Origin of the sequence: Shewanella sp. DNRA4 (genome assembly GCF_012843185.1) — a bacterium.
GTDB classification, from domain to species: domain Bacteria; phylum Pseudomonadota; class Gammaproteobacteria; order Enterobacterales; family Shewanellaceae; genus Shewanella; species Shewanella xiamenensis.
Window position 1 is genome coordinate 115343 of sequence record NZ_JABAIP010000008.1, and the last position, 57671, is coordinate 173013.

At 44.3% G+C, this 57671-nt stretch carries 47 protein-coding genes and 1 tRNA gene (2 of these 48 running past the window's edge); 23 read left to right on the forward strand and 25 right to left on the reverse strand.

Annotation, left to right across the window (positions count from 1 at the left end; genetic code table 11):
* From flgF to HG547_RS10445, 7 genes are all read right to left on the reverse strand, one after another.
* Positions 1-721, reverse strand: partial view of a flagellar basal-body rod protein FlgF gene (gene flgF, locus HG547_RS10415; RefSeq protein WP_011716399.1) — the 5' portion only. Its footprint begins 23 nt before the window's first position; 721 of the gene's 744 nt are visible here — the first part of the coding sequence; its start codon is at positions 719-721; its stop codon lies beyond the left edge, outside the window.
* A gap of 171 nt (positions 722-892) precedes the next feature.
* A complete protein-coding gene (gene flgE / locus HG547_RS10420; protein ID WP_047539503.1) occupies positions 893-2254 on the reverse strand; it encodes a flagellar hook protein FlgE in 1362 nt (453 codons plus the stop codon).
* Positions 2255-2323: 69 nt separating this feature from the next.
* Complete coding sequence (flgD, locus tag HG547_RS10425) at positions 2324-3103, reverse strand: flagellar hook assembly protein FlgD (RefSeq protein WP_037420602.1); 780 nt, start codon at positions 3101-3103, stop codon at positions 2324-2326.
* A gap of 24 nt (positions 3104-3127) precedes the next feature.
* Complete coding sequence (flgC, locus tag HG547_RS10430; protein ID WP_011716396.1) at positions 3128-3544, reverse strand: flagellar basal body rod protein FlgC; 417 nt, start codon at positions 3542-3544, stop codon at positions 3128-3130.
* A gap of 2 nt (positions 3545-3546) precedes the next feature.
* Positions 3547-3951, reverse strand: coding sequence for a flagellar basal body rod protein FlgB (gene flgB / locus HG547_RS10435; protein WP_037424822.1), 405 nt, complete (start codon positions 3949-3951; stop codon positions 3547-3549).
* Between the two features lie 143 nt (positions 3952-4094).
* Positions 4095-4934, reverse strand: coding sequence for a protein-glutamate O-methyltransferase CheR (locus tag HG547_RS10440; protein ID WP_037420607.1), 840 nt, complete (start codon positions 4932-4934; stop codon positions 4095-4097).
* Positions 4935-5036: 102 nt separating this feature from the next.
* A complete protein-coding gene (locus HG547_RS10445) occupies positions 5037-5957 on the reverse strand; it encodes a chemotaxis protein CheV (protein WP_037420608.1) in 921 nt (306 codons plus the stop codon).
* A gap of 205 nt (positions 5958-6162) precedes the next feature.
* Here HG547_RS10445 and flgA point away from each other — a divergent pair, with 205 nt between their 5' ends.
* The 3 genes from flgA (at position 6163) to HG547_RS10460 (ending at position 7699) form a co-directional block, all read left to right on the forward strand.
* Complete coding sequence (gene flgA / locus HG547_RS10450; protein ID WP_169547803.1) at positions 6163-6870, forward strand: flagellar basal body P-ring formation chaperone FlgA; 708 nt, start codon at positions 6163-6165, stop codon at positions 6868-6870.
* A 74-nt stretch (positions 6871-6944) separates the two neighbouring features.
* Positions 6945-7271, forward strand: a complete 327-nt coding sequence (flgM, locus tag HG547_RS10455) for a flagellar biosynthesis anti-sigma factor FlgM (protein ID WP_037420613.1) — start codon at positions 6945-6947, stop codon at positions 7269-7271.
* Positions 7272-7273: 2 nt separating this feature from the next.
* A complete protein-coding gene (locus tag HG547_RS10460; RefSeq protein WP_037420616.1) occupies positions 7274-7699 on the forward strand; it encodes a flagellar protein FlgN in 426 nt (141 codons plus the stop codon).
* Positions 7700-7821: 122 nt separating this feature from the next.
* On the opposite strand, the gene HG547_RS10465 is transcribed toward HG547_RS10460, so the two are convergent.
* Both HG547_RS10465 and HG547_RS10470 read right to left on the reverse strand, forming a co-directional pair.
* Entirely contained in the window at positions 7822-8271 is a 450-nt protein-coding gene (locus HG547_RS10465) for an LPP20 family lipoprotein (RefSeq protein ID WP_037420620.1), read from the reverse strand.
* Complete coding sequence (locus HG547_RS10470) at positions 8268-8900, reverse strand: FlgO family outer membrane protein (RefSeq protein ID WP_037420623.1); 633 nt, start codon at positions 8898-8900, stop codon at positions 8268-8270. The genes HG547_RS10465 and HG547_RS10470 overlap by 4 nt, the downstream gene beginning before the upstream one ends.
* Positions 8901-9178: 278 nt before the next feature.
* Between HG547_RS10470 and HG547_RS10475 the strand changes: the two genes are divergently transcribed.
* From HG547_RS10475 to HG547_RS10525, 11 genes are all read left to right on the forward strand, one after another.
* The gene (locus HG547_RS10475) at positions 9179-10354 is read left to right on the forward strand and encodes a flagellar assembly protein FlgT (RefSeq protein ID WP_169547804.1); all 1176 of its coding nucleotides are present in this window, start codon (positions 9179-9181) and stop codon (positions 10352-10354) included.
* A gap of 55 nt (positions 10355-10409) precedes the next feature.
* Positions 10410-10485 (forward strand) — tRNA-Arg (locus HG547_RS10480).
* A gap of 47 nt (positions 10486-10532) precedes the next feature.
* Positions 10533-11858, forward strand: coding sequence for a 6-hydroxymethylpterin diphosphokinase MptE-like protein (locus HG547_RS10485; protein ID WP_169547805.1), 1326 nt, complete (start codon positions 10533-10535; stop codon positions 11856-11858).
* Positions 11858-12139: a hypothetical protein gene (locus HG547_RS10490; protein WP_169547806.1), complete on the forward strand. Its 282-nt coding sequence runs from the start codon at positions 11858-11860 to the stop codon at positions 12137-12139. The genes HG547_RS10485 and HG547_RS10490 overlap by 1 nt, the downstream gene beginning before the upstream one ends.
* Before the next feature lie 67 nt (positions 12140-12206).
* Positions 12207-13079 (forward strand): N-acetylneuraminate synthase family protein, encoded by an 873-nt coding sequence (locus HG547_RS10495; protein WP_169547807.1) that lies wholly within the window; start codon positions 12207-12209, stop codon positions 13077-13079.
* Entirely contained in the window at positions 13079-14824 is a 1746-nt protein-coding gene (locus HG547_RS10500; protein ID WP_169547808.1) for a thiamine pyrophosphate-binding protein, read from the forward strand. The genes HG547_RS10495 and HG547_RS10500 overlap by 1 nt, the downstream gene beginning before the upstream one ends.
* Positions 14817-15551, forward strand: a complete 735-nt coding sequence (locus HG547_RS10505) for an SDR family oxidoreductase (protein WP_169547809.1) — start codon at positions 14817-14819, stop codon at positions 15549-15551. Before HG547_RS10500 ends, HG547_RS10505 begins: the two co-directional genes overlap by 8 nt.
* A complete protein-coding gene (locus HG547_RS10510) occupies positions 15523-16749 on the forward strand; it encodes a class I SAM-dependent methyltransferase (protein WP_248278736.1) in 1227 nt (408 codons plus the stop codon). The genes HG547_RS10505 and HG547_RS10510 overlap by 29 nt, the downstream gene beginning before the upstream one ends.
* A complete protein-coding gene (locus tag HG547_RS10515) occupies positions 16749-17978 on the forward strand; it encodes an ATP-grasp domain-containing protein (protein WP_169547810.1) in 1230 nt (409 codons plus the stop codon). Before HG547_RS10510 ends, HG547_RS10515 begins: the two co-directional genes overlap by 1 nt.
* Positions 17975-19879 carry a glycoside hydrolase gene (locus tag HG547_RS10520; RefSeq protein ID WP_169547811.1) on the forward strand — a complete coding sequence of 635 codons (1905 nt, stop codon included), beginning with the start codon at positions 17975-17977 and terminating at the stop codon, positions 19877-19879. The genes HG547_RS10515 and HG547_RS10520 overlap by 4 nt, the downstream gene beginning before the upstream one ends.
* Positions 19876-21609 carry a glycosyltransferase family protein gene (locus HG547_RS10525; protein ID WP_169547812.1) on the forward strand — a complete coding sequence of 578 codons (1734 nt, stop codon included), beginning with the start codon at positions 19876-19878 and terminating at the stop codon, positions 21607-21609. The genes HG547_RS10520 and HG547_RS10525 overlap by 4 nt, the downstream gene beginning before the upstream one ends.
* 6 nt (positions 21610-21615) lie before the next feature.
* Here the strand turns inward: HG547_RS10525 and pseC are convergent, their stop codons facing one another.
* Together pseC and pseB are read right to left on the reverse strand one after the other, a co-directional pair.
* Positions 21616-22761, reverse strand: coding sequence for a UDP-4-amino-4,6-dideoxy-N-acetyl-beta-L-altrosamine transaminase (pseC, locus tag HG547_RS10530; RefSeq protein WP_169547813.1), 1146 nt, complete (start codon positions 22759-22761; stop codon positions 21616-21618).
* On the reverse strand, positions 22758-23753 hold the full coding sequence (gene pseB, locus HG547_RS10535) for a UDP-N-acetylglucosamine 4,6-dehydratase (inverting) (RefSeq protein ID WP_047534019.1): 996 nt from the start codon (positions 23751-23753) through the stop codon (positions 22758-22760). Before pseB ends, pseC begins: the two co-directional genes overlap by 4 nt.
* 379 nt (positions 23754-24132) lie before the next feature.
* Between pseB and HG547_RS10540 the strand changes: the two genes are divergently transcribed.
* The 3 genes from HG547_RS10540 (at position 24133) to HG547_RS10550 (ending at position 27990) form a co-directional block, all read left to right on the forward strand.
* Positions 24133-26601 carry a 6-hydroxymethylpterin diphosphokinase MptE-like protein gene (locus HG547_RS10540; RefSeq protein ID WP_169547814.1) on the forward strand — a complete coding sequence of 823 codons (2469 nt, stop codon included), beginning with the start codon at positions 24133-24135 and terminating at the stop codon, positions 26599-26601.
* Positions 26602-26705: 104 nt separating this feature from the next.
* A complete protein-coding gene (locus HG547_RS10545; protein WP_169547815.1) occupies positions 26706-27185 on the forward strand; it encodes a DUF2947 domain-containing protein in 480 nt (159 codons plus the stop codon).
* Between the two features lie 244 nt (positions 27186-27429).
* Positions 27430-27990 carry a chalcone isomerase family protein gene (locus tag HG547_RS10550; RefSeq protein ID WP_169547816.1) on the forward strand — a complete coding sequence of 187 codons (561 nt, stop codon included), beginning with the start codon at positions 27430-27432 and terminating at the stop codon, positions 27988-27990.
* Here HG547_RS10550 and HG547_RS10555 read toward each other — a convergent pair whose 3' ends face one another.
* Positions 27991-28866 (reverse strand): DUF6268 family outer membrane beta-barrel protein, encoded by an 876-nt coding sequence (locus HG547_RS10555; RefSeq protein ID WP_211164621.1) that lies wholly within the window; start codon positions 28864-28866, stop codon positions 27991-27993. It abuts the gene before it with no gap.
* Between the two features lie 176 nt (positions 28867-29042).
* Entirely contained in the window at positions 29043-29663 is a 621-nt protein-coding gene (locus HG547_RS10560; RefSeq protein ID WP_037424895.1) for a TetR/AcrR family transcriptional regulator, read from the reverse strand.
* A gap of 137 nt (positions 29664-29800) precedes the next feature.
* Here HG547_RS10560 and HG547_RS10565 point away from each other — a divergent pair, with 137 nt between their 5' ends.
* Together HG547_RS10565 and HG547_RS10570 are read left to right on the forward strand one after the other, a co-directional pair.
* Positions 29801-30916 (forward strand): efflux RND transporter periplasmic adaptor subunit, encoded by a 1116-nt coding sequence (locus tag HG547_RS10565; protein ID WP_169547818.1) that lies wholly within the window; start codon positions 29801-29803, stop codon positions 30914-30916.
* 2 nt (positions 30917-30918) lie between these two features.
* The gene (locus tag HG547_RS10570; protein ID WP_169547819.1) at positions 30919-33999 is read left to right on the forward strand and encodes an efflux RND transporter permease subunit; all 3081 of its coding nucleotides are present in this window, start codon (positions 30919-30921) and stop codon (positions 33997-33999) included.
* Here HG547_RS10570 and HG547_RS10575 read toward each other — a convergent pair.
* Positions 33984-34229 (reverse strand): DUF465 domain-containing protein, encoded by a 246-nt coding sequence (locus HG547_RS10575; protein ID WP_047534029.1) that lies wholly within the window; start codon positions 34227-34229, stop codon positions 33984-33986. The genes HG547_RS10570 and HG547_RS10575 overlap by 16 nt on opposite strands.
* Before the next feature lie 270 nt (positions 34230-34499).
* On the opposite strand from HG547_RS10575, the gene HG547_RS10580 reads away from it, so the two are divergent.
* Positions 34500-36503, forward strand: coding sequence for a Cache 3/Cache 2 fusion domain-containing protein (locus HG547_RS10580; protein WP_169547820.1), 2004 nt, complete (start codon positions 34500-34502; stop codon positions 36501-36503).
* A 546-nt stretch (positions 36504-37049) separates the two neighbouring features.
* Here HG547_RS10580 and cydX read toward each other — a convergent pair.
* From cydX to purL, 4 genes are all read right to left on the reverse strand, one after another.
* The gene (gene cydX / locus HG547_RS10585) at positions 37050-37166 is read right to left on the reverse strand and encodes a cytochrome bd-I oxidase subunit CydX (RefSeq protein ID WP_011622029.1); all 117 of its coding nucleotides are present in this window, start codon (positions 37164-37166) and stop codon (positions 37050-37052) included.
* A gap of 18 nt (positions 37167-37184) precedes the next feature.
* Positions 37185-38324 carry a cytochrome d ubiquinol oxidase subunit II gene (gene cydB, locus HG547_RS10590; protein ID WP_037420654.1) on the reverse strand — a complete coding sequence of 380 codons (1140 nt, stop codon included), beginning with the start codon at positions 38322-38324 and terminating at the stop codon, positions 37185-37187.
* Positions 38325-38339: 15 nt separating this feature from the next.
* Complete coding sequence (locus tag HG547_RS10595) at positions 38340-39896, reverse strand: cytochrome ubiquinol oxidase subunit I (protein WP_037420657.1); 1557 nt, start codon at positions 39894-39896, stop codon at positions 38340-38342.
* A gap of 1238 nt (positions 39897-41134) precedes the next feature.
* Positions 41135-45016 carry a phosphoribosylformylglycinamidine synthase gene (gene purL / locus HG547_RS10600; protein WP_169547851.1) on the reverse strand — a complete coding sequence of 1294 codons (3882 nt, stop codon included), beginning with the start codon at positions 45014-45016 and terminating at the stop codon, positions 41135-41137.
* A 278-nt stretch (positions 45017-45294) separates the two neighbouring features.
* Between purL and mltF the strand changes: the two genes are divergently transcribed.
* On the forward strand, positions 45295-46731 hold the full coding sequence (gene mltF, locus HG547_RS10605) for a membrane-bound lytic murein transglycosylase MltF (protein WP_169547821.1): 1437 nt from the start codon (positions 45295-45297) through the stop codon (positions 46729-46731).
* Positions 46732-47184: 453 nt separating this feature from the next.
* On the opposite strand, the gene tadA is transcribed toward mltF, so the two are convergent.
* The gene (gene tadA / locus HG547_RS10610) at positions 47185-47697 is read right to left on the reverse strand and encodes a tRNA adenosine(34) deaminase TadA (protein WP_169547822.1); all 513 of its coding nucleotides are present in this window, start codon (positions 47695-47697) and stop codon (positions 47185-47187) included.
* A 377-nt stretch (positions 47698-48074) separates the two neighbouring features.
* On the opposite strand from tadA, the gene HG547_RS10615 reads away from it, so the two are divergent.
* Positions 48075-48713, forward strand: coding sequence for a GGDEF domain-containing protein (locus HG547_RS10615; protein WP_169547823.1), 639 nt, complete (start codon positions 48075-48077; stop codon positions 48711-48713).
* 56 nt (positions 48714-48769) lie between these two features.
* Here the strand turns inward: HG547_RS10615 and guaA are convergent, their stop codons facing one another.
* Positions 48770-50347, reverse strand: coding sequence for a glutamine-hydrolyzing GMP synthase (gene guaA, locus HG547_RS10620; protein ID WP_169547824.1), 1578 nt, complete (start codon positions 50345-50347; stop codon positions 48770-48772).
* 116 nt (positions 50348-50463) lie between these two features.
* Positions 50464-51930, reverse strand: coding sequence for an IMP dehydrogenase (gene guaB / locus HG547_RS10625; protein ID WP_140907529.1), 1467 nt, complete (start codon positions 51928-51930; stop codon positions 50464-50466).
* Between the two features lie 122 nt (positions 51931-52052).
* Between guaB and xseA the strand changes: the two genes are divergently transcribed.
* Entirely contained in the window at positions 52053-53390 is a 1338-nt protein-coding gene (xseA, locus tag HG547_RS10630) for an exodeoxyribonuclease VII large subunit (RefSeq protein WP_169547825.1), read from the forward strand.
* A gap of 153 nt (positions 53391-53543) precedes the next feature.
* Here the strand turns inward: xseA and HG547_RS10635 are convergent, their stop codons facing one another.
* The 4 genes from HG547_RS10635 to HG547_RS10650 form a co-directional block, all read right to left on the reverse strand.
* Positions 53544-54401 carry a LysR family transcriptional regulator gene (locus HG547_RS10635; protein WP_055647179.1) on the reverse strand — a complete coding sequence of 286 codons (858 nt, stop codon included), beginning with the start codon at positions 54399-54401 and terminating at the stop codon, positions 53544-53546.
* Positions 54402-54523: 122 nt separating this feature from the next.
* On the reverse strand, positions 54524-55648 hold the full coding sequence (locus tag HG547_RS10640; RefSeq protein ID WP_169547826.1) for a hypothetical protein: 1125 nt from the start codon (positions 55646-55648) through the stop codon (positions 54524-54526).
* Between the two features lie 138 nt (positions 55649-55786).
* Positions 55787-57436: an aromatic amino acid ammonia-lyase gene (locus HG547_RS10645; protein WP_169547827.1), complete on the reverse strand. Its 1650-nt coding sequence runs from the start codon at positions 57434-57436 to the stop codon at positions 55787-55789.
* Positions 57437-57532: 96 nt separating this feature from the next.
* Positions 57533-57671, reverse strand: partial view of a cytochrome c3 family protein gene (locus tag HG547_RS10650; RefSeq protein ID WP_052183958.1) — the 3' end only. It continues 236 nt past the right edge of the window; the window shows 139 of its 375 coding nt (coding positions 237-375); its start codon lies off the right edge, out of view; it ends in the stop codon at positions 57533-57535.

Consider the following 57671-nt stretch of genomic DNA (forward strand, 5'->3'; position numbering starts at 1 on the left):
ATGAAGCGCGGTCATTTTCTTCCGCGGTTTTCATCATCTTCACTTGCAATTCAAATTGTCGCTGTAGGTCGATTAAGGACACCATCTCATCCACGGGGTTGACGTTACTGCCTTCTACAGCACCACTTTCCACAAATACACTGGGATCGGCAGGCGCCGGATCACCGGATACCAAACGGAACAACCCATCCTCGCCGCGCATCATTTGTGCATTGCCAGGGTTTACTAACTTTAATCTTCCTACCTCTTCGACGACTTCTGTCGTCGCACCTTGAGGGCGAACAGAGATAATCCCATCCTGTGAAATAGTGACCTTTTCAATTGGCAGCGGTAACACAATCGGCCCGGCATCACCCATCACGGGATTACCACGGTCGTTATGCAATAAACCTGTTGAGTCAAAACTGAGACTGCCAGAACGGGTATAAGCTTCACTACCATCCTGTGCTTGCACGGCAAACCAACCGTCACCTTTAATGGCAACGTCAAGATCGCGTCCAGTAGATTTAATCGGGCCCGAACGAAAATTGGCGGAGGGGGTTTCAACCATGGCAAAGACCCTTGTCGGCAATCCTTCACCAAAGGCTTGCATCGATCTGGCTTGCGCCATATCCGACTTAAATCCATCGGTATTTGCGTTGGCTAAGTTGTTGGCACGCAACGCCAACTCATTCATATTTTGCTTAGCGCCGCTCATGGAGATATAAAGGAATTTGTCCACAGACTGCTCCGTCAAAGTTTCAACCTGACAATAGCAAAGCAAGCATCATGCCAATAAAATAAGCAGCTAGTTAACTGATAAATTAGGAGATTTTAATAAACGAATGAATGCACAACAGAAAGAGGCTAAGTGTTGCCGCAAGCGGCAACACTTAGCAGAGGCAAGATTAACTTAACGAATTTGCAGAACAGTTTGTTGCAGAGTGTTATTCACTTCCAGCGTACGTGAGTTGGCTTGGAAGTTACGTTGTGCCGAAATCAAATCCACCAGCTCAGTCGTCAAGTCAATGTTAGATTGCTCTAACGCTGAAGAACTGAGACTACCAAACGTACCACTGTTAGGCTCACCAGCCAACGCAGGACCTGACGATAAACTGGCTTTCCACGAGGTATTACCCACTTGTGTCAACCCTTGTTCGTTTGCAAAGCGAACTAAAGCAACGCGGGCTAATGGCACTGTTGAACCATTGGAGTAACTGGCAGTGATCAAACCATCTTCACCAATTTCGACATTGGTTAAACGTCCTACTGTGGTACCGTCCTGTGACAATTCAGTGGCGGCAAAGGGAGCTGAATATTGGGTTGGTGCATTAAATTTAATCGTCACGGCTTGAGTGCCATCAGCACCAGGGCCTAACACACCAGCGCCGCCAACCCCTAGCGCTTCGGTGGCGACGACTGCCGGATCACTCCCAGTATACACACCGACGGAATTAAACTTCAGAACCGATCCCTTCCAGCCGCCAGCCGTTTGAGCTGTACCAGAGGCATCGGGAGTGCCATCACCATTGGTGTCAGTCTGATATGTACCAGCAGGGCCAGAAATATCAACTTGTTTACCATCAATGGCATAGTATGCAACCCAGTTGTTTTCACCATTATATGAGCCATTATTTGGCTTGACGAAATAGGTCGTCATGATATGTGGCTCACCCAGAGAGTCATAAATCGTCATGGATGTCACACTGTTATAGGTTTTGGAGTCTAACGGATCAAAAGCAGCAGGGTCGAGTGAACCTTCTTTTGCATTTAAATTCATCTGCAAAGTCACGTTTTCAGTTTGAACAGGGCTACCCGCAGTATCAGGAATTTGTACTGGCTTAGCTGTCGTTAAACTGACAGAGGTAGAGTTACCATCTTTGTCTACTGGAAAGGTCTGCAAAAAATTCCCAGCAGAGTCAACCATATAATTATTTTTGTCGACTTTGAAAGCACCTGCCCGAGTAAACTGATGATCCAAGGTACCTATCTCGGACGCAGTTACAAAAAAGCCACCGCCTTTAATCGCTAAATCTAACGAGTTATTCGTCAGTTGCAAACTACCTTGGTGGAATTGCTGCGCCACTTGGCTCGTAGCCACACCGCCACCCACAGCGGTTTTTGAGTTTGAGAAAATTGAATTAGCGTAAACATCCGCAAATTCAGCACGCGACTCTTTAAAGCCAATGGTGTTAGCATTCGCGATATTGTTCGCAGTAGTGTTCAAATCTTTCTGCGCAGCAGAAATGCCACTCAATGCAATGTTAAACGACATAATTCACCTCTACATTTGCTCAATTCAATGATGGACAAGTGTGATGTCCATTTACAATCTTGATAACGATTAAACTTCACTAATCGCAAGTACATCCGACAGTTTAAAGGCCATTCCACCCTTGAGATTCAAAATGGCGCCAGTCGCTGCTGTACCTAAAGAAACACTGGTCACATGCGCATAGGTCGATACAGCTAACGCTTGTGATTTATCATTCACCAAACCCGATGCTTTAATCGAGTAATTACCTGCAGCAACGGGTTCTCCTTTATCATTCAAACCATCCCACTTGACATCAGTGTTACCACCCTTACTACCATCAACAGTAAATGTTCTAACGACCTGCCCTTTATCATCTTCGATTCGAACATTAATGACGGGAATTTTCTCTGAAGTACTGATCACACCATTTAAGCCTGGGCTTTCTGCAGAGATATAACCCGTATCAGTCGGTAACAGCACTTTTCGCCCAACTAATCCCGATGCTTGCAAAGCTTGGCTTGATGTCATCACACTGTTTAAATTAACAATTTGATCATTTAACTTAGAAATGCCATCGACAGTAGAAAAAGATGCCATCTGTGCAATCATCTGGTCGTTATCAACGGGCTTGAAGGGATCCTGCATCGATAACTGCTGGCTGAGTAATGAGAAAAAATCCTCTTGAGTGAGCTGCTGACTCTTAGCCTCTGGAACAGCAGAACTATTCGGCAAACGTAATCCATCCAAAAATGGGTTACCTGTCGAGCTAGTCGAGGTTTTCGTGGTATTGGTTGATACCGTATTCGATTGAGTGTTTGTTTGAGTCAGCTGCGATGAGGTTTGACTCAGTTGGTTAATGAGGCTCACAACGTACCTCCTAAATAACGCATATTATTTACCCATCCCAAGTGTTTGTTGCAGCATAGATTTTGCCGCCTCAGCCACTTGAACATTCATCTGATATGAGCGAGAAGCTGAAATCATGTCAGCCATTTCTTCCATGACATTCACATTTGGTTTGTAAATAAAGCCATCAGCATCCGCCATCGGATGATCCGGCGAATACTCTTTTAATAGGGGCTTATCACTCTCGACGATGCCTTTCACCGTGACACCTTGAGAAGCTTGTTGCTGACTTTGCGCCTTGGCCATTTCGGCTTCGAAAATAGGATGACGAGAACGGTAAGTTTTATCTACACTGCTGGAGACTGAATCTGCGTTAGCAATGTTACTCGCGGTAGTATTTAGCCGCAGAGATTGGGCTGACATGCCAGACCCCGCAACATCGAAGATATTAAATAAACTCATGATTAATCCCCTCTCAGCGCTTTTTTCATACCGCTAAATTTACTGTCTAAAAAACCCAGAGACATTTGATATTCGAGAGCATTTTGCATAAATGCTGATTGCTCTTGTTGAACGTCGACAGTATTGCCATCCCCAGTATCGGGTTGATTCGGCACTCGAAATTTAACGTACTGCCCGGTTAGCTGCGCTAGCCCAAAATGCTGCTCATCAGCGGTCATCTCTAAGCTATTACGCTGTTGTTGCTGGGTTTTAGCAACATTTAAGGCGGCAGAAAAATCGACGTCACGGGCTTTATAATGTGGCGTATCAGCATTTGCGATATTGCTTGAAATCACTTCAGCCCGCTCAGCACGGATCCCCAACGTGAATTGGTGAACACCCAGTGCCTTATCAAAATTAATCGCCATAAAATTGCCTCCATCGTGTCACTCACGGGAACAAAGCAATTCATGTGCCAATACTTTTATGGGAGGTAATAAAGTTTGTGAGGGATGCAGCAGATAAAAAAATTACCGAACTATGCCGGTAATTATCAATTAAAATCAAATCCTTAAGTTTTCTTTTGGTAATAAATGCCAGGGTTACAACGAACCATATCAAATTCATCAGTAAGGCCAGCAATGGATTCGGATGCGCCTAAAAAGAGGATACCTTTGGGATTTAACGCGGCAGCAAATTGCCGCAAAATTTTTGCTTTTGCCTCAGGGGCAAAATAGATCAACACATTTCGGCAAAAAATAATGTCAAACTTACCCAACAAAGTGTAACTCTCGAGCAAGTTATGAGCTCGGAAATTGACGAGACGTTTAACGTTATCCTTTATGCGCATGTTGCCAGAAGGCAAAGCATCAAAAAACTGCCGCTTACGTTCTTCAGACAATCCACGTGCTAACGCTAAACTATCATACTCAGCATTTTTACAACGCTCCAACATAGAAGGCGAAAGATCCGTTGCTTGAATCGAGGCACCACCAGGCAGCGCCCCAGGTTTTTTTTGCTGGTACTCTAATATGGTCATAGCTAAAGAATATGGCTCTTGACCCGACGAGCAAGCTGCAGACCATATCTTTAAAGGTCTACCTAACTTACTGTATTCTGGTAATAGCACATTATTAAGCAATTCAAATGGATAACGATCACGAAACCATAAGGTTTCATTAGTGGTCATGGCATCAATAACTTCAGCTCGTAAAGCTCGTTCCGTTGGTTTCATCGAATGCTTTACCACATCGGATAACGAAGGAAGGTTATATTTGCCCATCAATGGCGCGAGACGACTACGTACGAGGTATTGTTTATTTTCACCTAGCACGATGCCGCTATGTTGTTCTAAGAACAACCTAAATTGATTATATTCTGCTTCAGCGAGTGATTTATCAGGCACATTCACGTCCTAGATCCTATAGCAAGCACCAAAATAAGTGCACAACAATCATGTAATAAGGGCTAGATTATAGCGTAAAGCTCAACTAGGCACTAACCCACACTCTCACTACAAACTTAAATGCTTGTTCACTGCCGCAGCTAATTCGTCAGGGTTAAATTTTGCGATAAAGTCATTGGCACCAACCTTTTGTACCATGGCTTGGTTAAAGACACCGCTTAATGAGGTGTGCAGTACCACCTTGATATTTTTAAGCTTAGGATCATCACGGATCTCAGCCGTTAAGGTATAACCATCCATTTCGGGCATCTCAATATCGGAGATAATGAGTGGAATTTCATCAGCAACGTTATTCATTTCACTTGCAATGGCCTTGAGCTTATCAAGTGCCTCACGACCATCCTTTGCCGTGTCAATTTGTAAATTTAACGACTCTAACGACCGAATAATTTGCTTGCGTGCCACCGCCGAATCATCAATCACCATAATATGGTAATGCTGACTTCTATCGAGAGTAAGTTGCTCATTAACCTCTTCACTAATGGCCGTTTTGACAGGTGAGATTTCATCTAAAATCTTTTCAACATCCAAGATTTCAACCAACTCACCTTCAATCTCGGTAACCGCGGTTAAATAGGAATAACGCCCAGCACCTTGCGGTGGCGGCATAATAGCTTCCCAGTTCATGTTGATAATACGTTCAACAGAACTAACCAAGAACCCCTGCACACTTCGGTTATATTCCGAAATGATGATAAAGCAATTTTCAGTGCTCGCTAACGGACGCCCTCCCGTTGCCGCACTCAGATCGATAACAGAAATAGTTGTGCCGCGAATATGGGCAACTCCTTTGACGTAAGGATTGAGTTTAGGCAATGTCGTTAATGGCGGGCATTGCAGAACCTCTTTCACTTTAAATACGTTTATCCCAAACCGTTGACGACCATTTAACTTAAATAGCAATAGTTCTAGCCGGTTTTGACCTACGAGTTGGGTTCGTTTGTTGACTGAATCAAGAATACTCGACATAACTCTGCCTTGTTGTTCTGTTTATGTACGGCCCTAAAACTCGTTTGAGTATAGGCATATTAATTGCTTACGTCTTGTTATCGATAAACATAGTTGAAACTAAGTCAAACTTCTGACACCAAAAATCTAAGAAAGAAGCATTGAACAGTTTCACGCTTGATAAAAGTATAGGTGTATTCTGGCGTTACAAGCTAGTCTCTTCATTATGAAAGTAAATTTAGTCTATTTTTTGAGTATTTTCGCATTTTTTCTATCCACGGCAGCTAAGGCTGAACCCGTGATACCTAGCGTATCGGCGATATCCGAATTAGCTAAAGCCCTTATTAATGAAAAGATTGCTGTACCTGCAAATGCGAAAGTCGACATTAATCCACAAACGGTCGATAACCGAATGCTGCCAGCACAGTGTACATCACCAATAAGGGTCGAATTAGCTTCAGAACGCGAAATTAGCCGTAATAACACCATAAAAGTCAGTTGTGATACCCCCGATCTCGCCTACCCTTGGCAGATTTTTATGTCTGTTCGAGTAGACATTCTTTTTCCTGTTGTAGTCGCAACCGAAACCTTAGCGCCAGGTGAATTAATCAGTCCTTCACAGGTCGAGATCCGCTATGTTGACCAAAATAGTTTGCGTGGTATGCAATTTAGCGATACTAATCAGCTTACAGGCGTTAGAGTTAAACGCCGAGTCGCGAAAAATTATCCTATTTTTGCGAACAACCTTTGCTTTGTCTGTAAAAATGACACAGTGTCGATTTATGTGCGTTCAAATAACTTCGTACTAAAAACTGTGGGAGAGGCGCTGCAAGATGGTAATATCGGCGACCAAATTCGAATCAAAAATAGCAGTTCTAACAAAGAGCTAGATGCCATAATTACGGCGATTGGCGAAGTAGAAGTTAGAATGTAAAATAAGCTAAAGCTTTTCGATAAGCTGCCGATACCCCAGTTAAGAAATCCGTATACATGACGCTGGAGCCTAAAATGGCAATTGATATTAGCAAATTTAACGCCGGAGCGGCCGCACAAGTCCGTTCAAACAGCACTAAACAAAGCAGCGAAAGCGAGAAAACCTCTCAGGTAGCGGCTAAATCAACTCAACTAAAAGGTGACTCTGTTGTCATTACGGCTCAAGCTCAACAGTTACAAGGAGCTCAAACCAAAATGGCCAGTCTACCTGAAGTCGACCAAAAGAAGGTGGCCGAAATAAAACAAGCCATTGCCGAAGGTCGTTATAAAATTGATCCCGAAAAGTTGGCTGCGAATATTGCCAGCTTCGAAGCAGAATTAAATGAGCTTAATAAAGAGTAACTATGACAGAAATAGCTAAACTGGTAGATCAACAACACGCCCATTTGGCTGTTCTTAAACAAATTATTCTTAAGGAAAAAGGCGCTTTGGTTGACCAAAACGCCGATTTGCTTTTGTCGCTTGCTGAGCAAAAATCAACATGTCTACAAGCCCTTAAAGCAAATGATGACTTGCTGGCTAGTCACAGCGATAAAGCCTTACTCACGGAGCAAGTTGAGCTATCCGATAAAATGGCAGTGGTTAAAGAGGCTCTCGCAGAATGCAAAGATCTCAACGCGCAAAATGCTAGTTTGATCGAGATGAATCTTGCAAGCCTAAACCGCTTTGCACAAGCCTTGCAGGCGAGCCGAAATGCCACCACGCTGACGTATAACGATAAAGGTAAAACCTCAACAATATCAAGCTTAGGCAATGATCTAAAAGCGTAAGGCGTTATAAGTACAAACGGATTTCAAACAAAAACCGCGCTTATTAAGCGCGGTTTTTGTTTATCGATTATCCGTATCCAAACCATCTCATGCTTGTCTTCTGGTTGATAGGAGATGACACCTTAAAAGTAAGTGACTTCTTTAATTCTCTGTGGCCGACTCTGCTGCTGATAGATTTGCCATACCTTAGAAAAATCAAGTTCTAACTCAGTAACGTAATGCTCACCTGCGGGATAACTTTTAACTACTCTTGCGCCGCGGATCACCCCAGTGACTGAAGCTTTAACATTATCATCGGTTAGCATCCAATCACTGACACTGCTGTTAGCGGTGATCTTTTGACCATATACTTGTTCAGCTAGCTCACGGTAAGCCACAATTTTGGATGCTTGCATCGCCATCAACATTCTTTGAGATTGCTCTTTCGCTGGTTGAGTCGCTAACGGGGCATAACCAATTGCCGTTAGCTTAGGGAAGCTAGATGGAGGAACATCTTCCCACTGCACATACTTGTCTCTAGAGGCACAACTTGTCAGTAGAAGCGCCGCAATCACCAACAGGTAGCGTTTCATTTTCCATCTCCTAATACACGCACTTCATTCATACCGGGAGCCGACTGACGATATAAAATCCCATCGTGGGAGATCACTTGCTCAGAGGGCTGCATATAATTGCTTAATTCTTTTTGTGTAACAAAGGTCTGTGAAGCTGACACCACTCGGTTGTTACTTAAGGTAACGATTCGAGTATTAATCGCTAAGCCATTAGTCGTCGGGCTCATCGTGGATACCACAATATGGTCAACAGGCAAATTAGTAGACAATTTTTGCCAGTCACGCGTCAAAATAAAATCGCCCTCACCAGTAACACGCAGTCCATCGGCGAGATTTAACTCCACCACATTAAATTGAAAACTGTGCAACGATGCCATGAGTCCCTGCTGCAATTGCAGCGCAACCGCATTCGTACTCGTCATGTCGCCCACTAATACTGGTGTAGTTACAACGATAGGTTGATCAGGACGCAATGCATCATTTTGCTTGACTAGCTCGGTCACAATACGCTGCGCTAAATGATTAATCACCGCTGTCGGCGGCAAACCATTGCCATCAACTAGACTAGGTTTTGGCGGCACAACGGGTTTAGTCGCACACCCAATCAGCGCCAAAAGAGCCAGGGGAATGAACGCACGCTTTAGCATGGGAATAACCTCATTATCGATATCAATGCGCCTCAAAGCGAGCCGCAATCTTTAGTCAAAAAGATTGCAAATATTAGACCAAGTCAAAATACAATCCTTGATTCACTCACCAGATTATCGACAACGGTGCCAATAACTTTACCCTCGACACCTATTCAGCAACTTCAGATAGTTTGGGTATATTTCATAAATCAGGCACGGAACTTGCTTTTACAGCCAATAAAACCGCCATTAAACTGACTCAACTGATTGGCACAATTGACCTGAAGGGCTTATTAATGAACATACTCAGAAAGCACTTGCTCATCATTAGCAGCCTACTACTGGCCGCACTTCAAGCTAATCAAGCGCAAGCAGAATGGGTCGAAGCCAGTGGTGAAGCAATCATCACTAATGGCAACATCGCCCAAGCGCGGGAAGAAGCCATCAATCAAGCGGTTAGCTATGCCACCCTCAGCACCGGGATCCAAATATCCAGTGAACAACAAACCACCAACGGCAATCTCACGCAAGACAGCTTCGCCATTAATCGTAACGCTCAAGCGATTAGTATTCAGTTAGTGAGTGAACGCATTCAAGGGAATAAAATTTATGTGTCGCTCAGGCTCGATCTGAATGATGACCCAACACAACAATGCCCAACGGGCCAATTAAAAGCCGCGATCCTTATTCCCCAAGCCCAAATAAAAGATCGAGCACAATTACGCTACGGCCAATTATCAGGATTTGAAGAAGTCATCTCCGAAAGACTCGGTAATAGTATTGATGGCTACTCATCAACTGGATACAGCCATATCCATGCCAAAGAAAGGCTCGATATCGCACAAGAACTGGTCGATATCCGCGGCTATAGACTTCCGAGTTGGCTGAGTGAAATTACCGATAGCCAATACATTTTACTACCGCAAATTATTGATATTTCAACCGATCCAGTACAAGCCACCTTTATGGGATGGTGGGATGAAGCGCCACAAAGGCAGTTCCAATTAAAGCTTAGCCTTTATCACGGCATTAGCGGTGAAGAAGTATGGAACAAAACCTACAGCACATCGGCTCGGTGGGAATTTGAGGAACAAGCCATTGTTGCCCCCAATAGTGATAGATTTTGGCGTTCATCCTACGGCAAAAATATCAGCCAACTGCTGCAAGAAGCGACTCGCGATATTGATAACACGCTCAACTGTAGGCCACTACTTGGGCAAGTAGTCAGTCGTCAAGGAGACCGGATTATTCTCAACCTAGGCAGAAAACATGGCATTCGAGTTGGCGATAAGTTCCAAGTGGTGTTACAACGCAATTTACCGGATAGACTCAATGAAATGCGTGCCATTGCTACCAAAAGCCGAGCAACAGTGCAAATTGAACAAGTGAGTGAAGAAAGTGCAACAGCCGTACTCGTTGACCAAAATGCGGTTTACAATGTACAGATAAACGACATCGCGCTTAAGATTTAAGCAACTAAATCATAAGCCTTTTAATCAAAGATAAAACCAGTATAATCACCAGCGTCTCTTCATAGCTCAACAGGATAGAGCAGCCGCCTCCTAAGCGGCCGATCGGGGTTCGAGTCCCTGTGGAGAGACCAGATAGTGATGTCGGTAATATCAACACGAAAGCTTCCGAGGAAACGGAATGACTGAACTATTTGCCACTAATCTGAATATTATCGCTAAACGCTGGCCAATTGTGGCTGCAGCGATAAAAAGCCAATCAATTGACCATCTTGATGCGCACTTAGTTCAAGGCCAAAACCAAACTATCAGTGTTAATGGTATTCAGCTCAGCAGTCGCCATGACCGCATCACTGAAGCACAGCTGTTTATTAGTAGCCTTCCCTCAAATGTTCACCAAGTCACGGTTTATGGCGTGGGTATGGGTGATGTGCCGAGTCTATTAACGGATAATCCGCAATATCAAAAAATCGAAGTTTGCATTTTAAACTTAGCCGTATTCGCATTGCTGCTTTGTTACACCGATCAGAGGGAATGGCTCAGTCATCCGAATGTGCTATTAAATGCGATGCCCAGTGCCACGCTGCAATTTCCGAATGTTGCCATTACCCCAGATCTCAATCTAGTCAGTGATGACAATGCCACACTGAGGGATCTCTTGGTGATGGAGCTTAATCGTGATTTCACCAATCGACACCATCAAATCGATGATCCTGAGATCCTTAAGCGCTTTGCCGATAATCAGGTTTTTATTACTAACGATCCTGATGCTGCCCATTTAACGAAAAGCTACAATCCATACAAAGCAATTGTTATAGGCTCAGGTCCGTCTTTAGAAGAACATTATGCTTATCTTAAGCAACTGAGTTTAAGCCCATCGAAACCCTTGTTGATTGCTGCGGATACGGCTTTACGTGGCTTACTTCATCATCAGATTAAGCCTGATATCGTGGTCTGTATTGACGGTTTAATATCCTCCTATCATTTGCCTTTGTCAGAAACCCAAGAAATCAATCTTGTGTATTTTCCTCGGGTAGCCCCCGAAGTATTAGCCCATTGGCTAGGGCCAAGATTTGTGGCTTATGGCACGAGTAAAATTTACGACAGCATGGCCCAACTGAACCCCAAGCTGAGACTGTTTACAAATGGCAGTGTGATTCACCCAGCAATTGATTTAGCCGTTAAGTTACATGCTAAAGAAATCACGCTATTAGGCTGTGACTTTTGTTACTGCAATAATAAAAGTCATGCTTTTTGGAATGATTATCCATTTGAAAGCAAAGACAAATCTGAAAAAATATGGGTTGAAGCTGTGATACAAAAGGTGAGAGAAGCAAAACATTGGTTGATTAATGGTAAAGGTCAACGGATTGCAACTGATCTAAATCTTCGCGCTTATTTACGACATTTAGAACGCTATATTGCTAAACATCCACAGGTGAAGTTTTACCAAGCCAGTTTATCGGGCGCGAAGATCCGCGGTTCGCAATATAAGGAGCTGATTTAATGTTGTCTAAACCACATAATTCGCCAAAACCTTCACCAAAACAGTCCCTTGAAGACATGCTTTGCCAAGCGGCCCACTCCTTCCGTTTAGGCAAGGAAGCTCAGGCATCAGTGGAATTTCGTTTATGCCTCGATTCAATTGAGAAACATCACCCCGAGCTGATGCAATTACCCTCGTTTCAGCAAATGCTGGCGCCAATGCTACAAGCTCAGGAGCAACACGATTGGCTTAATCTTGCTGATTACTTAGAGTATGAGCTCATTGCCCTTGTCAGTCGCTAAAACGCTAATTTAAAGCTTCCCTGTCATTTGCCGTTAATACGTTATCAACACCATTGTGTGAGCCACTATGACTAAACATTCCCCTGTCTTTATCGCCGAAGTTTCTAGTAACCATCATAAAGACTTACAGCGTTGCATAGAATTTATCAAAACAGCTGCTGACATAGGTTGCGATGCCGTTAAGTTTCAACTGTTTAAAATTGAAGAACTGTTTGCACCTGAGATTCTATCTAAGAGTGAAATGCATCGTAAACGTAAACAATGGGAGTTGCCCGTCAGTTTTCTGCCCCAACTCAAGCAATCCTGCGATGAATACGGTATTCAGTTTTCTTGTACCCCGTTTTATCTCGACGCGGTAGCAGAGCTTGAACCCTTTGTGAATTTCTACAAGATCGCATCCTATGAATTACTTTGGGACGACCTACTCGCGGCCTGCGCGAAAACAGGAAAACCAGTTGTGATTTCAGCGGGCATGGCCACGATAGAAGAAATCGATCACGCGTTAAAAACCTTGAAAGAAAATGGTGCCAATGACATTACCTTACTGCACTGTGTTTCTGCATATCCAACCCCAGAACGTGAATGTAACTTAGCCGTTTTGGGCAGTTTTAGAAATCGTTACCAAGTTAAAGTTGGATGGTCTGATCATACTGTTTCCAGTGCTGTCATTAATCGGGCCATACACAGATGGGAAGCCGATGTTGTCGAGTTCCATTTAGATTTAGATGAAACAGGCGATGAATACGCTGCTGGTCATTGCTGGTTACCACAACAAATTGCAACGGTAATTCAGGGAGTCAAACTTGCAACTGTTATTGATGGAAACCCAGTAAAACAATTTGTTGCCAGCGAAGCCTCAGATAGAGAATGGCGAGCCGATCCGCAAGATGGATTACGCCCAATGAAGTCTCAAAGAGAAAAATTTGGAGTATCAGAATAATGAGTATGTCCCCAATTACAGTAGTAGCAGATGCTATTATTGAATTTTTAGCCCACCAAGGGATTAAAGCATTTCACAATTATCCCGGTGGAACCATCGCTCCTTTATTAGATGCTTGCAAACGTTTCGGAGTAACCGTTTACACTTCACGAAATGAGCAAGGTGCCGGTTATGCTGCACTAGCTCAAGGCAAACTAACCCAATTACCAGGTATAGTGGCAGTAACATCAGGCCCAGGTGTAACCAACGTATTAACGCCCGTCGCCGATGCCTATTTTGATGGTATTCCGATGTTAGTATTTACGGGCCAAGTGGGTACTGGCGACCTCACAGGCCAAAAACGAGTAAGACAATCTGGATTCCAAGAAGTTGATACCCCATCATTGATGAAACCTATCACTAAGGGGCAATTCCAACCTAAAAACAGTGCGGAGCTATACGCTATTCTTCCTATTGCATGGCAACTGGCTTTAGAAGGCAGAAGAGGTCCTGTTTCGATTGACTTACCAATGGACGTTCAACGCAGTGCAGCAACTGAATCCATCAAAGTTCCCGAAATGGTTGCTTATCCAGTCAATAACACTGAGCTAGGCACTTTTATAGATGAACTAATCAATGCCATTGAACATTCGCAAAAACCAGTGATTATTTGCGGCAATGGTATGACATCACCCGCATTAGTGGATGCAATCCGTACCTTAAGAAACTACTGGCCTGCGCCAGTGAGCCATAGCTTGCTAGGCGTTGGAGTTTTGGACACCGATGATTCTGGGTCATTAGGGTTTCATGGCCATACAGGTAGCCAATTAGCAGGTAAAGCCATTGCTGAGTGTGATTTATTACTGGTATTAGGTTCCAGATTAGATGTTCGCCAAACTGGCACACTGAAAACAGCCTTTGCCTCCAATGCGAAAATTTTTAGAGTCGATTTAGATATTGGAGAATTAACTGATAGTCGTATCGCTCACCATAAGGCTGTTCAAGCTGAACTAGAGCAATTTTTTGATGCCTTACACCCCAAATTTGCTCAATTATCACCACCTAATCTATCATCATGGCATAACACTATTTCGCAGTGGAAAGCGCAATTAGCTTGGCCCTACCCAGATTACCCAGGAATTGCACCTAAACTCTTGCTAGAAAAACTAAGCAACTCTTTACCAGAGAACACTATCGTCACCACAGGTGTTGGCGCACATCAACATTGGGTTGCAAGGCACTTTAGATTTGCCCTCCCCCATCGCCAGCTTTTTACCTCGGCAGGCCATGGCACCATGGGCTATGATCTCCCGACAGCGATAGGTGCCGCAATCCACTCACCAGAGTCCACCATTTTGTGTATCGCTGGAGACGGTTCATTTCAAATGAATATCCAAGAACTGGGCGTGCTCAAGGAGTTAGGCCTTAAGATCAAAATACTGGTTCTGGATAACCACAGATTAGGCTTAGTATCTCAATTCCAATTAATGAATTGGGAAACTGATACTGCTTGTGGTAACAAACAATCGCCTAATTTTGCCTTAATAGCTCAAGGTTACGGCATTAAAGCATTGCATTGTAGTGATAGCGCTAAACTAGAACAACCATTGGCTGAATTTATTGAGACCGATGAATCTATTCTGCTTCATATCGAAATTGCCACACAGCATGATGTCCTCCCAATGCTATTAGGGGGTCAAACAACAGATAAAATGTGGCCTTACTTTGACATGCAAGGTAATCCAAGGGATCCATCAAATGTCTAAACTCGTTTTGATCACAGGTGGAAGCAGAGGAATTGGTGCCGGTATCGCCAAAGCCTTTGCGGAGGCGGGATATTGGGTCGCTATAACTTACCTTAATCACCAAGATAAAGCCGTGTCATTAGCTAACATCTTAGGAGATAAAGTAGCCGCTTTTGCATTGGATCAATCAAAACCTGAGAGTATTAAACAATGTATTACTGAGGTCGAAAAATATTTTCATCGAAGTATTGATGTACTGATTAATAATGGCGCCATAGCCCAGGAAAAGCCCTTTAGCGACATTACTGCCGATGATTTTACCACTATGCTGAACACTAATCTGCGCGGCCCATTCTTGCTCGCACAAACTTGTATTCCTGCAATGCAACAGCATGGCTTTGGCAGAATCATCAACATTGGCTCCATTGGAGGTCAGTGGGGAGGCTATAACCAAGTTCACTATGCCGCAGCCAAGGCAGGGCTTATTAACCTAAGCCAATCAATTGCAAAAATCTATTCGCGAGATGGGATAAGAGCCAACACGATTGCTATAGGTTTAGTTGCAACAGAAATGACTGAGCATGAATTGAATACCGAGGCAGGCAAACAAAAAGCAGCGGCAATTCCAGTTGGACGTCTTGGCCAAGTTGAAGATATAGCCTCAATCGCCCTCTTTCTCGCCTCCCAAGATAGTGATTATCTCAGTGGACAAACCATAAATGCCAATGGCGGAATGTACTTCGGATAAGGATGCTCTTCTAATGATAAGAAATTGCTTTCTTTGTCAATCAAAAACCGAAGTTGTTTTTTCAACAACTTGGGCACTTCCAGGCCTCGCACCAAGGGAAATTGGTTTTTCTGTATGCCCTGAATGTGGATCTGTTTGTCAAAGTCCATCGGTTAGTTTCGATGAAATGATGACGTTTTATAGCTCGATGGCGGTTTACACTAATCCAGGAAGACAAGAGAAACCAACTGAAGCCAAGATTAGAGATCTTGATGAGCAAATTCGTTTTATTCGTAGAGGCATAGGTTTCCTTCCCAACTCAGCACTGCAAATTGGTAGCTCTGACGGTTATACCTTATCGCGTTTTCGCGAGGCAGGAATTAGCAGAGTCCTAGGCGTTGAACCAGGTACAGCGTCAGTTGAACTTGCAAAACGGTTATATCAAATCGATTGTATCCACGGCAGCGCAGAAGATTTTGACACTGACGAACAATTTGAGCTAATTATTTTGACCCATGTGCTGGAGCATCTTTATCATCCCCAAGATACCCTAAAAAAATGCCATAACCTGCAACAGAACATGGCAGAGGGGTTTATTTATGTCGAAGTGCCACTCATGGCTAAACCTGCCAGTCTATGCCCTGGATTTTTCTCTTTCGAACACATTAATTACTACACTCGGGATAATTTGGTTCGCAGTCTGAGCGAAGCGGGTTATTCAGTTGTATCTCTAGTCGAGCACTACAACAGTAACCTTTCGCCTATTATTGGCGTGCTAGCAAGTACCAAAGCACAAGACCACTGTGATGATGCACAACCCAATATCAGCCGGAATAGGGCTATTTTGTCTGATTACCGCGCAAAAGAAGTGGCGTACTGGCAAGGTTGTTTAAATGCAATATTACCAGCACTTAAGCAGAGTAAGCGAATCTTCCTTTGGGGTGCAGGTATCCATACATGCCAAATTGTTGCCAACACTAATCTTATCGACGAATGCGTTATAACGGGACTGACTGATACCTCCAAACTAAAGTGGGGATTAAGGCAAGGTGAGTGGATTTGCCAAGCGTCAGATACAATCGATTGGCAGGATGGAGATTGTGTCCTCATATCATCCTACGCCAGTGAGAAAGAAATTTTTGATGCGCTCAAATGGCTAAGAGATAAAGGTATTCTCACCTTAAGACTTCACAATGTTGACGATACTCGGACTCATTAATGACAAAGAATTTACTGATTGTGGGTGCAGGCGTAGAAGCCTGTGAAGGTATCCGCATTGCCAAGGAAATGGGACTTAAACTTGTTATTGCTGATGGCAACCCCTCCGCCCCAGGACTTACCATGGCAGATTGGCCAATTATTGCCAGTACCTACGATGGTCAAGCCATCTTAGCAGAAGTCAAAAAACTCCAAACACAGGGCGTAAATATTGATGGTGCGATCGCCATGTGTGCCGATGTACCTTTAAGTGTAGCTATCGTCAGTAATGACTTGGGGTTGCCAGGCCTGTCACTTGAGTCAGCTTTTTGGGTTTCTGATAAATTAGCAATGAAAAAGAGGCTGCAAGCAGAGGGGATTCCTATTCCACGCTTTGCGGATGTATCTGATAAATCAATTTTACTTAGTCAAGCCAATCAGATTGGCTTTCCACTGATTATTAAACCCGTTGATAGCCGTGGCGCACGCGGGGTGCAACTGATAGAGATAGCCTCAGAGCTTGATAGTGCATGGGAATTGGCTGCCAGAGAATCCCCAACCTCAAGGGTCATGCTGGAAGAATATCTCGAAGGTCCACAGTTCAGTACAGAAACCTTGGTCGATCGTGGACGCTACTATACCCTCGGTTTTGCCGACCGTAACTATGAGTGGCTCCCTCGAACTAAGCCTTTTATCATTGAAAATGGCGGCGATGCTCCTACGGGTGTTAGTGCAAACATCAAAGCTGAGGTTATTGCCACTGTTGAACGAGCAGCAGAGGCACTTGGGATCAACCAAGGCGTAGCCAAGGGAGATATGGTCTATACGGCTCAAGGCGCTAAAGTGATTGAAATTGCAGGGAGACTCTCAGGCGGATTCTTTTCGACCACGCAAATCCCCCTTGCGACTGGCGTTAATTTTATCGAAAAGGCTATCAAACTCGCCCTTGGCGAGCCCTTAACCACAGAGGAAGTTACAGCTAAATATCAGCGGGCGGTCGCTATTCGCTACCTTGATTTAGCACTAGGTAGAGTCCGCAATATTCATGGAGTATCTCAAGCAAATCAAGCCATTGGCGTAGAAATGTTAACGCTATTTATAGCGCCTGGAAGCGTAATTTATCCGCTTGCTAATCATACGCAAAGAGCTGGATTTGCGATTGCCAGTGCCGATAACAAAACCGATGCAATAGCTAGAGCAGAAGCTGCGCTGGCGTTGATCCATATCGAATATGAGAATGAACCAGTATGACTACTGCCCTCTACACGGTATTTCATCTCAATCTGGCCTTTTCCTCCATTGAAAATGAACAACATGCCGAAGTCATTCGCAAATGCTATTGGCCACTCCTACAGATAGCGCAAAATGGTATCCCTGTCGGAATTGAAATGACGGCCTATACCTTAGAAGCAGTTCAACAGGTTGACCCTCTATGGGTAGAGGAATTCAAACTATTGATCCAAAAAGGGATGTGCGAACTTATCGCCAGCGGTGATAGCCAAATTATTGGGCCTTTGGTTCCTGCAAAAGTCAATCAGGCTAACCTCCGTCTTGGGCAGGATACCTATCACACCTTGCTTGGGGTGCGTCCTCAAATTGCCTATATCAATGAGCAAGCCGTTTCAGCAGGGCTCTTAGATGTTTATATCGACCAAGGTTTTGAAACTGTAGTGGTGGAATGGGATAATCCCTACTCCCATAATCCAAACTGGTCCAACACACTGTTAGACAGGCCACAGAGTTTACAAGCCGCAAGTGGTAGAACAATTAAGGTGATTTGGAACCACGCAATCGCTTTTCAAAAGTTCCAGCGTTATGTTCATGGCGAATTAACGCTAGAGGATTATCTGCACTATCTCGTTAAAATATTCAAACCTGGCATGTTGGCCTTTCCTGTTTATGGCAGTGATGCCGAAGTGTTCGACTTTCGTCCAGGTCGCTACCAAACTGAGGCGGATCACGTTGAAGGGGAATGGCAGCGAATTTCCACCCTCTTTAACACTCTTGCGGGGATGGACAACTATTGTTGGCAGTTACCTCAACACATTCTTAAGTTTTGGCAAGTATCAGATGCGGTGGAAATAACCAATGCAGAGCATCCGGTTTCAGTCAAAAAACAAGCTAAGTATAATGTTAGCCGCTGGGGATTAAGTGGTCGTAATGACCTTCTACTCAATAGTCAATGCTATCAACGATTCGCCACACTAGAACATAATCCACATGCAACAGAGCAAGACTGGCGAAACTTGTGCCGTATGTGGGCAAGCGATCTGCGAACCCATCTCACCGCAAAACGCTATCAGCAACTTAACTTGGTTGCTAATCCTGCCGATGTGCCAGTATTTGCGCCTTGGGAAGCACAAGAAGATATTCGGATTGAGTACGATACACAAAGACGTCGTTTGCATATTCGTACCCCTAAGGTACACCTGAGCCTAAATGGTAACCGTGGATTGGCTATTGATAAATTAGCCTTTAAGTCCCACGGCTTTGAACCCGTCCTAGGTACCTTATCCCATGGTTTCTTCGACCATATTAGTTATGGTGCTGATTTCTACTCGAATCATTTGTTGATGGAACGATTTCGTGCACGTGATCGTGTCACCGATCTAAATCGGGTGAATTATGAATTGGGCTGCGCAGAGGGCAATTTAGTGATTTATTGCCGTCAATCATTAAAAAGTGGCGCCATCATTAAATGGTACCGTATCGAGCATGAATCTTTACATACAGGCCTTTTCTTTGAGGACAAGCAGCGCCCTGAAGCCTCAATCCGACTCAGTTATCTGACTTTACTCGGCTGTGATAATAGAGCTTGGTACCAGACCAATCTCGGTGGTGTTCAGGAAGAGTTTTTTCAAATACAAGAGGATATGGACCAAGGTTCTCCTGTCTCTTCAATTGTTTCGGCAAATAGCGCCATTGGTGCTACTGCTGGCCAAATTCGGTTTGGCAGCGGCCAATGTGGCGTGCGATTAACTTGGGATCCCGCCAATTGTGCTGCACTCCCCATGATTTCGAGTAAAAAAATAGATGATAAATACCTTAATCGATTATGGTTTTCGTTAGCCGAAGCCGATGAGACACTCAAGGAAGGTGGCAATTTACTCGATTTCAATCTCTGTATTACCCCAGAGAGTATTAATCTATGACCAAAATACTCGCCATCATTGGTGCACGCCTTAACTCTAGTCGCTTAGCTAGTAAACATTTGCTACCACTCGCTTGTGATGCCGCAGGTAATACTCTTCCTATCATTGGCCATATTTTAAGGCGCCTAAAGACGTGTAGCACAATTAGTGTAATAGAACTTGCCACAACTGCAGATGAGTTCAATCAACCCCTAATCAATTGGGCACAAGAAAACCAGCTAACCTGTGTCCCCTTTGAAGGTGATGTTAATGACCTGATGGGCAGGCTTGATAGGATCATCCAGCGACAACAGCCTGATTATATCGTGTATATCTGTGGTGATTGCCCACTTATAGACCCCAATTTTATCGATCACGCTCTGCGAGCCCTGAAAGCCTCAGATAAAGACACTATCACACTCAAAGAAGGGGTCATTTCACTCCATGAAGGGATGGGGTTTTATACTAGATCTGGCTGGAATAGGTTGATGGCCGTTAGTGATTGTGTAATGTCACGGGAGCATGTGGGATATGGTGATAAATTAAGACCTGAATTAACAAAACTATACATCGATGACAGCGGTAATTATGGAAAAATTACCCATCGTATCTCAGTAGATACCTATGCTGACTATCGCTTTATGGTTGAAGTCTATCGCCGATGGTATGTAAATAATCCAACTGAAACAGTTGTCAGTTTAGAGTGGGTACAAGAAGAGTTACTAAAAGATTCTGCTCTGTTCGCCATAAACGCCCATGTACAACAAAAGGCCGCTAACAAAAACTATGCTAAGGCGAGTATCTATTGTCATCTGGGCCCTCAAATAGGTTTAGGACATTTCAAGCGCTCAGAATTAATTGCCAATGCATTGCAGGAACATTTAAGCATAGGAGTGAATATTCACGCTTATAGCGAAGCTGGACAACGATTAGACTCAAGCTCAAAAGTAGTGTGGCATGAGGATGAGCAAGCATTGCTCAGCGCATTAACCGAAGATCAAAATCCATTAGTACTAGTTGATTTTCATCCTAACTTTATCGACTTAAAATCATTTGCCAATAGGCTAGCAGGGCTAGCTAAGCGTGGTACAAAGCGGGTGGGCATAGATAAAATGGTACCGCTACTGGATGTACTGGATTGGCTATTTATTCCAAGCTTCAATTGTCCAGCCCATCATCCCAAAATATCCGCTGGCTGGCAAAATTATCTCTTTAGCACAATTCCACAAGCGGCTAAGCAAGCACAAATTCTAGTTCTCACGGGGGGTAGCGATGCGTTGGGCTATGGCCGAGAACTCCCAACGATACTGGACTCCATTGGTACTGATTGGCCCATTTTATGGATTCAAGGCCCACTGGCTCCAGCTCCTCAACTGCCCCCCAATTCAGCCATAGTGGTTCAACAAAATCCTGACAACCTTAAAGAGATAATCGCTCAATCAGAGATCATTTTAAGCTGTTATGGCTTATCGCTATTTGAGTCCATTTATGGGAAAGCAGCAACCCTACTTCTTCCCCCTCAACATCTCTGTGATGAAGCCGAACTCATCGCCCTCAATCAAGAACGCTGTTGTCTAGTGAGCAACACATTGGAAGAAGCAAAGGAGATGTTACAACAACTGCTTACAGAGCCCGAACAAAGAAGGTCTATCCAAAACCAAGCAACAAGAGTCTTTGAATCACACCAAGGAATACAAGCACTTATATATGATATCCGCCACTTATTGGGAGCGGTAAACTCACACCAATGAATTTTCTTACAGTACTGCTAACAAGGTGTTAATAACCCAAGCTTGTTCCTTATCAGTCATCAAAGGATAGAGTGGCAAAGTCAATATCTGTTGATAAAATGCCTCTGCTTGTGGGAAATCACCTTCTTTAAATCCTTGTTTTAAATAGTAAGGTTGAAGATGTACGGGGAAATAATGCACATGCACTTGTACATTTGCAGCTCTCATATCGTTGAATAGCTGCTTTCTTCTTGATGCGTCATTTAGGCGGATAATTTGTAAATGTCTGGCACTTTGAGTATTTGATAAAGGCTCAACACAGCTCAAGGGTAAACCAACGAGTTCTTTACGATAGATAGCGGCGAGTTCATTGCGTTTCAAAACAAAGGCATTAAGCCTGCTAATTTGCGACAAACCAAGTGCTGCCTGCAACTCCGTCATCCTATAGTTAAATCCCAAGGCATGTTGTTCGTAATACCAGTCCCCTTCATCAAGTCTTAACATTTTATCGGAGGCTTTAGTGATACCGTGGCTGCGGTAAAGGGCCATTTTTTCAGCTAATTCTGAGCTGTTTGTCATGGCCATACCGCCTTCGGCGCTGGTGATAATTTTGACGGGGTGAAAACTAAAAACGGTAATATCAGAGTATTGGCAGCTACCCAAAGGGTATCCATGATAGCTCCCGCCAATCCCATGCGAGGCATCTTCAATGATGTGAAATCTATATTGTTCAGCAAGAGCAGCGATCGCTGCCATATCACAACTATGACCACATAAATGTACCGGGATAACAACTTTAGGGAGCTTCCCTATCCGAGCCGCTTGTTCTAATTTCATTGCTAATGCATGTGGACAAAGATTACCCGTTAGAGGGTCCACATCGACAAAATCAATCTCAGCTCCACAGTAAAGCGCGCAGTTTGCCGAGGCGACAAAGGTAATTGGAGAAGTCCATACTATATCGTTTGGTCCAACCCCAAGAGCAAGACATGCAATATGCAAGGCGGAAGTCGCACTATTTACCGCTACGCCATAGCGAGCTGAACAATAGGAAGCAACTGCTGACTCAAATGCAGGAACCTTAGGCCCTTGAGTCAAATAATCAGAATTAAGCACTTCAATCACAGCATCAACATCAGCCTGATTGATGTCTTGTCGGCCATAGGGGATCATGCAACGGTATCCAGTTTAAGAATTTCAGCCTGTGTTAAAAAATGTGGATTAGTGCCAGAATTATATTCAAATCCCATCGGCACAGCCTGCCCCTTCTCTCCTAAAGCATTGGTACAAAAGTCTGTTTCACGCCCAAAAAAACGAATACTTGGCGTGATGACAAAGTGGTCATCAAATTCGATCGTGTGATGGGAGTCATCCCCTGGACACATGACCTCATGCATTTTTTCCCCGGGACGAATACCTACAATCTGCTGCTCCAAACTCGGCCCATAGGCTGCGGCAAGATCAGTGATGCGTATGGAAGGTATTTTAGGTACGAAGATCTCTCCGCCCTGCATACGGGAGAAGTTTTTTAAAACGAAATCAACACCATCCTGAAGAGTAATCCAAAAACGTGTCATATCGGGATGGGTAATGGGCAACGAAGTCGCACCATTAGCAATCAGTTGTTTAAAGAATGGCACGACTGAGCCACGTGACCCCACGACATTACCATAGCGAACTGCGGCAAATCGGGTTTTGCCATCTCCCACTACGTTATTGGCGGCGACAAACAGCTTATCGGAGGCCAACTTAGTCGCACCATATAGGTTAATAGGACTCGCGGCTTTGTCTGTTGAGAGGGCGATAACCTTCTTAACATTATTACTGATGGCGGCCCGGATCACATTTTCGGCCCCATGGATATTGGTTTTTATGCATTCCATCGGGTTGTATTCGGCAGCGGGAACCTGTTTAAGTGCTGCGGCATGGATAACAAAATCAACATCTTTAAAGGCTTGCTTTAGGCGATCACCATCACGCACATCACCGATAAAATAACGCATACATGGTGCGTTAAACACTTGCTGCATCTCATACTGCTTTAATTCATCTCGAGAAAAAATGATCAATCGCTTCGGTTTATACCGTTCGAGAATGGTTTTGGTGTATTTTTGTCCAAATGACCCCGTGCCACCCGTAATCAAAATTGTTTTATTATCAAACATAGAGTTCCCCACTCACGATTTAAACCTTCGATTAGCTACTAATGACAACGATGAGCCATTTCGTCAACTCTCCAACTCCTACAAGATCCACGCCAAAAATCCTCGTCGGAATAAAATGAGCTGAAATGTTATTCATACAAGCCACTTCATTATAGGCAAATATCGATAAAATATAAATTTTTTATATACTTATTGCTAGATTCCTAGCAAACAAATGCTTTACAGCTCAAGCAAGGTACCAGCCTATTAGTGTCAATTTTTTTGCTGGAACATATTTTGCAAAGTCCTAGTAACACTTGCTCTGACAATGAATGAAGTGACATTATGCTGGCGTATCATCCGTGTAATCGCTCAGTTGTTCGCTCTACTCGAGGAAAACATGCAACTACAAGCCCACATTTTGAATAACTTTGCGATCAGTCGCTTTAACGAATACTACTTGCCTAGTATTAACCGCCACACCTTTGAGGGGATTGACTCTAAAACCTTATATAATCGTCGCTTCAGACAATCGTTTTCTCAACAAGATAAGCTGCATATTGTGGTTGGAATGGATTCAGGGCTGCTAGCCAATTACGTGTTGGAGCATGATCTCCCCCTCGGTGCTAAATTTATTTTTGTAGAATTAGATGAAGTTATGCCTTTATTGGTCATCGATATCCCCGCAGACAAACAATCTGCAATCAGGATTGTTAATGAAGCCAGTTTTATTGAGTTAATGGAACATGATGAATTTAAAATCTATCTCATCAAAGGCGAATACGAAATTCATCAATCCTTAGGCGTAGCATCTCAACACTTAGACGCCTATAACGCCTTATTCAATCGCATTGAGACCAAGATTCAGGATGATTATTTCACCCATAGGATCGGTTTTACCCAAAAAATCTTTTTTCAAACCCAGCTTGAAAATATTGCCGATAATCAAACGCCAGCCAAAATACTACGGAATAGATTTAGCGGAAAAACCTGCCTAATCATCGCAGGCGGTCCTTCCCTTGACGAACATATCAATTGGATAAAACATAATAACGACAATTTATTTATTATCGCCGTCTCACGCATCGCAGGAAAACTAGCCGATAATGGCATATCCGTAGACATTATTACTTGTGTCGACCCTCAGGATTTTAGTTTCGACGTAAGCCGTGACATGTTTAAATTAAGCCACAAAACCTTGCTGGTAAATTCCTATCACGTAAGTCATAAAGTCCTTTCCCAATGGAATGGCCCTAAAGCCTATTTGGGTCAACGCTATCCTTGGAGTGGAAAGCATGATCATGACAATATCATCACCGTCGGCCCAACGGTCACCAACAGCTCAATACGCCTTGCTATCGAAATGGGCTTTACTACCCTATTGCTAAGTGGCGTCGATTATTGCTATTCAAAATCCGGTTATAGCCATGCAAAAGGAACGGTTGAAGCCAGCATTGGTCCAAGTTTAGGCTGTAATAATAAATGGGTAGAAACCTACGCAGGACTGCCAGCAGAAACCCCAATTCAGCTTATTCATGCAATGGAGTCTCTCGCTGAAGAAGCCAAGACCTATCCCGAAATTAGCTTTATTAATCTATCAATTAATGCAGCTAAAATTGAGGGTATTGTTCACGAGCCAACAACGGCAATAGTGCTTTCATCATTTACGGATAAATCCGTCATTGAAGTGATCAACGAGGCAACGCCCAATACTGAGGATGACTTAAATTCAGCAATACAAGAGTGCAGTAAAGCCATTAGCCAACTAGACACATTAAGGCAGCTAACTAAAAAAGCGCTAACGCTTGCAAAAACACTGAATGAGGATCCACAGGACGCTTGTTTAACGCTGGATAAAATCAACCAAATAGAAGAAGATATTAATCTTCACTACGCCACACTGTCTCGGCTGATTAAAACCTACGGTTATTATGAGTTCTCACATTTTCTCACTTCAAGAAATACCGATAGTTGGACACAATCCCATATCAATGAAATGACGCTAAACTATTATGAAGCGTTCAATACAATATGCCATGATATTTTGGAACTCACTAAAAAATCCTATGATAATCTTAAATTTCGACAACTCGAATTAAATTCCACCTCATTAACGCAGCTTGCACCCATTTGGTTGAAAAAAAACCAATCAGGCCGTATTTATATTTGGAATAAATACCATAAACATCCCACATTATCTGAATCCGATCAGGTGATATGGAATGAATTAACAGAACAATTTTCTCAGGACATTACCCTAGTAAGCCCAGTCTATGTTGAGGCATTAAATAAAGCGTCTACTGCGGAAAATATCTACACAAAAATCATGACGCTTTACGCAATGAGAAACAATCAAGGTCTATCGATAACAGTAGAAAATCTACTGCCATTTGTCGATGGCAATCCAGAATTGCAAAGGCTGTATCACTTGGCTCTCGCGTTACAACTCAGCCTAGAGCAACAACATCAGCAAGCCTTAGATGCACTATTAGCATTACCCGAAGATCTCTATACAGAAATGGAGTTAAAACACATTATTCTGCTTGCGCTAAAATTGAGCAAACTTGAGCTGGCCGAGTCAACCCTTGTCAAAATTTTGGCCTATAGCGACGAGTATATGCCACAGTATGCGCATATCCTTAAGCTACGCGGAAAAATCCAAGAGTCAGTCAACGTCTATCTAGACTACTTAGAAAAATATCCTTCAGATACGCAGACTTGGATAAAACTTGGCTTATTCATGGTTGAACTTGGCCAAGCTGAAGGCGCACACACTGCGTTTACCAATGCCCTCAATGCCGATCCGAGTAATCAGGTAGCACAACATTATGTGGCAGAACTCACCCGAATCATGACTGAAGCACAATAACCTAGTTGCCAAGTGGTGATATCTCCACTTGGCGATTTTATTATTCATGCTTAGCATCTTATAATGAGCCTGTTTCAATCTTGCCATTTCCTAGGAGATATTGCTTGGCTCATACCTACATACCTTTAGACACCTATCGCCGTAAGTGGATTTTTAACCACAAAGACTTACCTGTGAGCGATGAGGACAAGACTGGCATTCTGCCGCTAACGGATAAAAGCGCCATGCTGGTGTGGAATCAGTGGATTAGCAATAAAAGTAGCCGCGCCGAACAGTTTACTAAAGGGGATTGGGCCGCCAAAGCCAACGCATGGGTCAAAACAGATCATTGGCAGAGTGCGTGGGACAGTGAAGATAACAGTCTACCCGAGTTGTTGGCAGAGTTTATTCAGTGGCCAGAGGATACTCAGGTCTATTTTTGCTACGAAAAATATCAAGTGATTGAGACTCGTTGGGATGTGTTTGTCCGCAATTGGAAGTGCTTTCTGTTTTTTGATGATGGCCCAATCCTGATCTCCCCTAAGCAAAAACAAGCGGTGATGTTTGAGCAAAATGGCCAATATAAATTAGGCGTTCGTGGCTGACCCTGTCAGCTAATAAACTAAACAGGTCGAATATTTCTTCACACATATCGCTTTTTTAATGCGCTCGACAAGGAAAAGTCGTCTTGTTTTGCCTAAGTCACCAGCGATAGCTTGCACAGATTAGGCTATCGCTCCTCTTGGGTTTCGATTAGTATCGCTTCGCAATCTACAGATAAATCACCGTTCGAGTCACTCAGATGATTGATACACTCAACGGCCATAACTAAAAAATATGAGGTGTATAATGAAGTTACTCTCAACCTTAACGCTCACTACTGCTTTGCTTTTTCCACTATTTACCCAAGCTAAAGAAGTGTCAGGTGTTCAAGTCGCCAACAGCATTACGCTCGACGCTCAGGCGCTGCAATTAAATGGCGCTGGTGTTCGCAGCAAATTCTTTATGGATTTGTATGTCGGTAGTCTGTACGTGCCCACTCCCAGCAAAACCACCGCCGAGGTGATCAATGCTCCAATAGCCGCGATTCGCCTTAATATTACGTCTGGAATGATTACGTCTGAGAAAATGCGTGATGCGATAACCGAAGGTTTTGAGCATGCAACCGCCGATAATACGACTGATATTCAGCCACAAATTGATGCGTTTATGGCGCTATTTAAGGATGAAATTAAACAAGGAGACCAATTTACCTTCGTCGCCAACAAAAGCCGTGGTGTGACCGCCTATAAAAATGGCCAAGAACAAGCCACGATTGAAGGTGAAATGTTCCGTCAAGCCTTACTCAAGATTTGGTTAGGTGAAAAACCAGCCCAGACAAGCCTCAAAGAAGCCATGCTGGGCCAGTAATTAAAATCGAAACTCGAGATCCAAGGCCGCTGCGCCTTGGTTATCGAGATCAAGCGCGGCCTCATCGGTCACTTCTAATTCACCGTTAAAGTAATAGCCCGCGTAGAGATTTAACGCGATTGCTGGTGTCACACGCCAACCAGCTCGCAGATAGCTCACCCATTCATTGGTTTCGACTACCGTTTCATCATCGGCAATTAAAAATCGCTCCGTGCGGCGCGAATTACCCAAGCCCACGTTCCAAGCGGGATTGAACTGATAACTAAGTTCCAATCCTGCTGGCCCACTAAAGCCCGCTTGGAAAGGATTTGCTAGACGCCAGCGATCATTAATCTGCCAGCTCACGGCAAGGTAAGGCAAAGAACGCACTTCATCTATGTCATTCAAGTAGGCCACACCAAAGCCCAGCATGTTTCCCGATTCAAAGGCATACATGGCCGAGGCAACCACACCATAACTCTGTGCATTACTGGCGGACGCGGTATCGGCATAAGCATATTGGATTTGTGGCGAAAGCATAAATGACCAATGCTTATCCATCCGATAATTAACAGATAGGCTCGCACGGTAGCGATCGATATTTTCCCAGGTTTCACCCGCATCACTAAACAATGCTGCCGTATTATTGGAGCCTGTTAAACGAATATTGCGCCAATCGTAGTCAAGTCTGTCGTAGCCAAGTCTCATCCCAACGGACCATTGTTGACTCAAGGGCATAGTCACGCCAGCGTTGAGTAACAAGCTATCCCGCTGCAACTCTGTTTCACCATTGGCAACGTTGGCACTCTGGGTACTAATTTGCGATACGCTGACCTTAAAAGGCTTATATTCCTGACGAGGCTCTGCTGCGAAAACGGAGTAACTCAACAAAGGCATCAACCCTATGAACACTATGCTGGGGTTAATATTGACTGGTGAATGAAGTGGTTTAGCCACGCCTGCTCCTTGCGTTACTGGTTGAATAATGTATTGCGTATAATACGCGTTACCCAAGACAAAAGTTCATTCTTAATCGAAGAATGATACAAACTGATACCTTAACGCCACTTTAGTTAAACACAATAAGCTTTTAGGAACATCTCGGCACAACCCCGAATATACTGCTCACGTTCCCCCAATAAACTCTCGGTTTCTAGCCCCAACTCTAACCTGAGCTTCAATTCACCAAACAGCATTAAACATAAACGAACCGCACAGTGATGCGGTTGTGGAAATCGATACAATCCAAGCGCCTCAACCGCCACTAAATATTTTGTCAGCATCGCAAGCATATGCTGTGGGCCCGCCTCAAAAAATAAGCGTGAGACTTCAGGGTGGCTTTCCGATTGCGCCACACAGGCTTTAAAGACGGTAATAGCCTCAGGGCTGACAATCATTTCACCAAATTGCAACGCAAACTCTGTGATAGTGGCTTCGGGTTGGCTTGGATCACTCAGCAAGTCGTCATGTAAATTGTGACCCACGCATTTTGACTCAATCGCTGCCACAAACAGGTCATCTTTACTGCCATAGTGAGAATAAACGGTTTGCTTAGAAACACCCGCCAATTTAGCGACTTCATCCATACTGGTATGGGGAAAACCCTGGCGGCAAAACAAGTCAATGGCCGCCACTAGCACTTGCTGTTTCTTTTGTTCACTGCGGCTCATCGGGATCTCGGTGGACTGAGTCATATCTTCACTCAAGGTAGCAACATAATTAATTCGTATTAGTTAAGCATAAAATAGACTAGACAGTCCAGTTCCGCACAACTAGACTAGCAAGTCTAGTTACATAAAATTAACCTTAAGCTTACAACGGAAGGATTCAAATGGATCAAGCGGCCCGATGTTTTTGGCGTGTATTTTGCGTTTGCGTGATTGCCGTCACCACCTTAACGGCCTGTCAAAAGGAAGTGACAGAGCATGCCAATACTGCGCAATTACAAACCGTGATGACGGCGCCGCTGCGCTTGTCGACTAGCTATCAGAGTGAGCAAGTATTCACTGGCACAATCCGTGCGGGCAATACCACGGGCGTCGGATTTGAATTATCGGGTAAGCTCAGTGAGTTAACGGTCGATAGCGGCGCTAAGGTGACTCAGGGGCAAGTATTGGCCAAACTGGATACCCGCTTGCTTGAAGCCGAGCGCCAAGAAATCCAAGCAAGCTTAGCGCAAACCCAAGCCGATGTTGACCTTGCCACCAGCACTCTCAAACGGAATCTAGAACTGAAGAAGTCCGGTTATGTCTCTGAACAATTGCTCGATGAAACTCGAACTCAACTCACCAGCCTAGAGGCGGCTAAACAACGCCTGCTCGCCTCGCAACATGCCAATCAACTCAAACTCGACAAATCACACTTACTCGCCCCCTTTGATGGCATCATCAGTCTGCGCCAACATAATTTAGGGGAAGTCGTTGCCGCGGGTAACCCCGTCTTTACCTTAGTTGGTAGCATCAATACCGAGGCCTATATCGGTGTCCCTGTTGCTATTGCTAACCAATTCACTACCGGACAAGAAGTAAAGGTTAGTGTCCAGAATCAACTATTTATGGCTAAAGTCGCTGGGATCAGTGCCGAGGTCAACCCCATTAGCCGCACGGTACAACTGCGGATTAGCCTACCGGCACAGGCTAAGGTGATAAATGGAGAAATAGCCTATTTACATCAACAACAAACCGTTGAACAAGCAGGCTACTGGGTGCCAATTTCAGCACTGATTGATGGTATTCGAGGACGCTGGAATATCTATGTTACGGCGCAACAAACAGCTGATAGCGCTTCAACTCAAATAGAACGTCGCGATGTCGATATCCTCTACACCACGCAGGATATGGCTTATATCCAAGGAGCGATTAAAGCCGACGAACAATATGTGACTCAAGGTTTGCATAAATTAGTCGTTGGCCAAGCCGTTTCCACAACAATCGCAACGACGAGGTAATCATGATTAAAGCCTTCGTCGAAAATGGTCGCTTAGTCAGCCTAGTGATCGCCCTACTGCTGGTCGCGGGATTTGGCGCGATGTCCAGTTTACCGCGCACCGAAGATCCACATATCACCAACCGCTTTGCCTCTGTCATCACTCCTTATCCCGGCGCATCCGCCGAGCGGGTCGAGGCACTTGTCACCGAAGTATTAGAAAATCAATTACGTCGCCTTGAGGAAATAAAGCTGATTCAATCCACCTCAAGACCCGGTATCTCGGTGATCCAGTTAGAGCTCAAAGACACAGTGACAGATACTGCGCCAGTGTGGTCAAGGGCGAGAGATCTGCTGGCCGATGCCAGAAACACCCTCCCCGATGACATACAGACACCGACCTTAGACGATCAAGTCGGCTACGCCTACACCGCAATTTTAAGCCTAGTGTGGAACGATAACAGTCAACCACGGGTGGATATGCTCAACCGCTATGCCAAGGAATTACAAAGCAGGCTCAGACTCTTATCCGGCACCGATTTCGTTAAACTCTACGGCGCACCCGAGGAAGAAATCCTAGTCCAGCTCGATGGCTATAAGATGAGCCAGTTGCAATTAACACCGGGTACCATAGCGAAAATCTTAAGCAGCGCCGACAGTAAAATTGCCGCAGGCGAGATCAATAACAATCACTTTCGCGCCCTTGTCGAAGTCTCGGGTGAGCTCGATTCGCAGAGCCGTATTCGCCAAGTACCACTTAAAGTCGATAACGATGGGCAAATCATTCGTCTGGGCGATATTGCGACTATCAGCCGCCAAGCTAAAAAACCAGCAGATAGCATCGCTCTCGTTGACGGCGAGCAAAGCGTGTTTGTCGCAGCGCGCATGCTCAATAATACCCGTGTTGATATCTGGCAAGGACAAGTCAAACAACTGGTCGATGAGCTCAACAACGAGCTTCCCGCAAATATCAAAGTGCAATGGCTATTTGAGCAAAACAGTTACACCAGTGACCGGCTTGGCGGACTCGTTATCAACCTAATACAAGGGTTTGTGATTATTCTCACCGTCTTACTGCTGACCTTAGGCTTAAGAAACGCGATTATCGTTGCCCTATCACTTCCCTTAACCGCCCTGTTTACCTTAGCCTGCATGAAATATATCGGCTTACCCATTCATCAAATGTCGGTCACAGGTTTAGTCGTTGCTCTAGGGATAATGGTGGACAATGCCATTGTAATTGTTGATGCCATTTCCCAGCGCCGCCAACAGGGTATGAGTCGCTTAAACGCTGTGACTGAGACCTTACATCACCTGTGGTTACCCTTGGCTGGCTCAACAATTACCACTATTCTAGCCTTTGCGCCGATCGTATTAATGCCAGGCGCAGCCGGAGAGTTTGTGAGTGGCATAGCTATATCGGTAATGTTTGCACTCTTTGGCTCCTATGTAATTTCCCATACTTTGATCGCCGGTCTTGCGGGACGCTTTAGCCTCGAAGGTAAACATCCTGTCTGGTATCAGCATGGTATCAATGTGCCTTTAGTAAGCGGTTACTTTCAAGCAAGCCTAAGATTTGCGCTCAATCGCCCACTACTGAGCGCTACGCTTATCGGGATAATACCGCTGTTAGGGTTTTATGCTTCCGGCAAGATGACTGAGCAATTTTTCCCGCCATCGGATCGGGATATGTTCCAAATTGAGCTGTATCTCGCCCCCCATGTCAGCCTTGAAAACACCTTAAACCAAGTGCAGTTGATGGATAAGCAGTTGCATCAAATCGAGGGCATCAGCCAAGTCGATTGGGTTGTGGGTGGCAATACCCCTTCGTTTTATTACAACTTAACTCAGCGCCAACAGGGAGCCACTAACTATGCTCAAGCTATGGTGAAAGCCAGCGACTTTGAGCGTGCCAACGCCCTTATCCCAGAGTTGCAGCAAAGCTTGGATAAAGACTTTCCAGAAGCGCAGGTGCTGGTGCGTAAACTGGAGCAAGGCCCGCCCTTTAATGCCCCGGTCGAGTTGATGATTTTTGGCCCTAATCTGGAAACATTACGCACCTTGGGTGATGAAATCCGTCATATTTTGGCTGCAACGCCCGATGTGATCCACACCCGCGCAACCTTGAGTGCAGGGTCACCAAAGGTATGGCTACAGGTCAATGAAGATGCGAGCTTAATCAGCGGATTAAGCCTGACGGATATTGCTAGACAAGTCCAAATGTCTACAACTGGAGTGATTGGCGGCAGCGTGTTAGAACAAACCGAGTCACTTCCTATACGCGTGCGTCTAGGTGAGAGTAGCCGCGAGCAGGCGAGCCGTATTGCGGAAATCCAGCTCATGACCCCTTCGAGCACTGCCGTTCCGTTATCTGCACTGTCCCACAACGAGGTGCAAGTCAGTCGCGGGGCGATCCCTAGGCGTAATGGTCAACGCGTCAACACGATCGAAGCCTATATCGTCAGCGGGGTATTACCTGCCCAAGTTTTAAATGATGTAAAAGATAAAGTGGCCGCCATCAAACTACCGGCAGGTTATCGAATTGAAATTGGCGGTGAAAGTGCTAAACGCAATGAAGCGGTAGGTAATCTACTGTCTAATATCATTTTAGTGGTTACCTTATTGCTGGCCACAGTTGTCTTGTCCTTTAACTCCTTTAGGCTAACAGCGATTATTTTACTGAGTGCATTACAGTCGGCGGGGCTTGGGCTACTTGCGGTCTATGTGTTTGGTTATCCCTTTGGCTTCCCTGTGATCATCGCCCTACTCGGCCTAATGGGGCTTGCAATCAACGCGGCGATTGTGATTTTGGCCGAGCTGGAAGATACACCGAATGGCAGAGCGGGAGATAAAGCTGTAATTATCAATATTGTCAGCGGTTGTGGCAGGCATATCAGCTCAACCACAATCACGACAGTGGGGGGATTTATTCCGCTGATTATTGCAGGTGGCGGATTTTGGCCGCCCTTTGCCATCGCTATCGCGGGAGGCACCTTACTAACAACCTTGCTATCACTCGTTTGGGTGCCAACCATGTATCTGCTACTAATGAAAAACCGCAATAGGTTAGATACATCGCCGTTGTCGCCTCAAATAGCATCATGAACCAGATATTGATACAACTTATCTTTAAGGTGAAGCCGTTCTAATTTTAAGGCCACAAAGTGCTCATCATTGGTGGGCACTTTGGTTAACTCTAGAGCACGAATTTTATGGTCTAACTCATGGTAACGCTGCGCCATGGTCGCGAAAATTGCATTGTTTTTTTTAAGATGATGAATATGGTCAGCAAAATCTGGAAACTCATAAATTAACGCATGATTTTCACCCAACATAGTGTCACACCTTGTCGTCTTGTATTGGTTCGATTGCGATAAGCCATGGGAAGTCATCCATTTACCCCAAAACTTATCACTCTAGACCGCATTCCCTATCGCAAAGTGCTATATTCCTATCCGCTAAAATAAAGCAAAGTTATCGTGGTAGGAATTGGCAATATGTCAGCGAACTATCTATAAATAATAGAAAATCTTAGACCCATATCAAGACCATGACGTAAAAGTTAGGTTACATTAGCGTTAACCTTTACCCTATAGGATCGCAGAATGAACTATAAAAATTGGCCTATTGCAAAACAGATCGGTGCCCTCGCGTTTGCCCTTACCCTTATTATTTTCTGTATACTCAGTACTCTTTCCTATAAATCCGCTTCAAATGTGCTCGAGGACAAAGGCATTAGTGCCATGAAAGCCGAAATGCACGCTGTATCCGATATGCTTGAGCTTCAATACGATAGCTTGTTGCAACTAGCAAGACGCAATGCCGATGTCTTTAAAGAAATGTATCCTGGTCAATTCAGTATCTTGGATAAAACGGTCAATGTACTTGGCGTAAACACGCCTGCATTGCTACATGAAAAAGAACAAATCAACTCTTCAAAGAGTAAAGTTGACCGTTTTGCTAACCTCACAGGTGGCACAGCTACGGTCTTTGCTCTCGCTGGAGATGATTTTGTCCGTATTGCAACCTCCCTTAAAAAACCCGATGGCAGCCGCGCCTTAGGTACCTTTTTAGGTAAAACCCATCCAGGTTATCCGACCTTAATCAAGGGCGAGGTTTATGAAGGTTACGCCAAACTTTTTGGTAAAGACTACATGACCGTCTATCGACCCATTAAGGATCTCCAAGGAAAAGTGATTGGGATCTTATATATCGGTTTTGAAATCACGCAATCCTTAACTCAATTACAAGATGCGGTGAATAAAATCACTCTAGAAGAAACTGGCCATTTCCTCTTAATGCGTAAGATAGACAACGTTCTCGTCGCTCATCCCAAATTTAATACTGGCGAACCTGTGACAGAGTCTATGCTTGATGGCTTAACCCTAAGCCAAGCCACCCAAGATCAAGCTGAATGGCGTTATAGCAACAGCAAAAACCAACCGATGTTTGCTTACAGTCAAAGTGTTAGCGGTTGGAACTGGATGCTGATTGGTCAAGTTAACGCAAATGAATTAAATGAAGAAAGCCTTCTCTTATTGACGATTAATGCCATTGTGGCCGTCTCAGGCATAGTGTTAATTACCGTACTACTGTCTTTAGTGCTACTGCGCTCACTCAAGCCTTTGCACACACTCCAACACCATATGGAAATCTTAGGTTCAGGAGACTTTAGTCACCACCTCCCCGCATCAGCTTTAGGTAGTCAAAACGAAGTCGATAAGATCACCACAAGTGTTTCCACTATGTCATCGGAACTGCGTCAATTAATCAGTGCCTTGCAAGCGTCGGTGCAGAGTATTGAACAGCAGGCATCAAAAGCGCAGCGTATTGCCAAACAAAATGGCGAAGAAGCTCAAGCGTTGATGCAACAAACAGATCAAATTGCTACGGCAATTGAGGAAATGTCCACTTCAATCCGCGATGTAGCAAATCACGCTCAAGAGGGTGCAACTCAAAGCCAACAGGTCGATATCGCCGCGAAAGAAGGTCAACAGCAACAAGTACGCTTAGTACAAGACCTACTTAAATTAAGCCAACAACTTAGTCAAAGTCACCAAGCCGTAGAGAAAGTTAGCCAAGAAAGTGAAGCGATCAGCAAAGTTACAGAAGTGATTAACAGTATTGCCGAGCAAACCAACCTACTTGCTCTCAATGCAGCCATTGAAGCGGCCAGAGCTGGTGAACAAGGGCGTGGTTTTGCCGTGGTCGCAGATGAAGTTCGAACTTTAGCTCAACGGACGCAATCATCGATTTTGGAAATTGGTCAAACAATCGATAAGCTTCAAAGCCAAGTTAAAACGACAACAAACCAAATGTCGCAAAGCCATCAACTGGGTATTGCATCGGCAAATCAAGGGGAAGAAACAGGTAAACAACTTGAGGAAATTACCCGCAGGATTGGAGAACTTGCGATTAGCTCGCGCAATATTGCCTCTGCGACTGAGCAACAAAGCAGTGTTGCCCAAGAGATCACCCATAATCTGCATCAAATTAGTGAACTTGCCAATGAAGGAGAGCATAGAGCGGCTGAAACAGTAAACTCGGCAAATGAGTTATCTTCCCTCGCCGTCGCGCTTAAGCAGCAAATTAGCCAGTTTAAGGCTTAACCAATACAGCTAAAATTAAGCCCCACGCTTTAATGCCGCCCAACAGGGCGGTATTTTTTATCACTTTATCAAAGCTTAGTTGATGTATTGAGGCAAGATGTTGTTCGCTCTAGCCATTTCGACCTCGTAAAACGCGCAGCAATGTGCCGTTACTCTCCTCACACAGCAAGTGACAAATAGCGAACGAGCCAGACGCCTGTTTGGACAATGTTTGACTAGCGTTTCTGCGGCATTCTCGTTCGTTTAGGTAACATCAAAATCCGACATTACCTTGCATCCCTCCAACCGCTGATCACCTAACACATCAGCACGCAATGGAAACTTTGCCTCTCATGTTATTACGATTGATTTAACCATTTTCAACGGCACAGACTTATCCCTTGCTATCGATAATTTCAGTCATAATCTTTCCTCCTTAAACAGGCTTATTGTCTATGCATGCGAATAAGCAGCGTGTTTAGGATTAGCGTACTGGTATTTTTTATTCCAATAAAAAACCCTGCAGATGCAGGGTTTTAGATGATTTACGCTGTTGGAGTTTAGCGATTACTCAGCGTCATCGCTTGAGCGGTCCATATTCTCAGTGTTTTCAAGCCACAGGGCGTTGATCACACCAAAAGAACAGGCTAACAAAACCCCTAATATCCACGTGAAATACCACATAGTAGATGCTCCTTAATTCTAATAGAGTGAGGCTTTGTTATCTTCAATATGTTTGCGGTTTAAACGACCAAACATCTTGAAGTAAGTCCATACAGTGTAACTTAACACGATTGGAACGAAGATAATCGCCGCCCAAGTCATCACAGTTAATGTCATTTCACTCGCAGTCGCATCCCACATGGTTAAGCTCACGTTAGGATCTAATGAAGATGGCATAACGAATGGGAACATTGCTGCACCACAAGTTAAGATCACCATCGCCACAGTCAGCGAGCTAAATAAGAATGCGAAACCTGAACGATTTAAGCGACTCACCACAATCACTAACAGTGGTAATGCCACACCTAATACTGGGAACAGCATAGTAATAGGATACTTATCGTAGTTAGCTAACCAAGCACCAGACTCAACGGCTACGGTTTTCAGCGTTGGGTTTGACAATGCATGGTGGTCAAGGGTTGAAGTGATAACATAACCATCAATACCATTGGCTAACCACACACCCGCAGCGGCAAATAATACTGCCACTAACAGTGCACATAGCTGAGTCGCATTCGCGGCACGTACACGCAGCTCACCGTCGGTCTTCATTTGCAGCCAAGCAGCGCCTTGCATCATAAACATGCTCACGCTCACTAAGCCCGCCAGTAAACCGAATGGGTTCAACAGGCCAAATAAACCACCGTGATAAGTCGCACGCAGGAACTCATCGAAATTGAATGGTACACCTTGGAGTAAGTTACCGAAGGCCACACCGATGATCAGCGGTGGAATAAAGCCACCACAGAACAACGCCCAGTCCCACGATTTACGCCATTTTGGATTTTCAATCTTAGAGCGATAGTCAAATCCAACTGGACGGGTATACAAGGCAAACAGCACTAACATCATGGCCACATAGAAGCCAGAGAAAGATACTGCATATACCATAGGCCATGCCGCAAATAAGGCACCACCTGCGGTGATTAACCATACTTGGTTACCATCCCAATGGGGGGCAATAGTGTTGACCATAATACGGCGCTCAGTATCGTCTTTACCGATAATCGGTAATAGTGCACCCACGCCCATGTCAAAACCGTCAGTGACCGCAAATCCGATGAACAGTACGCCGATCAGAGCCCACCAGATAACTCTCAATATTTCATAATCAAACATAATGAAATCCTCTGCTTAGGCTTCTAGTTTCTCGAAGTGATAACGACCAGTCTTTAAACTGCTAGGGCCAAGACGGGCAAACTTAAGCATCAAGAATATCTCGATCACCAGCAGCACAGTGTAGAACAGTGAAATCGAAATAATACTGAACCACAGATCCCCAGTCGTTAGACTCGAAGCAGACATAAAGGTCGGCAGAACCTCAGAGATGGTCCAAGGTTGACGGCCATATTCAGCCACAAACCAACCACACTCGATCGCAATCCAAGGTAGTGGCAAGCTAAAGAGCGCCGCTTTAAGAACCCATTTCTTCTCTTCGATTTGATGACGTGTGCTTTGCCAGAAGGCCGCCGCGAACACAATCAACATCACAAAACCTAAGCCAACCATTACACGGAAGCTCCAGAAAATCGGTGCCACGTTCGGGATAGAATCCTTCGCAGCCGCTTTGATTTGCTCTTCTGTCGCATCAACTACGTTGTCGGTGTAACGTTTCAGCAGTAAGCCGTAACCTAAGTCAACTTTCGCCGCTTCGAACGCTTCACGTAGCTCTGGAGACTTATCACCAGCGCGCAGTTTCACCAGCATCTCATAGGCTTTCATACCGTTGCGAATACGCACTTCGTGTTCTGCCACTAAGTCACGTAAACCAGTCACTTCTTCATCTAAAGAACGTGTTGCCACGATACCCATAGCGTAAGGGATCTTAACCGCGAAATCGGTGTGCATGGTTTCTTGATTTGGGAAACCAACCGCAGTAAAGGCCGCTGGAGCTGGCTCTGTATGCCACTCAGCTTCAATTGCCGCTAACTTAACGCGCTGCGCTTCACCCACTTTATAACCTGATTCGTCACCCAGAACGATAACAGACAGGATAGATGCCATACCAAAGCTGGCGGCAATCGCAAATGAACGACGGGCAAAAGGTAAGTCACGTTTCTTCAGAATGTAGTAAGAGCTGATCGCTAATACGAACATTGCACCTGTTACATAGCCAGAAGCCACAGTGTGGACAAACTTCACCTGTGCAACAGGGTTGAAGATAACATCAGCAAAGCTGGTCATTTCCATACGCATGGTTTCGTAATTGAACACGCTACCCACAGGGTTTTGCATCCAACCGTTTGCTACCAGAATCCACAGTGCGGAGAAGTTGGAACCAAAAGCCACCAACCAAGTTGTCGCTAAATGTTGACGTTTTGAGAAACGATCCCAACCGAAGAAGAACATACCTACGAAGGTCGATTCTAAGAAGAATGCCATTAAACCTTCGATAGCCAGTGGTGCACCAAAGATGTCACCTACATAGTGTGAATAGTAAGACCAGTTAGTACCAAACTGGAATTCCATCGCTAAACCCGTTGATACACCCAAGGCAAAGTTGATACCAAACAACTTACCCCAGAACTTAGTCATATCTTTATAAATTTGTTTATCAGTCATCACATAGAGTGATTCCATGATAGCCAGCAAAAATGCCAACCCCAAGGTTAAGGGAACAAACAGGAAGTGATACATGGCTGTCAGCGCAAACTGTAGCCGCGATAGCTCAACAACCTCTTCAACAATCATCGGTGACTCCTTACGTGGTGCGTCCAATTGCTACGACAACATGAGCCATTCATAGCAAGTGCCTTTGTAGGATAGTGAGTTTTCATTTTGTGTTTATAGCTGAAGCCAGTATAAACCGTTAAATATCATCTTTTTCATTACATCGAGGCAGCAAGGCCTAAAAATCCCCTTTTTCCTTGCATACTGAGACCCTAGTCACACTATCGCTCGGCTTTGAGACTTCCACCTCACCACCCAATCCTACAAATGATCCCATCGATATAAATATCAGATAGTTAAGATATTTAATCGCTTTCATTTGTGAGTATTTTATACCACCCGCCTTTGATTCAAATCAATCAAACTCAGGGGTTTAGATGGGTTTTGCGGCAGGGCACACACTTCACTTTGACACCCTGTTGACAGGAAAGCAAATATGAAGTAGATAACAAGATTGAAAGAATTAAAAAATAAACTTTTAAGCACTTTAAAACAAATTCATACCATAACCAGTAAAAACAACAAAAAACAAATAAAAAACAACATTAACACTAATAAAACAATAATCATAAAAAATTAAAATATGCAAAATAAACCAATATAAACAATAATTTGAAAAGATAAAAAAGCTTAACCCAAAAATAAACCAACTAACATTAATTAGTTTTTTTAATGATTAATTGTATTTTTTCTCGTTTGAGAGTGACTGTGAGATTGGTTAATATATCTCCTGTGTTAAGGAGACGGTTTGGTACGACTGGTGAAGTGTCCCAGACAAGCCCAACTCCGCGCACATAGGTCTAACTTTGGTGTGGAGAAAGAGATATGACAAACTTATTCGAACGTCTGGTTAACAGCTATAAGCGTGTTTTTGTTGAACTTTATACAGCGCATGAGCTGTAATCGTTCACCGCTTACTCTGAAATAATACTGATTTGATTTGAAGTTTTGTTAGCGCAAAACGAGCCCCCTTCTCGATGAGTTGGGGGCTTTTTATTTTTATTGTCCGCAGATGGCAGGCATTAAAGCAGTTAAAAAATGGCAATAAGGTTTTGTTTCACTTGTGTGAACTACTTATTAAGAGGTATTTAGCTGATTAAGTCGGTATTTTTCAAATTGACTGCATTAGAAAAAACGCAGATAAAGCTAACATATTAAAATATATTATTTTTTTAAAAGGTGCGTTTTATATATAAAAAAGGAGCGAAAATTTTCGCTCCTTTTTAGTCACTTAAGTGATGGTTTTATCAATAAAAACCTTAGCCTAAGTTGACTCGCGCATTGCGGAACATCCGCATCCATGGGCTGTCTTCACCCCAGTTATCTGGGTGCCAAGAGTTCGCAACCGTTCTAAATACACGCTCAGGGTGTGGCATCATCAAGGTCACACGGCCATCAGTAGTACAGATACCGGTTAACCCGTTTGGCGAGCCGTTCGGGTTTTGTGGGTATTGAGTCGCGATCTCGCCTTTACCATTCACAAAACGCAGCGCGATAGTGCCAGAAGCCTCAGCTAAGGCCAGCGCCTGCGCACTAGCAAACTCAGCATGTCCTTCACCGTGGGACACAGCGATTGGCATGCGTGAACCCGCCATACCTTGGAAGAACAATGACGGACTTTGTTGTACTTCAACCAAGCTGAAACGTGCTTCAAAACGCTCTGAACGGTTACGCACAAAACGTGGCCAATGCTCGCTACCAGGAATAATTTCCTTCAGATTTGACAGCATTTGACAGCCGTTACACACGCCGAGCGCAAAGCTTGAGTCACGTTCAAAGAAACGTGAAAACTCATCGCGAGCACGCTCGTTAAACAGAATCGACTTAGCCCAACCTTCACCGGCACCTAATACGTCACCGTAGGAGAAGCCACCACAGGCCACCAGACCTTGGAACTCTTCGAGGCTAATGCGGCCTGACAGAATGTCAGACATATGCACGTCGCGGCTTTCAAACCCTGCGCGATCAAACGCAGCAGCCATTTCGACATGGGAGTTTACGCCCTGCTCACGCAGGATTGCCATTTTAGGTGCAGCACCTTTAAGGATATAAGGCGCAGCAACGTCTTCACTTGGGTCAAAGCTTAACTTAACCGTTAAACCTAAGTCAGTTTCATCCTGCTTAAGCTTAAATTCTTCTAATGCACAGGCTGGGTTATCACGCAGTGCTTGCATACGGTAAGTGGTTTCAGACCATAAGGTACGCAGTGCAACACGGGTTTCACTGAACACTTCACGCTCACCCTCTTTAATGGTGATGCGTTGATCATCGGCTAATGTGCCGATCACATGGCAAGGAACGCCTGCGATAGCAAACTGAGCGGCGATTTTGGCAGCGTTATCGCGGCTCACTTGCAGCACAGCGCCAAGCTCTTCATTAAAGAGTATTTCTAAATCAGTGCCCTGTAGATCTTCTATATCAATGTCTAAGCCAGTGTTACCCGCAAAGGCCATTTCCACCAAGGTCGTGAATAAACCACCGTCGCTACGATCGTGGTAAGCAATCACTAACTTATTAGCCACTAGCTTTTGCATGGTTTCGAAGAAACCACGCAACAGTGCAGCATCGTCTAAGTCTGGTGCGACATCGCCTAACTCACCGTAAACCTGCGCTAAACAAGAACCGCCTAAGCGGTTTTGGCCCGCGCCCAAATCAACTAGCAATAAAGAGGTTTCACCTTTATCGCTGCGCAGCTCTGGCGTCACGGTATTACGAATATCCTGCACCACACCAAAGGCCGTGATAACCAATGACATTGGTGATGTCACGGTTTTATTCACACCATCTTGCTGCCATGCGGTTTTCATCGACATGGAGTCTTTACCGACAGGAATGGTGAGGCTCAGTTCTGGACACAACTCTTCACCCACGGCCTTAACCGCTTCATAAAGACCCGCATCTTCGCCAGGGTGACCTGCGGCCGACATCCAGTTAGCCGACAGTTTGATACGTTTGAACGAACCAATATCCGCACCCGCGATGTTCATAATCGATTCGGCCACCGCCATACGGGCAGAGGCGCCAAAATCGAGCAGTGCCAGCGGCGTACGTTCACCCAGTGACATGGCTTCACCGGCGTAGGTGTCAAAGCTTGCCGCCGTTACCGCGCAGTCAGCCACTGGCACCTGCCATGGGCCAACCATTTGGTCACGGTTCACTAGACCCGTTACTGTGCGGTCACCAATAGTGATCAGGAAGGTTTTGTCCGCCACTGTTGGCAAGCTAAGAATGCGTTTAACCGCATCTTTAATATCGATATTGCTTTGCTCAAGTGCAGGTGAAACCGCCTTTTTAGACACCACATTACGGCTCATCTTAGGCGCTTTACCTAATAACACCTCGAGTGGTAAATCGATGGGATTGTTATCGAAATGGCTGTCGGCTAGGGTTAAATGCTGCTCTTGCGTTGCCTCGCCCACTACCGCAAACGGTGCGCGTTCACGCTCACAAATTGCAGTAAATAAAGGCAAGTCTTCGGCAGCAACCGAAAGTACATAACGTTCCTGCGATTCGTTACACCAGATCTCCAGCGGGCTCATGCCCGGCTCGTCCGATGGCACATTGCGCAGATTGAAGATACCACCACGGCCGCCATCATTCACTAACTCAGGGAATGCGTTAGATAAACCACCCGCGCCCACATCGTGGATAAATTGGATTGGGTTTTTATCGCCTAACTGCCAGCAGCGGTCGATCACTTCCTGACAGCGGCGTTCCATTTCTGGGTTTTCACGCTGTACTGACGCAAAGTCTAAATCTTCGCTCGATTGACCTGACGCCATCGAAGAAGCCGCGCCGCCGCCCAGACCGATGTTCATCGCAGGGCCACCGAGTACGATCAGCTTAGCACCAACGGTAATTTCGCCTTTTTGTACATGCTCTTCGCGAATATTACCTAAACCACCCGCTAACATAATGGGCTTATGATAACCACGCACTTCTACGCCGTTGTGACTAGAGACTTCTTGCTCATAGGTACGGAAGTAACCTAACAGGGCTGGGCGACCAAACTCGTTGTTAAACGCGGCGCCGCCTAATGGGCCTTCGGTCATAATGTCCAGAGCACTAACGATGCGATCCGGCTTACCATAATTACCTTCCCAAGGTTGAACAAAACCTGGGATTTTTAAATTCGATACGCTAAAGCCAGTTAAACCCGCTTTAGGTTTAGAGCCACGACCGGTTGCACCTTCGTCACGGATCTCACCACCTGAACCCGTCGCCGCACCAGGGTATGGACTGATTGCCGTAGGATGGTTGTGGGTCTCCACTTTCATCAGTACGTGCATTGGCTCAGTGTGATAGCTATAAACACCGTTTGGATCGGGGAAGAAGCGTCCAGCAACAGAGCCTTCCATCACAGCAGCATTATCTTTATAGGCAGATAACACGTGGTCGGGTGTGGTTTCAAAGGTGTTTTTAATCATTTTGAACAGAGACTTAGGCTGCGCCTCACCATCAATTGTCCAATCTGCGTTAAAAATCTTGTGACGGCAGTGCTCAGAGTTAGCCTGAGCAAACATCATCAGTTCGATATCATTTGGATTGCGGTTCAAACGGACAAAGTTTTCGACTAAATAATCGATTTCATCTTCAGCAAGCGCCAGACCCATTTCGACGTTGGCCACTTCAAGGGCTCGGCGACCTTCAGCCAACACGTTCACACTCTTGAAAGGCGCCGGTTCAGTGCGTTTAAACAGCACATCGGCCTTTGCAAAATCGTCAAGAACCACTTCAACCATACGGTCGTGCAATAACCCTTTGAGGGTTTGTTGCTGCTCGGCAGTCAAAGTGTCTGACTCCACATAATAGGCAACACCACGTTCCAAACGCTTTACCTTACCGAGACCACAATTGTGGGCGATATCAGTAGCTTTTGAAGACCATGGGGAAATTGTGCCGGGGCGGGGAGTAACAAACAGGAGTGAACCTTGGGGGGTATGGGCTTCGATAACAGGTCCATAGGTGAGAATTTTTTCAAGTTGCTTGCGCTCATTGGTCTCAAGCAACTCGCTCAAATCCGCTAAATGAACATACTCAGCATAGATTTGGCGTACCGGAAGCGCAGCGTTTACGCAGGCCTCCATTAGCTTTTGCACTCTAAACGTCGAGAGTGCTGGGGCTCCGCGGATGATCTCCATCACGTCAATTCACCTTATATTTATAATTGCAGGGGTCAGAGATGGCGCTATTATAGGGAAATGTCTGTCACAAATCACCTGTGACCTTACGCAAAACAGTGTTTCCTATAAGATAAAAAGCAAACCTTTTTTCTTGGTTCGCACCCCATTCGATACGATTTTTTTACGTAATCGGTGACAAACGGATATAATCACAGCAATGTCAGCTAGTTTATCTTAGTTACCTCACTGACCTTCTACTATTCATCTTTTTGATTTTATTTAATAAAGTGTACTTAATGGCTCGATTTCTGTTCTTGACTATCTTGGGTTTCTTACTGACTGCCTGTCAGCAAGTTACCGTGGAAGAAACAGAATACGTCCCCCATAAACTCACCGAATTAAGAGTTGGCACGCTCTATGGCCCTCAAATTTATATGACCTCGGGCCAAGGCAACAGCGGTTTCGATTATGATATGGCCGTGCTCTTTGCCGAATACCTCGATGTCCCCTTAAAAATGGTGCCCTATACCAGTCGTGTAGAGCTCTATGAAGCACTGAAAAAAAACGAGATTGATATCATCGCCGCAGGGATGACAGAAACCCCAACACGGCGCGAGCAATTCCGTTTAGGCCCGCCACTTTATCGGGTTAATCAAGTATTGGTTTACCGTGAAGGTATGCCTACCCCCAAAGATATTACTGATTTAAAAGGTAAAATTACTGTTATTGCCGACTCAGCATTTGTCGAAACCTTGACTCAATTGCAGAAACGCCATCCGACGCTGGTATGGGATCAAGTGACAGATAAAGACAGCGAAGAACTGCTGGCAATGATCGCCAATAAAGAAATTGACTACACCATAGCCGACTCCAGTAGCGTACAAATAAACCGTCGCTACTTACCCGATCTCCGCGCTGGATTAGTACTTGAAGAGAAGCTCGACGTAGTCTGGTTATTACCCGCCAATCATAGCGATGGTTTGATGAGTCAACTGCTAGCATTTTGGCACCAAGAAAAATTAGCTGGCACACTCGATCATCTAAACGAAAAATATTTTGGCCATGTTAAACGTTTCGATTATATCGACACCCGCGCTTTCCTACGCGCTATCGAAACTGTGTTACCACGCTACCGCCTGTTATTTGAAACCCACGCCGGTGACTTAGATTGGCGAAAATTAGCAGCGACCAGTTATCAAGAGTCCCATTGGAATCCCAATGCCCGCTCACCGACTGGCGTGCGCGGTATGATGATGTTGACACAACCGACCGCCAAAGAAATTGGCATCACCAACCGACTCGATGCGGAAGAAAGTATCCGCGGCGGCGCCGCCTATTTACGGGATATGATCAACCGTTTACCCGAGTCGATTCCCGAGAGTCAACGCATGTGGTTTGCACTGGCATCTTACAATATCGGTTATGCCCATGTGGAAGACGCCCGTAAACTTGCTGAATCTATGGAGTTAAATCCCAACGCGTGGCGAGATCTTAAAAAGGTGTTACCACTGCTGCAAAAGCGCAAATACTACCAAAAGACTCGCTACGGTTACGCCCGCGGTAGTGAAGCCGTGCATTATGTGGATAGCATTCGTCGCTACTACGACACCTTAGTCTGGGTCGATAATCAGTCTCAACAGCAAAATAGTGATGACGTCGAACCCAGCGATCTCGCTTCAGAAGATACACCCGCACCAGTATCTGGCACCTTAAGCCCTGATAAGCCAAAGTAGCCCAACAAATATCTGCCAAATAGTTTGAGTTACGCCACAGTGTTGAAACGCCAACAGAATAAGCCTTAGCTTTTAATCTTAGATTAAGTGAATACACGCTAAAGTGAAGCCACTTTGAGGTAAAAATGCTGCTTTATAGAGCAGATGCATCCTAGGGGGATTGCCGCCTGAGATCTCTACTGATACTGTCGTAATGACAAATAAAGACAAAAATGATTGCAGCGTTAACCATTGTCTCTCAACCAAAATGGTAACCCAAGCAAAGTAGCCTTAACTTAAACAATAACAAGATTGAAATGGGGTCTATATGAGAAGAAAAACCATCAATAACAATGCGTCTCGCCGTCGTACTTTACTTAAAATTCGCCATCGCCGAGTGCTGAATCGTCACAAACTATTTTTTACCTTTCTGCAAGCGCAAGACTAAATCAAAACAATAACTCAATTTAGTCCTTAAGAAATCCTTTCCTGCTGCGCCTTTTGAGCCTGTTTTAAAGCCTTCTTTTCCTCCCGACGACGTTTAAAAAAGCGGCTCAATTGGTCGGCACAATCCTGTGCTAACACGCCAGATGTTACCTCAACTTGATGATTAAAAACGGGATGTTGCAAGAGATTAAGCACGGTGCCCGCGGCGCCAGTCTTTTCATCCCGAGCTCCAAATACCACTCTAGCAATACGGCTATGCACCATAGCGCCAGCACACATGGCACAAGGCTCGAGGGTCACATATAAGGTCGTATCAAGGAGTCGATAGTTTTCAACGGTTTGCCCAGCGGCGCGCAAACAGAGGATCTCAGCATGAGCGCAAGGATCATGCTGACTGATAGACAAGTTATACCCAGCCGCAATTTGCTGCCCATCCTTTACTAACACCGCTCCAACGGGTACTTCACCTTCAGCCTCAGCCTTCTCAGCCATGGCCATCGCGACCCGCATCCAATGTTCATCTTGTTGATTTGTATCCACTCACGTACTCAATTTATCAAGCTTAAATAATGACAGATTATATCAGCAATATATTGATAATTCATGGCGATAGCTAATCTGATACACAAAACTATCGCCATACTATACTTGACCTAACATTCTGAACTGATACGAATATTCAAATGACTCGATACATTTGGCAGTTCTTCATTCTTATGATTAGTATGAGCTTTTCGTTCGCCATGCTATATGGCAAACCTCTCAAAGCTGAGATTAATTATTATGAGCTCAATCTTGAACTGCTACGCACTGTTATATGGTTATTTATGATGTTCTATATTGCCCATATCCGGCGTTGCAACCAAATCTACTTTTGGTTATTGACTGGTTGTGGCTGTTTATTTTTTGGAAACAATATGAATATCTTGGATGAGGTAGCCTCATTTGAAGATCATTACTATCAAGAAGTTGAAGATTTACTTTTTAACCTAGGAATAATATGCGCTTGGTTCGGCTTATATAAATTGATCCAACAGCAGATAATTCGAACTAAAACACTTGATATTGCGGCGAATACAGACCCATTAACGGGACTATTAAATCGACGTAGTTTTAACCAAACATCGAATAAACCAACAAAGACTGAAGTCAATTCGTACTTAATGCTCGATATCGATTACTTTAAACAAATTAATGATAATTATGGTCATTCTGCTGGTGATGAAGTGCTTACTCAAGTCGCTGACTACATCAGGCAATGTTTACGAAAAGAAGACCGAGTTGCCCGCTGGGGTGGTGAAGAATTTCTAATTGAAATCAACAATTGTAATACCGACACGGCTAAGATCATTGCCGAAAAAATAAGAGCATTAATAGAAAAAACTTATTTTACGGTTGAAAAACATGTATTACAGCTCACCGTCAGTATTGGCATTGCACATGTCAGCGCTAACAATCAAAACCGAGATGAAGTCATCAATCTTGCGGATAAAGCATTATACCAAGCCAAACATCTGGGACGAAACCGCATAGTCAGCGCTGACGAGCTGGAATAATAAAAAAGGCGCACTTGGCGCCTTTCGTTAATTAATCATGCCATTAAGACAAGCAATTATTCCCATTCGATGGTTGCAGGTGGCTTACCTGAAATATCGTAAACTACGCGGGAAATACCGTCGATTTCGTTGATGATGCGGTTTGATACGCGGCCAAGGAAATCATATGGCAAATTTGCCCAATGCGCGGTCATAAAGTCGATGGTTTCAACGGCGCGCAGTGACACCACCCAATCGTATTTACGGCCATCGCCCATCACACCCACAGAGCGAACCGGTAAGAACACAGTAAATGCTTGGCTGACTTTGTTATAAAGATCAGCTTTGTGCAGTTCTTCGATGAAAATCGCATCAGCGCGGCGCAGCAAATCACAGTATTCTTTCTTCACTTCGCCAAGTACTCGTACGCCTAAGCCTGGGCCAGGGAACGGGTGGCGGTAAAGCATGTTGTATGGCAGACCTAACTCGAGACCAATCTTACGCACTTCGTCTTTAAAGAGTTCGCGCAGTGGCTCAACCAGACCTAACTCCATATCGTCTGGCAGACCGCCAACGTTATGGTGCGACTTAATCACATGGGCTTTACCAGTTGCACTACCTGCAGATTCAATCACGTCTGGATAGATAGTGCCTTGGGCTAACCATTTAGCGTTAAAGCATTTCTTGGCTTCTTCGTCGAAAATTTCAACGAATACACGGCCGATAATTTTACGTTTCGCTTCTGGATCGGCTTCGCCTTTCAGCGCGTCAAGGAAGCGGTTTTCCGCATCCACATGGACAATATTGAGACCGAAGTGGTCGCCAAACATTTCCATCACTTGCTTCGCTTCGTTTAAACGCAGTAAGCCGTTATCAACAAATACGCAGGTCAGCTTCTTACCAATTGCGCGGTGCAGCAGCATGGCCACGACAGATGAATCCACACCACCAGACAGACCTAAAATCACTTCATCGTCACCCACTTGCTTTTTCAAGCGCTCGATGGCGTCTTCGATGATTGAAGAAGGTTTCCAGTTAGCCGCACAACCACAGATATCTAAGGCAAAGTGCGACAGCATACGCATACCTTGACGGGTATGGGTTACTTCAGGGTGGAACTGTACGCCGTAGAAACGTTTTTCCTCACAAGACATGGCCGCAAATGGGCAAGTATCGGTTTTAGCTACGGCCACAAAGCCTTCTGGGATCGCCGACACTTTATCGCCATGGCTCATCCATACATCCAGCAGAGACTTGCCATCGCTGCTAACGGCATCTTCAATACCTTTAAACAGGGCAGATTCGGCAAGCATTTCAATCTGGGCATAACCAAATTCGCCTTCACCCACGCCTTGGATCACTTTACCGCCAAGCTGTTCAGACATGGTTTGCATGCCATAGCAAATACCAAGAACAGGTACGCCAGCATTGAACACATATTCAGGTGCGCGGGGAGAGTTATCCGCAGTCACGCTTTCTGGGCCGCCCGCGAGGATAATGCCGTTCGGGGCAAACTCACGAATTTGGGCTTCTGTCACATCCCATGCCCATAACTCACAGTAAACACCAATTTCACGGATACGACGGGCAATCAATTGGGTGTACTGAGATCCAAAATCGAGGATCAGTATCTTATGCTCATGAATATCGCTCATGGATAACCTTTATTTCATCTATTGTTTTAACTTAGCTCAAGACGAGAGGTGCAATCTTGAGGGCATACGGATCTTAATACCGGGGCGGCTAACTGCCGCCCCGGTATTACAAACGCTTAAGAACCTGAACGGTAGTTCGGCGCTTCTTTAGTGATAGTCACATCGTGCACGTGGGACTCGCCCATGCCCGCTGAAGTAACTTTCACAAACTGGGCTTTTTCATTCAGCTCTTGGATAGTGGCACAGCCTGTTAAACCCATGCATGAACGTAAACCACCCATATGCTGATGGATGATTTCCTTCAGCTTACCTTTGTAAGGTACACGGCCTTCAATGCCTTCTGGCACAAGCTTGTCAGCAGCATTGTCAGATTGGAAATAACGATCGGAAGAACCTTGAGACATGGCGCCTAAAGAACCCATACCGCGGTATGACTTATAGGCACGGCCTTGATAAAGCTCGGTTTCGCCCGGCGCTTCATCAGTACCTGCGAACATTGAGCCCGCCATAATGCATGATGCACCCGCCGCTAACGCTTTGGCTAAGTCGCCAGAGAAACGCACACCGCCGTCGGCGATAACAGGGATACCTAATCCTTTTACGGCTTCGGCCGCATCAGAAACCGCAGTAATTTGTGGCACGCCCACACCCGTCACGATACGTGTGGTACAGATAGAACCAGGGCCAATACCGACTTTAACTGCGTTAACGCCGGCTTCAACTAAGGCCAATGCGCCTTCCGCTGTCGCCACGTTACCACCGATAATTTGTAAATCTGGGTATTTAGCGCGGGTTTCACGGATACGTTGGAGTACGCCTTCAGAATGGCCATGGGAAGAGTCAATCAGTAGCACGTCGACACCGGCTTTCACCAGCGCATCGACACGCTCTTCGTTACCCGCACCCGCACCAACGGCTGCGCCCACACGTAAACGACCTAGCTCATCTTTACAGGCGTTAGGTTTACGCTCGGCTTTCTCGAAGTCTTTAACTGTGATTAAGCCTTTCAGCTTGAAGTTATCATCAACAACTAATACTTTTTCGATACGGTGAGAGTGCATTAATTTTTGCACTTCATCTAACTTAGTGCCTTCGGCAACCGTGACTAAACGCGCTTTAGGCGTCATCACTTCTTCTACGGTTTTGCTCCAGTCAGTCACGAAACGTACGTCACGGCCAGTGATAATACCGATCAGCTCATTGGCGTCGTTGACTACAGGATAACCCGCAAAACCATTCTTAGCGGTCAGCACTTTAAGATCGGCAAGTGTGGTTGAAGGCGTTACCGTTACAGGTTGTTGAACTACACCTGCTTCGTAAATTTTAACTTTACGAACTTCTTCGGCCTGCTTTTCTATGCTCATGTTTTTATGAATAAAACCTAAGCCACCTTCCTGTGCCATGGCGATAGCAAGACGCGCTTCGGTCACAGTGTCCATAGCGGCAGACACAAGCGGAATATTCAGTTCAATGGTATTGGTCAGGCGAGTTTTAAGAATGGCGGTATTTGGGAGTACAGTAGAATGCGCAGGAACAAGTAACACATCGTCAAAAGTTAGCGCTTCTTTAATTAAACGTAGCATAGGCAACATCTCCCCAGTTGAGTAGGATTTTAGAGGTGAAATATTGCGGCGGGATTATACCTTGCATCTAGGGAGCGGTAAATGGAAAATAGTGAAAAAATCCCATTTGCGCGAGAAAACACATGCAAGTCCCTAAAAATAATATTTATACCGTCTCACGCCTCAATGGTGAAGTCAGGCAAATTCTTGAGGGACAACTGGGTAAGATCTGGCTAAATGGGGAAATTTCCAACTTTTCAGCCCCCAGTTCAGGCCATTGGTATTTAACCCTTAAAGATCATTATTCACAAATTCGCTGCGCCATGTTTAAGGGACGCAACCAAAGCGTGAGCTTTAAACCTGTGAATGGCCAGCAGGTGATCGTAAAAGGTGCGATTAGTGTTTACGAGCCTAGGGGCGACTATCAATTATTGATTGAGTCAATGCTCCCCGCAGGAGACGGCTTACTGGCACAACAATTTGAAGCGTTGAAAATGAAACTCGCCGCACAGGGATTATTTGCCGCCGACACTAAACGCCAACTTCCGAAAAATATTCAACGCATCGGGGTGATCACCTCCCCCACGGGCGCAGCTATTCGTGATGTCTTGCATGTGCTTGCACGTCGTGACCCATCGATTGAAGTGATTATTTATCCGACACAAGTACAGGGTGAAAACGCGGATATCAATATCTGTCAAGCGATCAATATCGCCAATCAACGGCTTGAGGTGGATGTATTACTGCTTACCCGCGGCGGTGGCTCGTTAGAAGATTTATGGTGTTTTAACAGCGAAGCGCTCGCCCATACCATTTATAACAGCGCACTGCCCATAGTGAGTGCCGTGGGCCATGAAGTCGATACCACAATAAGCGATTATGTCGCCGATGTGCGTGCCCCCACGCCCTCAGCAGGCGCAGAGCTGCTCTCACAGGACAGTGACAATAAAAGCCAACGTTTAGCCACAGTACTTGCCCGCCTTAAACAAAGCGCAAGCCACTATCAACTCAAGCAAGAGAGACGCTTAAGTTTGCTCGAGCACAGACTGCAACGCTTAGACCCTAAACGCACCTTACAGCAATTTGAGCAGTGTTTCGATGAGATGCAATTACGGCTCGAAGCCGCACTTTCTAACAAACTGCATGGCTTAAGTCGCCGTCAGCAGCAACTGGCAAGTCGCCTCGAGCAACAATCACCAAAACATAAACTCGCACTTGAGGCCAATCGTTTGAGCTATTTAGCAACGCGTTTGCAGGACGCAATGCAAGATACCCTCAATCAAAGCGAGCAGCGAATTAAATATGCAGCCCATCAACTGGAAACAGTCAGTCCATTAGCCACCTTAAGTCGCGGCTACAGCATCACAACTGACAAAAACGGTGAAGTTATCACATCAGCAAGTCAAATCAGTCTTGGTGATACGATTACAACCCAACTGTCCAACGAGCGTCTAATGTCTACCGTTACTCGTCTCCCGTAATATTAGGCCTTTATTAGTTTGCAATTTATTGCGGAATATGTGACACAAAGTGGTAGGCCTTCTGCAATTTACTCTACAAGCATTAGATGCCGTTCACTCATGAAGTGCTGCCAATAAACTAAAGATTTAGTTTATTGGCTAAAAATATTATCATTATATCAGCGACTTGCTGTCACTTGATTCCTTTTTAAACATATTAACTAATGACTTTAAATTTTTATGCTGTGAATATTTTTTTGAATAAAGACATATTGGTCCAAGAACATTGTTTCTAGTTGGACCATGACATACTTCTAAATTAGCATTATTACTAATCATAATGTTCGGTAGCAGTCCAATACCAACACCAGACTCAATCAAACGCTCAGCAAAATCTGGCGTATCAATAATTAACTTACGCTTAAACTCTTTGTTTCGATTTAAAGCTGATGATAAATCATGCCAATGGTCCCAGACTTTTGAATGAACGAGTGTTGGACAGGGGATATCAAACTGTTCATTAACTTTTTTAGCCCAACTAAACTTCAATACATCAATAACACCCTCATTAATATATCTAGAATGACTATCAAATAACCCTTCAGTAATCACTATGTCAGCTTCTTCCTTATCCAGCCAACTTTTTATAGCTGTCAACTCGCCAGTTTTAATATGAAATAAATTATTGTTTATCAACTCATCTGTCAAATAAGGTGCAACATACTTTGTGTAAAGCCTAGGTTGAGTAACAATTACTATTGGTTCTTCTTCAAAAAAATATTCTACAACACTATCAAACTCTTTATAACTATTGACTATTTTTTCTGCAACCAAATACAGCTTCTCACCTTCTTTAGACAGTGAAACGCGGCCTTGCTTTCTAATAAATAGTATTGTATCAAGATCTTTTTCTAATTTTATTATTTGTCCACTTATATTAGGCTGCGTTGTCTCCAATATCTCCGCAGCCCGTGAAAAGCTGGAATATTTTGCTGAAAAATAGAAAGCATGAACAGTGCCACTGCTAATCATAGATTAAAAACCTTGATTTAAAATAATGACAATATAGTCAAAAACCTACTTCTGCCCAACAAAAATATCACAACACGTGTCAACAGTAACAAATATCAAAATATGGTGAACTAGATCTACCACTAAAAATAGAAGCCAAAGTTTATATTAACTCTTTTATCCCAATCATCACCCACTTCAGGTAAACCTATGTGATCATTATTGGCGGTAGAGAAGGTCATATTTTTACCCATAATAAAGTCGATCATTGTGTAGGTAGGACCTGCAGAAATCGCCATACCAGTGACGTTTTGCATACTGTTATCGTAACTATCATCATCAACATCTGGCGTCATTAAACCAAAGTCGTTGTAGAACTTAATGCTACCCCAATCTGTGTTCACGGTTTTGGCAATGTTGATGTTATAGGCTTGGCCCTTAGAAGCAATTTCATACTGCCAGCTTACTACTGACACGCCAATTTTATTAGAGTCGATAGCATCTGCAGCATCGTATTCATATTGCATGGCTTGCATTTGTAAATTCCAGCCTTTGTAGCTGCTGTCTAAATGCAATGCTACGGCATAGCGATCGCCATTGTTGCCCGTCTCGCTGTTGTAGATTTGGCCATACTGCACAGAGCCACCAAAGGTAGTCGAGCCGCCTTCGTATTCTGTTGTATAAGTTTGTCGCACGTTTAACTGGTTAGTCTCTTCATTGTGATACTCAGTGCCATTGATGGTACCGGTATACAAATCGGTCGAATAACGCTTGTTCTCGGTCGCACCATACTCAGCACTTTTATAAAAGGCGACATCTGTATGCCAACCTTGGTTTTCATAAACCACTTTAACACCTACGTCAGAGTCATCTTCAAACCCTAAGTAATATGGCAAACCAAACCACCAACTATTTGATATTAACTCTCGATTACCAAAAGGAACCTTATTAATACCAACTTGAACTTGCAGATCATCATTTACATCATAGAAACCATAACCATGTTTAATGAAATTCGTTTTTGATGACAGTCTATAATCTGCAGATACCCCCCAGTCCCCTATTTTTCCATTTAACGTTAAAGTTGCAACATCAAAATAAAAATCCCCCCCTTTATCTTTTGAAGCTTGGTCATAATCTCTATAAGCATAGTTCGCTCTAACCGAACCGCCAAATTTAATTCCTTCATATGGCGTATCCGCATAAATACTAAACGCAGACAATCCAACAATTACAGAAATAAACTTACATAATAACTTAATGTTCATCAATTACTCCAAAGACATTAAACTGATAGAATTATATTATTCATGGAAAAATTAAATAGTTATACTAGATCGACTTATAGTCGTGCAAAGCATATATAAAATGCCTTGCACGATAACCATCATTTAGAAAGTGAAAAATTATCTTGTACTGTAGGTTTTTAAAAATTTAACACCGTTATTTATATCAGGAGTGTAAATTCTATCTTTAGATACAAATGGAACATATTTACGGTATTCATGAAGAAATTCACTCGTACCATTTCCCATTTTTTGGCTATATTCTTTTGTTCTGATATCCATACCTTGTGTGGTATGCAACACCTCATAAGAGTAAATTTCATAAGCAATATCTGCAATTTTATCTAAGCGATTTGCAATTAAATTGACGTTACTAAAAGTTTCCTCAATACCAACAGATGTTGGTACGCCATAAATTGCAGCACTATTGGTCAGAGACATTGCTTCAGCATAAAGACCGGACATTGACTGTGCAATATTAGCAAAACCATCACCACCAACATTTTCCTTAGAAATTAAGTATGTTGTTAATTTTGTACGGTGACCGTCATCTAATTGGGTAGTACGCCAGGCTGAAATATGAATCACTTGAGCAAGTGCACGACTCAAAGACTCCAGCTGCACTGCTAGCTGGGTATTATCAAAATTAGAACCTGAGTTTACAAAAACATTTTTTCCACCAACCCGTAAACCATTAACATAATCGCTATTGCTGTACCATAAATCATCTCTTGCATCTGTATGCACTATTGGATTATCTGTCGTATGGTTGATTGCGGTATTGAGTAGCTCTTTTGCTTGGCGTAATTCTTCTTTCGCTGCTGCTAAGATTTGACCTGATGATCGAAAACTTAACGGGTCCTGTAAATTTCGCTTAGCATCAACACTCCAAAGATATGAACCTTTTAAATGAGATAAAATAGATTCTGCCGCTTCATGTCCCTGTGGCCATCCTTTTGTATCGACTGTATGCCATAGAAAAGGAGACACGTTACCATTTAACGCTTCTAAACTAGACGCAATTATCACAGATGATAGATCGAGCAGATGCTCCACTTTTTTCACTGCCGTAACCGATTGTGCTTCAGCTACATTACTATTTGAGAGAATTGAAATACCATCCATCCCAAATGGCTGATATTTTTTCAATCCAAGCTCTTTACGTACCTCAGCTGAAGAGCGACGCTTTCCTTGGTACATGACATCCCACTCACCCATTAAGGCTAAGCCGACATGTGTCACCATACTCAAATCATTTGCACCTTCTGAACCTCGTGAAGGAATTAATGGATAAACATCATTGTTGATATATTCCATGTAGGCATTGGCAGCCTCAACACTCATCCCAGTAAATCCAGCAGCCATCTGGTTCAAACGGATAACCATCGCCATTTTAGATTCAGCTTCAGGTAAAAATGGCTCCATCCCTGCTGCTTGAATTCGCATTTGCCGCTCATTAAATTTAATCGACTCTGAACGATTCGGCTCATTTTCGACCGAAGACCCCGCGACACGCTGGTCTTTCAGCGCACCATAATTAACCGTTAATCCATAAATAGAACGCCCATCTTCAGCTGCATCAATAGGTGCTTTATAAGACGCTCGAATACGCTCCCAACCTTCTTTCGAAATGTTTACATCTTCACCGGACTTAGATATTTCCCAGAGTTTATCTACAGTCAATGAAGTGCCATCAAGCGTATGAGTTGCTGCGATCGATGTCATAGGTAATATAACGGCTATTACAAGCGGTATAGTTTTTAATTTCATGGCAACGTCCTATTATTAGTTTAATATAAAAATACCTAGCTATTTTTCTAATCAAGATCAATTAAGAATCAATAAATAGAGTCTATTAAATTGGAATTACTTTAAATTTGGAAACTCCACTATATGGCAATCACTACATATAGCATGTGATGGTTTATGCTCTGAATGACAAGCAGTACACTCCAATGTATTCCGATAATGAGCAGAGTCATGGGGTAATTTATCGTATTTATTT

Bases quoted from the DNA above. Each gene is read 5' to 3' on its own strand.
- flgE (WP_047539503.1), bottom strand. From the start codon at position 2,254: ATGTCGTTTAACATTGCATTGAGTGGCATTTCTGCTGCGCAGAAAGAT.
- flgC (WP_011716396.1), bottom strand. From the start codon at position 3,544: ATGAGTTTATTTAATATCTTCGATGTTGCGGGGTCTGGCATGTCAGCC.
- flgB (WP_037424822.1), bottom strand. From the start codon at position 3,951: ATGGCGATTAATTTTGATAAGGCACTGGGTGTTCACCAATTCACGTTG.
- HG547_RS10445 (WP_037420608.1), bottom strand. From the start codon at position 5,957: ATGTCGAGTATTCTTGATTCAGTCAACAAACGAACCCAACTCGTAGGT.
- flgA (WP_169547803.1), top strand. From the start codon at position 6,163: ATGAAAGTAAATTTAGTCTATTTTTTGAGTATTTTCGCATTTTTTCTA.
- flgM (WP_037420613.1), top strand. From the start codon at position 6,945: ATGGCAATTGATATTAGCAAATTTAACGCCGGAGCGGCCGCACAAGTC.
- HG547_RS10460 (WP_037420616.1), top strand. From the start codon at position 7,274: ATGACAGAAATAGCTAAACTGGTAGATCAACAACACGCCCATTTGGCT.
- HG547_RS10465 (WP_037420620.1), bottom strand. From the start codon at position 8,271: ATGAAACGCTACCTGTTGGTGATTGCGGCGCTTCTACTGACAAGTTGT.
- HG547_RS10470 (WP_037420623.1), bottom strand. From the start codon at position 8,900: ATGCTAAAGCGTGCGTTCATTCCCCTGGCTCTTTTGGCGCTGATTGGG.
- HG547_RS10475 (WP_169547804.1), top strand. From the start codon at position 9,179: ATGAACATACTCAGAAAGCACTTGCTCATCATTAGCAGCCTACTACTG.
- HG547_RS10485 (WP_169547805.1), top strand. From the start codon at position 10,533: ATGACTGAACTATTTGCCACTAATCTGAATATTATCGCTAAACGCTGG.
- HG547_RS10490 (WP_169547806.1), top strand. From the start codon at position 11,858: ATGTTGTCTAAACCACATAATTCGCCAAAACCTTCACCAAAACAGTCC.
- HG547_RS10495 (WP_169547807.1), top strand. From the start codon at position 12,207: ATGACTAAACATTCCCCTGTCTTTATCGCCGAAGTTTCTAGTAACCAT.
- HG547_RS10500 (WP_169547808.1), top strand. From the start codon at position 13,079: ATGAGTATGTCCCCAATTACAGTAGTAGCAGATGCTATTATTGAATTT.
- HG547_RS10505 (WP_169547809.1), top strand. From the start codon at position 14,817: ATGTCTAAACTCGTTTTGATCACAGGTGGAAGCAGAGGAATTGGTGCC.
- HG547_RS10510 (WP_248278736.1), top strand. From the start codon at position 15,523: ATGCCAATGGCGGAATGTACTTCGGATAAGGATGCTCTTCTAATGATA.
- HG547_RS10515 (WP_169547810.1), top strand. From the start codon at position 16,749: ATGACAAAGAATTTACTGATTGTGGGTGCAGGCGTAGAAGCCTGTGAA.
- HG547_RS10520 (WP_169547811.1), top strand. From the start codon at position 17,975: ATGACTACTGCCCTCTACACGGTATTTCATCTCAATCTGGCCTTTTCC.
- HG547_RS10525 (WP_169547812.1), top strand. From the start codon at position 19,876: ATGACCAAAATACTCGCCATCATTGGTGCACGCCTTAACTCTAGTCGC.
- pseC (WP_169547813.1), bottom strand. From the start codon at position 22,761: ATGATCCCCTATGGCCGACAAGACATCAATCAGGCTGATGTTGATGCT.
- pseB (WP_047534019.1), bottom strand. From the start codon at position 23,753: ATGTTTGATAATAAAACAATTTTGATTACGGGTGGCACGGGGTCATTT.
- HG547_RS10540 (WP_169547814.1), top strand. From the start codon at position 24,133: ATGCAACTACAAGCCCACATTTTGAATAACTTTGCGATCAGTCGCTTT.
- HG547_RS10550 (WP_169547816.1), top strand. From the start codon at position 27,430: ATGAAGTTACTCTCAACCTTAACGCTCACTACTGCTTTGCTTTTTCCA.
- HG547_RS10555 (WP_211164621.1), bottom strand. From the start codon at position 28,866: ATGCCTTTGTTGAGTTACTCCGTTTTCGCAGCAGAGCCTCGTCAGGAA.
- HG547_RS10560 (WP_037424895.1), bottom strand. From the start codon at position 29,663: ATGACTCAGTCCACCGAGATCCCGATGAGCCGCAGTGAACAAAAGAAA.
- HG547_RS10565 (WP_169547818.1), top strand. From the start codon at position 29,801: ATGGATCAAGCGGCCCGATGTTTTTGGCGTGTATTTTGCGTTTGCGTG.
- HG547_RS10570 (WP_169547819.1), top strand. From the start codon at position 30,919: ATGATTAAAGCCTTCGTCGAAAATGGTCGCTTAGTCAGCCTAGTGATC.
- HG547_RS10575 (WP_047534029.1), bottom strand. From the start codon at position 34,229: ATGTTGGGTGAAAATCATGCGTTAATTTATGAGTTTCCAGATTTTGCT.
- HG547_RS10580 (WP_169547820.1), top strand. From the start codon at position 34,500: ATGAACTATAAAAATTGGCCTATTGCAAAACAGATCGGTGCCCTCGCG.
- cydX (WP_011622029.1), bottom strand. From the start codon at position 37,166: ATGTGGTATTTCACGTGGATATTAGGGGTTTTGTTAGCCTGTTCTTTT.
- cydB (WP_037420654.1), bottom strand. From the start codon at position 38,324: ATGTTTGATTATGAAATATTGAGAGTTATCTGGTGGGCTCTGATCGGC.
- HG547_RS10595 (WP_037420657.1), bottom strand. From the start codon at position 39,896: ATGATTGTTGAAGAGGTTGTTGAGCTATCGCGGCTACAGTTTGCGCTG.
- purL (WP_169547851.1), bottom strand. From the start codon at position 45,016: ATGGAGATCATCCGCGGAGCCCCAGCACTCTCGACGTTTAGAGTGCAA.
- mltF (WP_169547821.1), top strand. From the start codon at position 45,295: ATGGCTCGATTTCTGTTCTTGACTATCTTGGGTTTCTTACTGACTGCC.
- HG547_RS10615 (WP_169547823.1), top strand. From the start codon at position 48,075: ATGAATATCTTGGATGAGGTAGCCTCATTTGAAGATCATTACTATCAA.
- guaA (WP_169547824.1), bottom strand. From the start codon at position 50,347: ATGAGCGATATTCATGAGCATAAGATACTGATCCTCGATTTTGGATCT.
- guaB (WP_140907529.1), bottom strand. From the start codon at position 51,930: ATGCTACGTTTAATTAAAGAAGCGCTAACTTTTGACGATGTGTTACTT.
- xseA (WP_169547825.1), top strand. From the start codon at position 52,053: ATGCAAGTCCCTAAAAATAATATTTATACCGTCTCACGCCTCAATGGT.
- HG547_RS10635 (WP_055647179.1), bottom strand. From the start codon at position 54,401: ATGATTAGCAGTGGCACTGTTCATGCTTTCTATTTTTCAGCAAAATAT.
- HG547_RS10640 (WP_169547826.1), bottom strand. From the start codon at position 55,648: ATGAACATTAAGTTATTATGTAAGTTTATTTCTGTAATTGTTGGATTG.
- HG547_RS10645 (WP_169547827.1), bottom strand. From the start codon at position 57,436: ATGAAATTAAAAACTATACCGCTTGTAATAGCCGTTATATTACCTATG.